The sequence below is a fragment of the Streptomyces kronopolitis genome, from assembly GCF_050953795.1.
Classification (GTDB): Bacteria; Actinomycetota; Actinomycetes; order Streptomycetales; family Streptomycetaceae; genus Streptomyces; species Streptomyces kronopolitis_A.
Map to the genome: position 1 here is coordinate 6957919 of NZ_CP191850.1, position 54342 is coordinate 7012260.

Consider the following 54342-nt stretch of genomic DNA (forward strand, 5'->3'; position numbering starts at 1 on the left):
GGATTCCCTGAGCCGGAGATCGGGGAGCAGGACGCTCGCCGCGCCTTCGAGAACGAGCTTCGCGACGGCGGCGCTCGGCCGATTGTCGTCCGACGAGGTGAACGTATTCAGGTTGTGGACCAGGCAGTGCCAGGCGGGTTGCTGCGTGTGCGCCTCGTGGAGCAGGCCGCACAGTGCGTCGACCGGGGTGATGAGCAACAGGTGGTCCTGCGCACCGAGCGAGGGCTTGCACCGTTCCAGGAATTGCGCGTACGGCAGATCCGGGGGGCACACCTGCCACGCGACTGCCGGGGAGGCGGCGGCCGCCGAGGCCTCGGCACAGAACGGGTTGGTGTAAACGGTCGGGTTCGCCCCGAGATCCATGACTTGCCGAATGAGACTGTCGAGGACCTCGCTGTGTGCGCTGAGCTCGATCAGGCCGATCTTCATCGAGTGGTCTCCGTCAGTGGTGAGCACGCCCTGCGGTGTCAGCACCTCGAAAGGCACTGACACCGTGGTGCCGCGCCGCGTGGTACAGGCCCGGGAACATGGACCGCCTGCCCGTCGTGCCGCAGGGCCGGGCCGGGATGCCGGCGGTGCTCACACCGACGGAGGCTGCTCTTCCAGCAGGATTCCCTGCTCGACCAGCAGTCGCAGCAAGGGGGCGATGTCTTCGTCCGGGTCGAATTCAGGGGCCCAGCCGATGGCTTCCGCCAGGGTGAACGACTCGCGGCGGAAGAGATTGTCGATGAGTTCCGCGGGAGCGCCGTCGAGTGTGATCTTCCGCGTGCCGGACTGGATGCGGTGCTGCTCGGCCTCGGCGTCGTAATCGACCTTGACGGGGTTGAACTGGGCCTGCCGCAGACGGGTGTCGGGCTTGGTGGACAGGGGATGGAACCCGGACTGACTCGGGAGGCTGATTTCCCGGTGACGGCTGTCCTGGGTGGTCAGATGATTGGCGAGGTACGCCTTCACCAGCTGTTCGTCGTCGGCCAGCGCGGCGAGCCTTCTCATCAGCCCGCGGATGTGCTCGGCGAGTTGGGCCGTGTCACCGTCGACGACGGGCGGGAGATTGCGCCGCCACTCCTCCTCGTCCATCAGCTCGTCGGCAAGCCACTTCAGCCAGTAGACGCCGGTGCGGCACGTCACTCCCAGCGTCAGATGCAAAGAGGGCTCGTCGCAGGCCACCGCGTAGTGCCAGTGGCCCCGCGGAATGTAGAGCACGTCCCCCGGATGGAGTTCGGTCTCGATGTACGGGGGCCCCTTGGGTTCACCGGTGTCGTCGGAGACGTTGTTGTATTTGTCGAGCGGGTACTTGTACGTCTCCTCGGAGACGACCCATCGCTTCGTCCCCTCGATCTGGAGGATGAAGACCTCGTGGTCGTCGTGGTGTTGGTCGAACCCCTGCTGCTCGGGCCAGGAGCAGTACATGTTGACCTGGCTCCGGTGGCCGATCGCGCGCTCGATCCCCGTCGCCAGTTCGGCGATCGCGGGCATCCGCCGCTGCAACTGGTTGATGATCAGGGTGTAGCCGTCCTGGCAATGCCTTATCCACTCGTCGGCCGTCTCGGGCCGGCCGGCGACCTTTTTGCCTATCGCCGCCAGACGGATTTCTTCGCCGAACCGGAGACGGTGGAAATTGAGCAGGTGGTTGAGCTGATCCCAGGAGAAGAGCGAACGGAATCGGTCCCGGTCCTGCCCGCGTAATACGACGCCCCGGGTTGTCCAGTTCTCGCGAAGGAATTGATTGACGGGCATCGGGTCAAGCAGGGATTCGAGAGCGAACACGCCATTCCTCACGTTTTAAGGGAGTGCCCGGTGGCTCCAGGAGCCACCGGGCGGGTCAGGACGGTGACTTGACCCCTGCCCTTACACGTCCTTCTGGTCGACCTCAAGGTTGGGAACGTCCTTGACCTGGGCGGACTTCACCGTCTCCACGGAGAATCCGATCCGCTTCGGACGGGGGGCCGCGTGGGTCTCGCTCTTGGGTGCTACGGAAACCTTGGTCATCGATCTCTCCTTCACTGGGGAACTTCCTCTCCATTCCTACTACTTGTTGTCCACAACTGCGGGAAACGTGCGAAGGATCACGGGTGAGGGATTAAGCCGTATTCCCTGCTGCTCTTGCCGGCCGTGAGTAACTGTGCACCGTGCGGGGCGGGTTACTGATCGTTGTGGAATGCGGGAGAAGCGGAACCTCAAGTAGAGCGAGGGAAGGGCGAGTTGGAGGCGACCCTGATGACGGGCGGTGCGCCGCCATCCGCTGGTCAGGGCCTCGGAGGTCGACGCTCGATGATTCCCGTCGCCGGTCCGCCGCCGGCTCGCCGCGGAGCGTCTCCTCGTGCGCGGCGGGCGGGTGCGGCGCCTCCGAGGAGGGCGCTGCCCGCCGCATGTCGTGCCGGGATTTCCCCGCGGAGATTGGCGGATACGCGTATCAACAACCGGAACCGGCAGGTGCGGTCCCGGTTTCGGGAGGGTAATGCGCCGCTTCGTCGGGTGACCTACGGGGTGGAGGCCACGGGTGACGGTCGGCTGTTCCTGCCCCGGGGGGCAGGGGCGGTCGCCTCAGAGCTGGGCCGTGCGAGGGGTTCGTGGCGGATCCGACTGCTGTGCGTCGGGGGTGGTCCGCTCCAGTCGGGCACGGAGGGTGGACGCGAAGTCTTCGGCGCGGGTCAGTTGGGCGCGCAGGTCTTCGATCTTCCGGGCAGCGGCACGCTCGTAGTGCCGGACGCGGTCGAGGAGAGCTTCCCGCTCGTCGGCGTCGCCCTCGTCCCCCTCCGCGCCGTCGGCGTCGGCATCGAGACGGTCCGTCGCCTCCAGCAGATCGCGCATCTCGTCGAGGGAGAAGCCGAGCGGCTTCATGCGGCGGATGACCATGAGGCGGGCGACATCGGCCTCGGTGTAGAGGCGGAAGCCGCCCTGTGAGCGGGCGGAGGGGATGACCAGTCCGGTCTCCTCGTAGTGCCGGATGGTGCGCAGCGACAGCTCGGTCCGCGCGGCGACCTCGCCGATGTGCATGTGCTTGGCGTCCACGCCCGTGGCCCCGGCCTTCCGTCCTGATGCCGCCGCCTCCTGTGCGGCGGCACGTTCATCTCTACCCTAACGTTAGGGTAGAGTTTCGGGCGTCGAGGGCGGACCGTGCTGCCCTCGGTCCGTATGACGTGCGGGAGAGTGCGAACCCCGCCCACTGCCGTGCCGGGGCCGATCGCCCCGGCGAAGGTCCGACTTCCGCAGGAGCGAGCGTGCGCCGGTCCATGCTGCCGGGCGCCGTTGTCCCACCGCCGTGATGCTGCCTCGCTCCTGAGTTCCCGACACGGGCTCGCGGCTGTGCGCAGCGGGCGTCGCATCGTCCGCCGACCGCTTCCGGCCCGCTGCCCTGGGCCGTCCGCGGGGCGCCGTCCCGGTATCCCGCATCCTCCCGCACTCCCTGCTCCGCCGATGGGGTGTGCCCGAGCACGACAGGTTTCTCTCGTCTTGTCTTCCTCCGCACTGTCCCCGGCCGCGTGGCTGCGCGGGTCCCGACGACCGTCCTGGTTCTCGCCGAAGGTGCTGCGCACCGAGGTGCTGGCCGGCCTCGTGGTGGGCTTGGCGCTGATCCCGGAGGCGATCTCGTTCTCGATCATCGCCGGGGTCGATCCGGCCATCGGCCTGTTCGCCTCGTTCACCATGGCCGTGACCATCGCGTTCGTCGGCGGCCGCCCGGCCATGATCTCCGCCGCCACCGGTGCCGTCGCCCTGGTCATCGCTCCGCTCAACCGCGAGCACGGCTTCGGCTACCTGGTCGCGGGGGTGCTGCTCGCCGGTGTGTTCCAGATCGTCCTCGGCGCGCTCGGGGTGGCGAAGCTGATGCGGTTCGTGCCGCGCAGCGTGATGGTCGGCTTCGTCAACTCCCTCGCCATCCTGATCTTCATGGCGCAGGTGCCGGAGATGACGCGGGTGCCCTGGGCCGTCTATCCGCTGATCGCTGCCGGTCTGGCGCTGATGGTGTTCTTCCCGAAGGTCACCGGGATCGTCCCGGCGCCGCTGGTGTCGATCGTCGTCCTCACTGTGATCACGGTGGCCGCGGGCATCGCGGTGCCGACCGTGGGCGGCAAGGGGGCCCTGCCGTCCTCGCTGCCGGTGCCGGGTCTGCCGGATGTGCCGTTCACCCTGGAGACGCTGACGACGGTGGCCCCGTACGCGCTGGCCATGGCGCTGGTCGGGCTGATGGAGTCGCTGATGACCGCCAAGCTCGTCGACGACATCACCGACACCCGCAGCTCCAAGACCCGCGAGGCCGTCGGCCAGGGAGTCGCCAATATCGTCACCGGCTTCTTCGGCGGCATGGGGGGCTGCGCGATGATCGGCCAGACGATGATCAATGTGAAGGTCTCCGGGGCCCGTACCCGCCTGTCCACGTTCCTGGCGGGCGCCTTCCTGATGATCCTGTGCATCGTCTTCGGGCCGGTCGTCTCCGACATCCCCATGGCGGCGCTCGTCGCCGTGATGGTGATGGTGTCGGTGGCCACCTTCGACTGGCACTCCCTCGCGCCGAAGACGCTCCGGCGGATGCCCGCCGGGGAGATCACCGTCATGGTGCTCACCGTGGCGTGTGTGGTGGCCACCCACAACCTCGCCATCGGGGTCGTCGTCGGCTCCCTCGCCGCCATGGTCGTCTTCGCCAAGCGCGTCGCCCACCTCGCCGAGGTCACCGCGGTGACCGACCCCGAGGGCGGCACCGTCGTCTACGCGGTGACCGGCGCACTGTTCTTCGCTTCGTCCAACGAACTCGTCGGCCGGTTCAACTACGCCGACGATCCCGACCGGGTCGTCGTCGACCTGTCCGCCGCCCACATCTGGGACGCGTCGTCCGTCGCCGCCCTGGACGCCATCGAGACCAAGTACGCGCGGCTCGGCAAGCGCGTCGAGATCGTCGGCCTGAACGACTCCAGCGCCGACCTGCACGCCAAGCTCAGCGGCGAACTCGCCAGCCACTGACAGGGGCCGGCGCGCCCAACCGGCAGGGCTGCAGGGCGTCTTCCGGCCCCCGAACAAAGCAGGTGCCCGCCGTGCGGCGCGGCCCTACAGTGAGGCCCGATGACACTCCTCCACGCTCATGACCACGGGGGCGACGGCCCTCAACTGGTGCTCCTGCACGGTTATTCACGCTCCCTCACCGACTGGGACCCCTCGGCCGCTCTGCTCACCGCAGGGCACCGTGTGCTCGCCGTCGACCTTCCCGGGCACGGCCGTTCGCCCGACATCGCGCCCTGGACCATTCCCACCGCGGTGCGTGACATCGCGGACACCCTCGACGCACACGGCGTACCCGAGGCCGTGATGGTGGGCCATTCCCTCGGCGGGCTGATCGCGGTCGAGTACGCCCGGGCGAACCCGGACCGTGCCCGCGCCCGCGCCGCCGTGAATCTCGACGGCTTCTGGTGGGGACGCGAGTACCCCGGTGCCCAGCGGGTCGGTGAAGGGCTGCTGGCGTCGTCGGGAGCCATCGCGCCCCCCGGATACCTGGAAGAGCAGGTCGCCCACGCCGCCCGGCTGGGGATTCCCGCCGCGCGTGCGGAGGCGGCCGCCCGCGCCGCCGCGCGTCCGCTGCCCGACGGCAGGTGGCAGACGCTCCCGGAACGGGTGGCGGCGCGGGAGATCCTCGACGAACTCCACAGGCTCGGCGAACTCGGTGTCACCACCTGGCTCGACGGGATCGACCGCCCGCTGATGCTCGTACAGGCCGGCCGACGGCTCCCGCCCGCACCCGGGATGGAATGGTTCGCCGAGTTCAACGCCCGGTTCACACACGGCGTCTCCGACGAACTGGCCACCCTCGCCCGCACCCGTCCGACCCTCGGCGTCGACCGGATCGACGCCACCCACGCCACCATCCTGGAGGCTCCGGAAACGGTGGCGGGGTTGGTCGCCGGCTTCGTTCGCGGACTGCCCGACTGAACGGGGCCTTCGCCGCGGGTTCGGGTGCCGGCCGGCTCCGGGCCGAGGCGCCGCGGTCAGAGTGCCGGGCCGCGCAGTGCCTTCTCGTGTTGCATGCGGGTGAGGCGGTGGACGAAGAGGATGGCGAGGACGGCGGCAGCGATGTTGAAGACGTCGCTGGCCATGAGGCCGGCGAGGGCTCCCTTGATCTCACCCGCCGTCCGGGCCCTGCTGTACCGCTGGCCGGCGAGTCGGCCGAAGATGAGGTTCACCAGCCACAGTGCCCACCACCCGTTGAGCAGTGCCCGGGAGCGGGAGCGCGCGTCGGCGCTGGCGTTCCAGATGTCGATGGCGACCCGGCGGGGGAACCACAGGTTGGCCACGGGCACGAACCAGCCCCAGATCGCCCAGGCGCGCTTCTTCGTGTGGTAATCGGGCGCGAAGACCTCGGCATTGACCCGGGTGCGGTGGAACCAGACGACGAAGACCGCGGCGGTCGCGACGGTGGCCACGAACTGCACGATCCCGGACGCCCCGTACAGTGAGTCCGCTCGGTCGATCTCCTGCGCGGTCACGGAGCCGAGGTCGTCGAGGAGTCTGCCGAGCAGTTGGTAGGAGCGGTTGCCCTGCCACAGTGCGAAGAGGTCGGCGACGATGACGAGGCCGAGCAGCGCCATCACCGCCTTCGAGAGTCCGATGGGCGAGCGGAGAACGGGCTGCGGGCCGGGCGGGCCGTACCGACCGGAAGACGGCGGCGGTGGTGCGATCGGCAGATGAGACATGCGAAACCCCCCACGGGTTCAGGACAGTTGTGTTCGCGCAGAAAAGTGGGCCGCCTCTCCCCGAAGCGGCCACGGCGCAAGCGGAACATATGTTCTGCACAGTGGTCCTGTCCATTGAAATGGGGACAGGAGGGGAATGTCGGTGGTCGGTGGGTGGTGAGCGCCCTGCGGAAGCGGGCTGCGCCGGAGGGCATCTTCCGGTACGCCCCGGAACCGGCAGACCGGCTCCGGGGGCATCGCGTGCGTCTAAGGGGCGCGGCGCCTCAGTCCAGGACGTGCCGCAGGTAGGACCGGGGGTCGCCGAGGTAGCGGCGCCAGTGGTCGACCAGGGCGAGTTCGTCCCAGGCCACTCGGCGCACACCGTGCTCGCCGATCTCGACGATGTCGGCGCCCGGCAGCGCGGTCAGCAGCGGGGAGTGGGTGGCACAGATGACCTGGCCGCCGTTCTTCACCAACTGGTCGAGGTGGCCCAGGAGTTCGAGGCAGGAGGTGAACGACAGCGCCGCTTCCGGCTCGTCCATCACGTACAGTCCCGGCCGGAGGAACTTTCGCCGGAACGCCTCCAGGAAACCCTCGCCGTGGCTGACGGCATCGGGTGCGAACCCTTCCCGCTCCAGCGCGTTCAGCGCCGTTTCGGCGCGCAGGAAGAAGCCCTTGCGGGCCGACCAGTTGCTCAGCATGTGCCGGCCGCGCGGCGCCGCGTCGAAGCGGATCCGTTCTCCGAGCGCGGATTTGGTGCGGTGGCTGGCGTAGCGCCAGTCGTGGGAGCCGCCCCAGGGGTCCAGTCCGAAGCCTTCGGCGAAGGCCTCGATCAGAGTCGATTTGCCGGAGCCGTTCTCGCCGACCAGGAACGTCACCGGCGCGGTGAAGCGCAGCCCGTCCGCCAGGAGCGCGCGTACGCAGGGCACGGACCAGGGCCACTCGCCGTCGTCGTGGGCGGCCACGTGTGCGTACGCACGTTCGATAATCATCTGGCGAGTCTCGCACACGGGAGCCGTGGCGAGGTGGGTCCTTGCGCCGATGCGCGACGACCTCGTGGCCGCTCGCGGATGGGGTCGACGGGGGCGGCTCAGTGGTGGCCGTGTGCGGAGTCGGCGGCCCCACCGAAGAGCCGGCCGACGGCCCGGAAGGGCAGGGTGACGACGGTGGCGACGGCGCCGCCGATGGCCCGGAAGACGTCTGCGATCGCGCTCAGCATGGGCGGACCTCCGTTCGGACTGCCCGGCGGCCGGAAGGTGAAGGGGCTCGGGGGCTCGCCCGGCAGTGGGGTGAACAGTCCTGCCTCACTATAGGTGGGTGTCCCGTATGTCGGCATGTCCGGCGAGGTGGCGCACGGGGCGACGGGGTCCGTCCGGGCCGTCCGGAGCTGCGCGGCTTCACCGGTCGATGTCGGCCGGTGAGGTGGTCGGGAGCAGTGAGCCCAGCGGACCGAGGTCCAGGTTGAGGTCGCTCATGGTGAGTCCGTAGCGGCCGCAGAGTTCCGACATCCGGTCCTCGAGAATCATCAGCGTCATCCCGACGCGTTCTTCCTGTTCCTCGGTCAGGTCGCCGTGGTCGGTGCGGTGCAACGCGGTGCGTTCCATGAGCTGTCGCAGGAGTTCGACGATCGTCAGCACCAGTTTGATGAGATCGCGTTCGACGGTCTCGGGGTCGGTCTCCAGCCGCCGCGCCACCTCGCTGCCCGACGTGCGGTCGTTCGTCCCGGCCGGTACCAGATCGAACGCCCGGGCCGCGGCTCGGGCGACCTCCGCGAAGGCGGGGTCGGGGGCATGGGCGTGGTTTTCCGGCACGGGCACACTCCTCCTCGTGGGGGTTTAACTGACGTTCCGGGCAACGGCGTTGAGGGTTACTCCCTCACCACGGTGCCGGGTCGTCGGGGGTGATCGAGTGGATGACCGCACGCAGATTGATCCGGACCAGGTCCACATCGGCGACCGACAGGACGAGATCGCCGGTGAGCACCGCGCCACCGTTCAGCAGGCGGTCGAGGAGGTCGACCAGAGCGACCTGCCGCCCGGCGAGCGACTCCTCCTCGGACAGGTCGGTGATGCCGAGGTCGCCGGGGAAGCCGGGGAGCCCGCCGCGGTGCGTCGAAGTCGGGTCGGTGCTCATGCGCCGGCGCCCGCCGTCGGGGGTGTGGCGAAGGAATACGGTGCCCACGGCCCGGTGATCTCCACCTGTACGCCGGGCACGTCGTCGGCCAGCCCCGCCAGCGCCTGCTGGAACGGTGCCACCTGCTCGACGGGCACCAGATAGGCCTCGTTGGAGATGTTCTCGCCCGGGCCCGAAGCCAGCTCGCCCTGCTGCGGACGGTGCGCCACCCTGGCCCGGGCGAGTGCGGCCACCCGGTCCGGCACGGCGCCCGCGACCGCCCCCGCCGCACGGTACGCGTCGCGGTGCCGGCGCCGCTGCGCCCGGCGCTGCTGAAGGTACGCACGGCCGGAGCCGGCCGGCGCCGAGGCGGGGGCCGGCGTGGGATCCGGTGGCGTCGCGGCGGCCTCGCGCGGGTCCGCGTAGACCTTGACGCCCAGCTCGATGTGTCCGTCGAGCCAGGCCAGCAGGTCGCCGAAGTCGTCACGGCGCTCCTGGAGCATCGACCGGACCCGGGCGTCGTCCAGGTACACCGTGGCCAGCCGCATGGGGAGCGCGGCTGTCGTCGCGTACGCGGCTTCGATCACCGCGTGATGGGTCCGGGCGACGGCCTCCAGCTCGGACAGGTCCTCCAGCCGTGCGCGCATGCCCTCCTCGCTGTAGGCGCCGGCGGGTACGGAGGACACCAGGGCGGTCAGCTCGCCGCAGGTGACCGTCCGGACCGGCCCGCCCTCCAAGCCGGTGAGGTGCGGGGCCCGCGCGTCGAGTGCCGAGCCGGCGCGGCTGATGGCGTAGACGTACGAGACCGTGGTGGCGGGGTGTGTGGTGTCGGGTTCGGTCCGGGTGTCCGGGCCGCCGGGGGGAGGAGCGGCGTCCGCTCCGGTGGGCCGGGAGTCGGTGGTCACCCTTCCTCCTCTTCATGATCCTGACGGGCGCGCGCCGTCTGCGATGTTCCGTCGCCCTGGGGGCTCCTCGGCAGGCCTACGGCGGCGCGCAGTTCGGCGATTTCGGCGCGCAGCCGGGTGTTCTCCTCGGCCAGGCGGTCGCCGCCCGCCGGCGCAGCGGCCGCGGGCGCGACCTGCCCGGGGGAGTGGGCGCGGGAGGAGAGCGAGGGGTCGTGCTCCCACCAGTCGATGCCCATTTCCTTGGCCTTGTCGACGGAGGCGACGAGCAGCCGGAGTTTGATGGTGAGCAGCTCGATGTCGAGCAGGTTGATCTGGATGTCGCCCGCGATGACGACGCCCTTGTCGAGGACGCGTTCGAGAATGTCAGCCAGGTTGGCGGACGATCCTTGCCCGTTGTACGGGGACACCCCGGAGGACGGTCCCATACGGCCGGCGAGTGAATCGGACACGTGATCAGCCTCGTCTGTGCGTCAGGGGCGGGTGGGCAGGCGCGGCCGGTCTACCGACGGGTGGCTGCGACGGGGCGGCGCCGTGCGCGACGGGCGGGCGTGGCGTCCTCGTCGTCCTCGTCGTCCTCTTCTTCGTCGTCCTCGTCATACGGCTCCTCTTCTTCGAGGTCGGCCTCGTCGTCCTCCTCCGCCTCTGGTTCGTCGTCTTCTTCGTGGTCCTCTTCGGCCTCGCCGTCGGACACGTCCCGGATGTCGTCGGGGTACTCCTCGTCCTCGTCGTCGTCCCGTTCGTCGTCCGGGTGCGTCTCGTCGTCCTCGTCGTACGCCTCGTCCTCCCGTACGTCGTCCGCGTCCACGTCGTCGGGGTCGCCGTCGTACTCGTCCTCGGTGGAGGGCTCGTCTTCGGTGGAGGACGCGTCCTCGCCGGCGCGCTCCTCTTCCTCCACGGCGTCGGCGTGCTCGACGACGACCTCGCCGTCCCGGATCTCACCCCGCCAGCCGTCGGTCGCCTCGCCCCGCATCATGAGGAACTTGCGGTAGAGCTTGAGGTCGAGGCGGGCGCGTCGGCCCTGGGCGCGCCAGATGTTGCCCGTCTTCTCGAAGAGGCCCTTGGGGAAGTACTCCAGCACCAGCAGCACCCGCGTCAGGTCCTCGGTGAGGGGGTGGAAGGTCACCACGCCCTTGACCGTTCCCTTCGCGCCCTCGGTGGTCCAGGTGATGCGCTCGTCGGGCACCTGCTCGGTGACGTTCGCCCGCCAACTCCGTGTGGACTTGGCGACCTTGACCTTCCAGTTGCTGGTGGTGTCGTCGGCCTTCTCGACACTGACGACGCCCTTGGCGAAGGTGCTGAAATCCTGGAACTGCGTCCACTGGTCGTATGCCTCGCGGACCGGCACACCCACGTCGATGTCCTCGACGATCGTCACGCTCTTGGACTTGCCGCCCCCGCTCTTGCGGCCCTTGCCGAACAAGCCCTTGACCTTGTCCTTGAGCTTGCCCTTGACGGTGTCCTTGAGGTGCGAGGCGCCGGCGGTCAGTGCGGCCTGCGCCGGTGAGCTGCCTTCGCCGAGCGCCTTGCCGCCCTTGGCGAGGCTGCTGACGAGTGAGCCCGCGCCCTGGCCGGGCTCGCCGAGCCGGGCGACGCCCTGGCCCAGTCGGTGGCCGAGGTGGGTGACGGCGTGCTGGGCCCGGGCCTGGAGGTATTTCTGGAACTCCTCCTTGAGTTCCTCGGCGGCCGGGCTCTTCACCACGTCGTTCTTCACCTTGCTGAACGTGGAGTCAGTCATTGCGGCCTCCGCGGGCAGCCGTGCCGCGCGCCGTACCGGCGGCCTTCTTCCGAGTGCCGGTGCCGGCCTTTCGCGCACCCGAGGCGGCTGCCTTGGCCGAGGCGCTCGTCTTGGAGGTGCTCGTCTTGGCGGACTTGGCCCCCTGGGACGTCTTCGCCGTCGAGGTCCGCGCCGAGGTCTTGGCCGAGGTCTTGCCCGCGGAGGACTTGCCCGACCGCGCGGACGAGGTGGCGGTCTTCTGACCCGAGGGCGCCGACTGCTTTCCCTCGGCGGACTCGGCGGACTCGGCGGACCCGTGGTCCTCGTCGTCCTCCGGCTCCTCGTCCTCGGAATCCGGGTGTACCGCGCTCTCCGGCTCGTCCGACGGCTCCGCGCCGCGGCCGGAGTCGCCGCCCGCATCGCTGAGCGCCAGGGTCCGCTCGTGCAGGGAGTCGGTGAGGGCGGACATGCGCTGGGTCAGCGCGGAGGTGGCCGCCGACTTCGTGGCGTCCACGAGTTCACCGCGCACCTGGTCGTTCAGCGGACCGAGCACCGGTGAATTGGCCACCAGCTTGCCCAGTTGCCGCGGGTCCAGGTTCAGCCGCTTGCCGGCGAGGTACATCCCCAGGCCGATGGCCAGTTTGGCCTTCTTCGTGCGTCCCAGGACGTAGCCCCCGACGAGGGCCACCCCTATCTTGGCGTTGGTCATCATCTCTCGTACACCTCGTTCTCCTCGTGCTCAGGAGTGGGCCCGTAGCCGCTGCTGGTTGGCCTCCAGCCATTCCAGGCGGTCAAGAAGGTCGTCCTCACGCCGGTCGAACTCCTCGGGCGTGATGCTTTCGTCGAGCAACTGCTGCTCCAGCCGCCGCAGTTCCTGCCGGACCGGCTCCGGGTCGTAGTACTCGCGCTCCGCGGTCAGCAGCACCTGGTCGAGTACCCAGACGGTGCCCCGGACCGGGGCCAGCGGAAGGGTCAGGATGTTGGTGAGAAGGCCCATGGCGTCTCTCCGCTCGGCGTGACCGGCCGGGTCAGACGAAGCTGTACGGCGGCAGCGGGCCGTTCAGATGGAACGTGTAGGCCTCGCCGCGCTGTTCGGCCTCCTGGTGGACGGCCTCGGAGAACGCTCCGGCCTTCTCGCGCTTCACCAGGAACGACACGTTCAGGAAGTGCGTCTTGGTCGGCTCGGCGACCGCGGTGCGCTCCGCCGCCGGCGTGAGCGCGGCCACCAGTTCGGTGCCCATGCGGTCCTGCCGGGCCTGGACCTGCTGGGAGACCAGTTCGCCGAGTGCCAGCCGGTCGTCGTGCGCGCCGGGGTTGTCCCGGGTGCGCTCGTTGAGCCGCCGGATGTCGGCGGACGCCGCCACGACCTCCCGCAGCAGGTCGTCCTCGTCGCGGGCGACCTTGAGGTGGTACTCCAGGCAGCCGGCGATCTCCTTGAGGCGCTCGGCGTAGGCGTCACGCTGCTCCTCCAGGACCGACGCGACCTGGGCGTCATCCGGCCCCACCAGGCCGAACCGCATCGGCAGCGCGGGTCCGTCGGCTAGCAGGCGCTCCTGCACGTTCTGGTGGGCGACCAGGTCCCTGCGCTTGGCCCGCAGATCCGCCGGCGCATCGCTGACCACCGCGCTGAGCTGTTTCGTCCGGACGGTGCGCAGCTCGGCCGCGGGGTCTCCGACCCCGGTGATGCCGTCCAGGCGGAGTGGATGACCGGCGTCGGTGATGGCGTAGACGTAGGTCGGCATGATCACTCCTCCCGCCGGTGCGCGGTGCGGCGCTTGCTGGACGCGGAGGACTTGCGCGCGGGGCGCTCCTCTTCCTCCTGCTCGCCTTCCTGGCCCTTCTGGAAGGAGTCGCTGAAGGCCTCGATGGCGCCGGTCAGCGCGCCTTTCGATTTGCCCTTGGCGCCGCCCTCGGTCACCTCGCCCACCAGATCGGTGAGTTGGCTGGGAGCCTTGCGGCCCGATTCCAGGTCCAGTCGATTGCACGCCTCGGCGAAACGCAGGTAGGTGTCCACGCTCGCGACGACGACACGTACATCGATCTTGAGAATCTCGATACCGACGAGGGACACGCGGACGAAGGCGTCGATGACGAGCCCCCGGTCGAGTATCAGCTCAAGAACGTCGTAGAGATTTCCGGAGCCACTGCCACTGCTGCTGTTCGGTGCGTTTGATTGCTGAACGACAGACATGTTTGATCTTCCCTTCCAGTGTGCTGGAGCGGGTCATGAAACATTCGCTGTTTCTCGGGAGCCCTTTTCCTTGCGGACCGGTTACCGGTCGATCTGGCCCCTGGCATATCGGCGGGTCCGCTCATATCCCATGAGTTCACCCTGGTGATCCAGGTGGACCCGGTAGGAAGCCATGACACTCGACGTGTCCGGGATCCGGGGGATCTCCACTACTTCCACGTCCGCCGACCAACCGTCGTCAGTTCCTCGGAGCGCGGATACCGAGCCGGGCTCGCATTGGAGCATCTGGGCGAGTTGCGCAGCTGCGTGACGCATCGCTGCGGGGGCCCCGATTCGCTTCGGGCCACTCGTTCCTTCCGTGCTCTCCGTCGTCGCCATGATCCCGTCCGTTGTACGTCGTGTGGTCTCGTTCGTACGTCGTGTGGTTTCGCTGAAGACCCCGGTGTGATGGGCCGTTTCGGCGGTAGAACACCGCCTGCCCCTGGGTGTCGAACGTATGCGTGGCGGTGGCCGCGCCGTCTCCCGTCCGCCGGAAACCGCCGGTGGGCGGCGCGGCACGGTGATCGCGGAACGCGTCTTTCCTGCGGAGAGGCAGCGCTTTCCGCTCCCCGCCGGGACAGCCCTTTCCGGTCCCGTCGGTATCGGTTGTCAGCTGGCAAGGTTTCAAAGAGGAATGAGCGGCGAGACGAATGGCATGAGTGACGAACGAAAGAAGACCGACGGTCCCTCCGGCACGGTGCAGCGTAAGACCAAAGCGGCTGCCTCGGCCGGGACGAAGTCAGCCGGGAATGCGGGTCGGGTTGCCACGAAGGAAGCCGCGGCCGCCGGTGAGCGTGCCAAGTCGAGCGTCGAAAGCGGTCGGCAGGCGGCGGTGGCCGCGACCGAGCAGTTCGCCGCCAAGGCCGTCACCACCTGGAAGGTCGTCAAGAAGCGGAAGGCCATTGCCGCGAGTGTCGGCGCCGGGCTGATCGGCGCCGTCGGCGCTGCTTTCGCCGCGGGCCGCGCCACCGCGAAGCCGCGTACCGGCCCCCTGACGCGACTTGTCCACGGCCGCATCTGAGCCGGCCCCTTCCCTCAAGAACCTTCAAGCACCCCCTGCCGCAGGTAACTGACAATTCCCCGTGGCCCTGTCCGGCGTTTTCCACTGGAGGACGAACTCTCACTGCGTGGAGTCGAAGTCCCCGATTCGGAGGTTGACTCTCATGGTCCCCCTGCTCCTCGTCCTGCTTCTCGCGCTGCTGCTCTTCGGTGCCGGATTCGCCTTGAAGGCCCTGTGGATCGTCGCCGTCGTCGTGCTGGCGTTCTGGCTGCTCGGCTTCCTGATGCGGTCCACGAGCGCCGGTGGCGGTCGCGGCCGCTGGTACCGCTGGTGACGTCGCTGCCCCGTACGGCAGCTCAGGCCCCCCGCAGCGTTTGTTGCGGGGGGCCTGAGCTGTTCATGGGGGCGTGCGGCGCCCTGAGTTGACTGCCCGCCCCGGCTGACAGGCCTCGGGGCCGCCCCGCTCGACGCGGGGAGAGCGACGCCTTCATGGAGATTCTGTGAAATTCGGTCAACTCCGCTGAGTGAACTGGAGGGTGAGGCGTGTGCGCAGGGTGAGGGGGCCGGGACGGTCGAGGGTGGTGAGCAGGTAGATCTTGCCGGGGTCGTCGGGCGTACTGTGTGGAGAATCGGTGTAGAGGCCGGGTCTGCCTTGTCCGGAAATTTCTCCGTGATCTGGTCATGTCACAAGTTGCCCTGGAGGATCGCCCGACCTGCCGGCTCCGGCAGGTCCGAGAGCAAAGGGGCTCACTCATGGCACGCTTCAGACGCATGTCCCGGGCAGCGAAAATCGCGGCGATCGCCGGTATGACGACCGTCTGCCTCACGGTTCTTCCCGGCGCCGCGGCGGTCGCCGCGGCGCCGAGCTCGTCCGGTGCGGTGCTGATCGCCAACGGGCTGTGGTCCGATCGCGTCCTCTGTGCCAGTCCCAACGACGACTCCGTCTGGCTCCAGAGCATGAACTCCAGCAACCCGTACTGCCAGTGGATCCAGATCGGTGACAACGGGCGCTTCTCGCTGTTGAACCTCGCGAAGGGCAAGGTCATGGCCTACGAGGGCGGGAACGAGGGCCCGGTGGTCATGGAGAGCTTGTCCTTCCCCACGCCGCACCAGCAGCAGTTCTCCTTCGGCGGCCGGGAAGGGTGGGGCGCGAACGCCCTCCAGTCCTTCCTCGACAGTGGACAGAATGTCGACGCGAAGAACTCGTACAACGACGATCCGCGAACCAGCGAGCCCGTGCACACACGTGGCTGGCGGCACGGTCACCAGATGGAACTGACGTGGAACGTGGTACCCGTCTCCTGAGCATGACCACCGGGGGTGGTCGGAGCGGCGGAACCACGCCGGGGGCGCGGAGGCGGCTCTTCGCTGAGGGGGAGGCCGGGGAGGTACCCCGCGGATGAGGGGGTGCTGTGGTGGCTCGCGGAAGAAACCGCGAGCCACCACAGGGCGTTCGGCCGTCGGCCGGCCTCAGCCCTGCGCGGGCGGGCCGCTCGGATCCGCGAAGACGCCCTCCAGCATCCCGGTCGCCTGTCCCACCTCGATCAGATAGCCGTCCGGGTCGCGGAGGTAGCAGCGGATCTCGGCCTTGCGGTCGAGCGGCTCGGTCAGGAACTGCGCGCCCTTGGCGACGGCCTGTTCGTAGAAGGACGCGATGTCGGCCACGCGTACGTTGAGGAAGGACGACACCGGGTCGCCGGGTTCGGGCGCGGTGAGGGTGACGTCGGGTTTGTCGGGGGTGGGGCCGCCGCCGGGGTTCATGATGATCCAGCCGTTGGCGATCTTCACGATGCAGGGGTTCTCGGCCAGCACCACTTCACCGCCGAACACCTCGGCATAGAAGCGGCGGGACACGGCGACGTCCCGCACGGCCAGGAAGTGGGTCAGTACCAGCCCCTGAGCGGGTGTCGGCCAGTCGTCGCGAGCGGTCATCGGTCTTCCTTTCGGCTGAGGGTGCGTGGCGCAGTGCCGGTCCCGGGCCGCGGGGGCGCCGCCGTCTATCGGACGGGGTGCCAGCGGTCCGGATCGACCTCCAGCGCCGCGCGGTCCCACCCGGCCCGGTCGGCGGCGGCCGCGTAGGTGCTGTGCAGGAAGCGGGTGAGCGTCAGGTCGGGGTCGTCGGCGGTGCGTACCGCCTCGTACGGCAGCAGGAACTGACCGTTCTGCGCGCTGTAGAACGCCTCGGCGGGAGCGACCGGGCTGTCGGCGAAGCCGTCCGGTTCGGGGTAGGCGTAGGCGTAGAAGGCGCCCTCGTCCCCGCCGCCGGGCCAGAATCCGCAACTGCTCAGCTCGCGCGAGTAGCCCTCGACCATGACCCAGTCGCCGCAGTTCGGCGCGCCTCCGGGGTGCCGCGGGGCGTCGCGTCCGGAGAAGCGGGTGCAGGCCAGATCCATGGCTCCCCAGAAGAAGTGGACCGGGCTCACCTTCCCGGCGAATTCCGCGCGGAAGTGCCCCAACACCCGGTTCGCCTGGAGGAGTTGACGCCAGAAGAGCTGCGCGGCGTGCGGGTCGTAGGTGTGGTGCCGGTAGTCCTCCGCGAACGGGATGGCCTGCTCGACCTCGTTGGGGTGCCCCTGGATCGTGGTGGGGACGCCCAGCTCCTCCAGGGCCCGCAGCACACGGGCGTGGAAGTCGGTCACCGGCATGGATTCCAGCGCGATGCGGCGGGCGCCGCCGTCACTGGTGCGCAGGTGCAGTACGTGGTCGAGGAAGTCGAATTCGATGTCGAAGGCGCCGGTGCCGTGCGGGATGGCGGAGGTGGTCAGGCCCCGCGGGCTGACGTAGAGCGTCACCTGCCACCAGTGGTTGACCAGCGGTGCGTGCGCCAGCCGTACCTTGCCGACGATCTGTGTCCACATGTGCAGCGTGTCGCGGGTGTCGGTCCAGTCGGCCACCCGCAACCGCGGCCACGCCGACTCGGTCCGGGCGGTGTGTGTTGTCCCCATGGTTCCTCCGCTCCGTGGCGTCGGACGCTCCGCGGACCGGGCATCGCTCCGGTACGCCGACGGGCCCGGCGGGGCGGATCCGGGCGGTGGGGGACCGGTGTGCAGAAGTCCTGCCGGACCTGCGCGGTTGCCACCGCCCCGCGGCCGCGCCCGTCCGACGGCGGCCGCTGCCTCCGTCCGCTCTCCACCTTGCCCAGGGCCCGTGGCCTCCGGCAACTCGGCGCCGGTGGTGCGGCCCGGGCACCGTGCGCCGCCTCCCGCCGGGGCGGGGTGACAGGCGTACGGGCCCGCCCGCCGGCCGGGGCCGGTACCGGGCGGGCCCGCAGCGCCGGGCCTCGCGTCATGGCGTGAGGGTGTTCCGGGTGGTGCGCCGTCCTCGCGCGCTGCCGGGGGCGGCAGGCGTCAGGCGGCCGCCCCCGGGGCGACGGTGGTGACGCTGAACTCCGCGCCGCAGACCCGCAGTCCGGAGGCGCGTGCGGTCATCGACTCCTTCGAGCCGGGCGGGTACGCCTGCACCAGGGCGCCGGCCGGCCAGCAGCCGGAGCCCTTCGTCCCCTCGCTGACCGTGTGCAGCACCGCGTGGGCGCTGCTACCGGGGGCGAGCGTGACGGCCGCGCCGGCCGCACCCTCCCGGGTGGCCGGCTTGCCGACCGACTGTCCGTCCTTGGCCAGCAGCGAGACCCCGGGGAAGCCGCGCAGCGTGCAGGACTGCTTGCCGTTGTTGGTGAAGGTCAGCGAGTAGTGGATGTTGCCCGCGCCCGGGTCGGGCCGCCCCAGCGCCATCCGCACCGACGCCGCGGTGCAGCGGTGCGGCGAATTGTCGGTGGACGCGGCGCTCCGCGCGGCGGTGGGCTGCCGGGAGGTGCCCGCCGCACCACCGGTGTCCTGCGCGCCGGTGCCGCCCCCGTCGGCGCCGGACGCCGTGCCCGACGAGCCGCCGTCCGACGCGGCGGACGACGGGCTCTGCGCGCCGTCGGCCTTGCCGTCCTGGCAGGCGGTGAGCGCGGCCGCGGCCGTCACGGCGAGCAGCGCGGCGGCGAGGGTGCGGGCGTGGCGGCGGGGGGAGGGCTGGGGGGACATGGTGCTCCTGATCCGATCGAGCGTGACGACTGAGGGGTGGTGCGCTCGGATACCTGCTCCGGGGCAGCAGGCCCGTGACACCCCTGACGCCGAGGGCGGTCAGATGGGGGCGGGGTCGCGGCGAGCAGGGTCCACCCTTCCGGCTGTCACTGTCGGCCCACTAACGGAGCGCTAACGTCCCCTTGTGTCGGACACCCCCGGGGCGCCCGCCCGGAGTCCGTCCATGACGAGGTCCAGTAGGCGGCCGGCGCGGGACTGCCAGTCGCTGTGCGGGTCGATCTGCCAGAGGCCGGCGATGGCGAGGACGAAGTCGTCGGGGGTCACCCCGGGGCGGATGGCGCCGGCTTCCTCGTTGGCCCGCAGGAGCAGGGCGACGGCCGAGGTCACCGGGCCGTGGCCCAGGCCGGCCAGGCTGCCGTGTGCGCTGGTGGCCTTGCGCATGGCGTCGGCCAGGCCCGCCTTGGCCATGGCGTACTGGGCCAGGCGGTCCATCCACTCCCGCAGGGCCTCGTCGGGTGCGCGGTTTTCGAGGAGCTGGGAGGCGGTGTCGGCGACCTGCTGCACCTCGTAGCGGTAGACCTCCAGGACGAGCGACTCGCGGTTGGGGAAGTTCCGGTAGAACGTGCCCTGTCCGACGCCCGCCTTCTTCGCGATCGCGCTCAGCGGGGCGTCCGCCGTCTGCGTCAGCTCCGCCAGTGCCACTTCCAGGATGCGCTCGCGATTCCGTTGCGCGTCCGAGCGCAGGGGCGCGTCCTTCGGCTGCTGCACTCGTCCTCCTTTCGGGAATCACGCAGAATGCGCTCTTGCTAACCGGACAACTGTCCGGTAGCTTCGATGGAGTGGACAGTTGTCCGCTTAGGTCCACCATAGCGGCAGATTCCAAGCGGTAGATACAGCCGGAGCGGGGGAACCGGCGATGTCCTGGACAGTGCTTTTCACGCCGTGCTCGTCGTGATCCCGAGTGGTCGTGATCCCGAGTGAGTGATCGCGAACCGGCGCCGCCCCCGCGAGGGGCCCGTTGCCGCCCGAAGACGCCCGCCGTGCTGACCCACGCGAAAGAAGGCTGAGAGATGGCCCCACCGACGTCCAGCGCCATCACACTGCACATCAACGGCGAGAAGCACACGCTGCCCGTCGACCACCGCACCACCCTGCTCGACGCGCTCCGTGAGCAGCTCGATCTGACCGGCACGAAGAAGGGCTGTGACCAAGGGCAGTGCGGTGCCTGCACGGTGCTGCTCGACGGGCGCCGGGCGGTGTCCTGTCTCCAGCTCGCGGTTGCCGCCGAGGGGCGCGCGATCACCACCATCGAGGGCGTGGCGGACGGCGAGCGACTGCATCCGGTGCAGCAGGCGTTCCTGGACCTCGACGGCTATCAGTGCGGCTACTGCACGCCGGGGCAGATCTGTTCGGCCCTCGCGGTGATCGAGGAGCATGCGGCGGGCTGGCCCAGCGCCGCGACCGCCGACGTACGACCCGAGACGGGCGTGCCGGAGCTCAGCGCCGAGGAGATCCGGGAGCGGATGAGCGGCAATCTCTGCCGCTGCGGCGCGTATGTGTCGATAGTCCAGGCGGTCGCCCGCGCGGCAGGGGAGACCAGCCGACCGGGCGCCGCGCCGGAGCCGTGGCGGGCCGGCGATCCGGTCGAGGCCGGCGCCCGGTCGGAAGGAGAGGCGGTCGCATGAGGGAATTCGACTACCGGCGGGCGAGCGACGTCCGGGGGACGGTCGCGCTGCTCGCCGCCGACCCCCGGGCGCGCCTCCTGGGCGGCGGTACCAATCTCGTCGATCTGATGAAGACCGGGGTGGAGCGGCCCGCGCTGCTCATCGACGTCCAGGACCTCCCCCTCGACCGGATCGAGGTCACGGCGGACGACGCCCTGCACATCGGGGCGACGGTCACCAACAGCGATCTCGCCGCCCATCCGGAGGTCCGGCGCCGCTGTCCGGCGCTGGCGCAGGCCGTGCTGTCCGGCGCCTCCGGCCAGCTGCGCAACATGGCCACGGTCGGCGGCAATCTGCTGCAGCGCACGCGCTGCGGCTACTTCACCGACCCGGCCGCGCCGTGCAACAAGCGTGTCCCCGGCAGCGGCTGCCCGGCCATCGGGGGCGAGCACCACAACCACGCCATCCTCGGTGCCTCCGCGCACTGTGTCGCCGTCCACCCCTCGGACATGGCCGTGGCGCTCGCCGCCTTCGACGCCGTCGTCACCTACGAAACGGCGGACGGACCGGGGGAGTTGCCCTTGGCGGAGTTCTATCTCCCGGTGGGGCGCACCCCGCATCAGGAGACCGCGCTGCCGTCCGGCGCGCTGATCACCGGACTGCGGCTCCCGCCGGCTCCGGTCGCCGCCCTCTCCCGCTACCGCAAGGTGCGCGAGCGTGCCTCGTTCGCCTTCGCGATCGGCTCGCTCGCCGCCGCCCTCGACGTCCGTGACGGCACGGTCCACGAGGTCCGGCTCGCCTTCGGCGCGGTGGCGTCCCGGCCGTGGCGGGCCCGGGCCGCCGAGCGGGCGCTGACCGGGGGGCCGGCGAGCGCCGAGGCGTTCGCCGCCGCCGCGGACGCCGAGCTGGCGGCCGCCGAGGTTCTGCCCCACAACGGCTACAAGGTGACGCTGCTGCGCAACCTCGTCGTCGCCGTGCTGACCGAGCTGACCGAGGAGGCCGCCCGATGACCACGACGACCACGGGAACCCCCGCGGTGACGGGGGCCGTCGGCGCCGCCCGTATCCGCCTGGAGGGCCTGGCCAAGGTCACCGGCGCGGCCCGGTACGCGGGCGAGATCCCGTTCGCCGAACTCGCCCATGGCTGGCTGGTGTTGTCCACCATCGCCCGCGGCCGCATCCGCGCGGTGGAGGACGCCCCCGTGTTGGCGATGCCCGGCGTGCTCGCCGTCCTCCACCACGGCAACGCCCCGCGCGTCGACGGCGACTACACCGGCCCCCTGGGCGCCCCCGACCCGGTCCTCCAGGTCTTCCAGCACGACCGGGTGCCCTACGTGGGCTGGCCGGTGGCGCTGGTCGTCGCCGAAACCCCCGAGCAGGCGAGGGAGGCCGCCGAGGCGCTCGAGGTCCGCTACGACCAAGAGCCGCACGAGGCCGTGTTCTCCGCCGGGCATCCCGACAGGTACACACCCCAGGGCTCCGAGCCCCCGGCGGAGACGGAGAAGGGCGACCTGGCGGCCGCACTCGCCGCGTCCGCCGTGGTGGTGGACGCGCAGTACACCACCCCCGAGGAGCACCACCATCCGATGGAGCCGCACGCGGCGACGGCGCGCTGGGAGGGGGGCCGGCTGGAGGTCGTCGACTCCAACCAGGGCAGCGCGTTCGTCGCCCAGGAACTCGCACACCTCTTCTCGCTGGACCCGGCCTCGGTACGGGTGCGGTCCGAGCACGTCGGCGGCGGCTTCGGGTCCAAGGCCACCCGCCCGAACCAAGTGCTCGCCGCCATGGCGGCCACCGTCCTCCAGCGCCCGGTCAGAGTCGTCCTGACGCGTCGGCAGATGTTCTCGCTCATCGGCTACCGCAGTCCCACCGCGCAGCGGATCAGGCTCGGCGCCGACGCCGACGGACGGCTGCGCGCCTTCGCGCACCACGCCGAGAGCGTCACCTCGACGGTGCGTGAATTCATCGAGCGCAGCGCCGACATGGGGCGGGTGATGTACGACGCCGACGCGCACCACACCGTCAATCAGGTCGTCGCGCTCGATGTGCCGACCCCGAGCTGGATGCGGGCGCCGGGCGAGGCGCCGGGCTCGTTCGCCCTGGAGTCCGCGCTCGACGAACTCGCCGAGAAGTGCGGAATGGACCCGATCGCGCTGCGGGCCCGCAACGAGCCGGAGACCGGGCCCGTCTCCGGCCTCCCGTTCAGCGGCCGCCAGTTGCAGGCCTGCTTCCGGGAGGGTGCCCGCAGATTCGGCTGGGCGGACCGCGACCCGCGCCCCGGCCGGCGGCGCGACGGCCGCTGGCTGCTCGGCACCGGCACCGCCGCCTCGCAGTTCCCCTCCCGCGCCGCCCCGTCCACGGCGGCGGTGACGGCGGAGGCGGACGGCGATTTCACCGTGCGGATCACCGCGGCGGACATCGGCACCGGCGCGCGTACCGCACTGACCCTGGTGGCCGCGGACGCGCTGCGGGTGCCGCCGGAGCGCATCCGGATGCGGATCGCGGACAGCGACTTCGGCCCGGCGATGATCGCCGGCGGCTCGATGGGCACCCGCTCCTGGTCCTGGGCGGTGATGGCCGCGGCGGGCGAACTGCGCGAGAAGCTCGCCCTGGGCGGCGCGATTCCGCCGCAGGGGATCACGGTCCGGTCGGACACCAGCGCGGCGATCGCCGCGCTGGCGGCCACCGAACGGCACGCCTTCGGCGCGCAGTTCGCCGAGGTCGCCGTGGACGTCGCAAGCGGGGAGGTCCGTGTGCGCCGGATGCTCGGCATCTTCGCCGCCGGCCGGATCGTCAATCCGCTGACCGCCCGCAGCCAGTTCATCGGCGGCATGATCTGGGGACTGTCCATGGCGCTGCACGAGGAGGCGGTCCGCGACCGGGCCTCGGGCGCCCCCGTCGGCGCCGACCTCGCGGGCTATCACGTCGCCGCGCACGCCGACGTGCCTCCCATCGAGGCGGACTGGGTCGACGACCCGGACGAGAGCGATCCGGTCGGCATCAAGGGGATCGGTGAGATCGGAGTCGTCGGCGGTGCGGCGGCGATCGCCAACGCGGTCTGGCACGCGACCGGGGTACGCCACCGGGACCTGCCGATCCGCCCCGACCGCGTCCTGCGGGCGGGAGACGGGAGCCGCCCCGGCACCTGACCCCGTACGGACCCGCGCGGTGCCACGCCCCGCCGCCCCACGAATCACGAGGAGACCACGATGCTGGACATCGCCGACGAGCTGACCCGATGGGTCGACGAGGGCCGGGACTTCGCCGTGGCCACCGTCGTGGCCGTCGCCGGCAGCGCCCCGCGCCGGCCCGGTGCCGCCCTCGCCGTCGACGGCCGGGGCACGGCCGTCGGCTCGGTCTCCGGCGGCTGTGTGGAGGCGGCGGTGTACGACCTGTGCGTCCAGGCGCTCCGGGACGGCGCGACGTTGCGCGAACGGTTCGGCTACAGCGCGGAGGACGCCTTCGCGGTGGGACTGACCTGCGGTGGCGAGATCGAGGTCCTGATCACGCCGGTGCCGGCGGCCGCGCCGGACCGGAGCGTGTGGGCGGCGGCGCTGGCGGCCGCAGCCCGGGGCACGGCGGCGGCCCTCGCCCGGGTCGTCCGGGGCCCGTCCGGACTCCTCGGCAGACCGCTGCTGGTCCACCCGGACGGATCGTACGAGGGCGCGCTCGGCGGGAGTCCGGAGCTGGACCGCGCGGCGGCGGAGCAGGCCCGCGCCCTGCTGGACGCCGGGCACACCGGCGAGTGCGAGGTCACGGAGGGCGGAGCACGCTGCGGGTCGGCCGTGACGCTGTTCGTCGAGTCGAGCGCACCACCGCCCCGCATGATCATCTTCGGTGCGGTGGACTTCGCCGCGGCGCTGGTGCGCGCCGGCAGGTTCCTCGGCTACCACGTGACCGTGTGCGACGCCCGCCCCGTCTTCACCACCCGGGCCCGTTTCCCCGAGGCCGACGACCTCGTGGTCGAGTGGCCGCATCGCTACCTCCAGCGCACCGCCACCGACGGCCGCACGGTGCTGTGCGTGCTCACCCACGACGCCAAGTTCGACATACCCCTGCTGGAGGCGGCGCTGCGACTGCCGGTCGCGTTCGTCGGCGCGATGGGCTCACGCCGTACCCACGAGGACCGCAACCGCCGGCTCCGCGCGGCCGGCCTCACCACTGCCGAACTCGCCCGGCTCCACTCGCCGATCGGCCTCGACCTGGGCGCCCGCACGCCCGAGGAGACCGCCCTGTCCATCGCGGCGGAGATCGTCGCGGCCCGCCGCGGCGGCACGGGCATCCCGCTGACCGGCCTGCGGACACCGATCCACCGTGCCGCGGAGACGGGAGGTACCGGCGCCGCCGGGGCGCCTGCCGCGGCCTGAGTGCTGCCCGGCCGCCGGCGCCGTGCGGGGGCGGTTGGTACGCCCGGGCCCCGGCCGGGCAGGGATGCGTACATGACCGTCCTCGTCGGCACCTCCGGCTGGCAGTACAGGGACTGGCGCACCGTCCTCTACCCGCCCGACCGCCCGCAACGGCTGTGGCTGGAGGAGTACGCGCGGCACTTCGCCACCGTCGAGAGCAACGCCGCCTTCTACCGGCTGCCCGAGGAGAAGACCTTCGCCGACTGGCGGGCGCGGACCCCCGACGGCTTCGTGCTGGCCGTCAAGGCGAGCCGCTACCTCACCCACATCAAGCGGCTGCGCGACCCCGCGGAGCCGGTCGCCCGGCTGATGTCGCGGGCCGCCGCCCTCGGCCCCCGGCTCGGCCCCGTCCTGCTCCAACTGCCGCCCACGCTGGCCGCGGACGCCCGCCTGCTGGACACCTGCCTGGGCTGCTTCCCCGCCGGCACCCGGGTGGCGGTCGAACCCCGCCACCCCTCGTGGTGGACCGCGGAGATCCGGGCGGTGCTGGAACGGCGGGGCGCCGCGCTGTGCTGGGCCGACCGCCGCTCCCGGCCCGTGACGCCCCTCTGGCGGACCGCCGACTGGGGGTATCTCCGCTTCCACGGCGGCCGCGCGCACCCCTCGCCGCGCTACGGTCGGCAGGCGCTCGGCAGCTGGGTTGGGCGGATCACCGACACCTGGCCGGACCGGGCGGACATCCATGTGTACTTCAACAACGACACCCACGGCGCGGCCGTCCTGGACGCCGCACACTTCGGCCGGGCCGTCGCGGCCGCCGGACGCGCCGTCAGCCGCACACCGGCCGGGCGCGGCGCCGCGCTCCGGCCACCGGGCCGGTAGCCGTCCGCGCGGGTGACGCCGGGCGAGGAAGCGAGGTGAGCGACGGATGATCCGCAGACACGTGGTGGTCTCCGGGACGGTGCAGGGGGTGTTCTTCCGCGACTCCTGCCGGCAGCTGGCGGTCGAGCACGCCGTGGCCGGCTGGGTCGGCAACCGCCCGGACGGCACGGTGGAGGCCGTGTTCGAGGGGACGCCGGAGCGGGTGGCGACGCTGCTGGACTGGGTGCGCGAAGGCCCGCCGCTGGCGAGCGTCGACACCGTGACCGTCCAGGAGGAGGAACCGGAGGGCCTGACGGGCTTCGAGGTCCGCTAGCGGGCCGCAGGCGCGGGCACGGCCGGTGTTCGGGGCCGGGTGTCACGATCGTTGCGTCAAGCAGTGCGGAGAAGGGACGCGGATGGCCGACCGGGCCGGTAAGCACAGCGATCGTGCGAAGGGTGACACGGGGCCGGAGCCGGCCGGTCATGACGCCGGCCCGGAGGCCACCGTGGCCGAGCGGGTGCGGCGTGCGGAGGGCGGGTTGTCCCCCGCCGAGCGGAAGCTCGCGCGGGCGCTGACCGCCAACTGCCCGGCGGCCGGGTAGGAGGGTCCCGACGACGCCGCACGCATTCGAAAGGTCCGCAATGTCTACTGAACCACTCCTCGCGGAACTCGATCGGCTCCCCCTGGTGGACCACCACGTCCACGGCGCCCTCCGCCACGACGCCGACCGCTCCGCCCTGGAGCAGATGTTCACCGAGTCCGATCGCCCGGTCCCGTCGTGGATGACCCAGTTCGACTCGCAGCTCGGCTTCGCCGTCCGCCGCTGGTGCGCCCCGGTCCTGGGCCTCGCACCGCACGCCGACCCCGAGACCTATGTGGCCCGGCGCACCGAACTCGGCACCGACGAGGTCAACCGCAGACTGCTCGCCGCCTCCGGCATCGGCCACTATCTGCTGGAGACCGGCTACAAGGGCGAGGCCATCCTCGGCCCCCCGGGCATGGCGGCCGCCTCCGGGCGCCCCGTCGACGAGGTGGTGCGCCTGGAAACCGTGCTGGAGGACGTGGCGCGCGCCGGTGTCACCGCCGCCGAACTCCCCGACCGGTTCCGGGAATCCCTGGCCACCCGCTCGGCTGCCGCGGTCGGCCTCAAAAGCATCGTCGCCTACCGCCACGGCTTCGACTTCGACCCCGCCCGCCCCGACGACCACGAGGTGACCGCCGCGGCAGGCGCCTGGCTCGCCGAGTGCGAAGCCACCGGCACCGTCCGCGTCAGCCACCCGGTGCTGCTGCGCTTCGCCCTGTGGTGCGGCGTCGACCGCGGGCTGCCGATCCAGCTGCACGCCGGCTACGGCGACCCGGACGTCGAACTCCACCGCTGCGACCCGCTGTTGCTCACCCGGTTCATCAAGAACGTGGAGCCGCACGGCACCGACCTGCTGCTGTTGCACTGCTACCCCTTCCAGCGCAACGCGGGCTACCTCGCCCAGGTCTTCCCGCACGTGTACTTCGACGTCGGCCTCGGCATCAACTACACCGGCATGCGCTCCGACGCCGTCATCGCCGAGTCACTGGAACTCGCCCCCTTCGCCAAGATCCTCTTCTCCTCCGACGCCTGGGGACCGTCGGAACTGCACCATCTCGGCGCCCTGTTGTGGCGCCGCGGCATGGCCCGGACGCTCTCCCCATGGATCGACAGCGGCGAGTGGGACCTCGGTGACGCCCTCAAGGTGGTGCGCATGATCGGCCACGACAACGCCCGCCGCGTCTACCGGCTGGAGGACCGGGCATGACCGTCCACCACCCGTCCGACCTGGCTGCCGCGCTCGACGAGGAACTGCCGGCCGCCGCGGCGCTGCGCCACCGGCCTCTGGCGAGTCGGTGCGCGACGACGTTCGAGCCGTGCCCGGTCGGCGCGGCCCTCAGAGGAGGTCGATCTCCGAGGTCAGCCGTACCCCGGTGCGGCGCAGCACCTGCCGGAACACGATGTCGATCGCCTCGGTGAAGGCGGCGGCGCTCGCGCCCTCGTCCGCCACCAGCGTGTAGTGCAGCGAGGACAGCCGCACGCCCGGCACGACCGGGCTGCGCAGCGCGAACCCGGCCCGCCGGATGAGCCAGCTCGCACTGACCCGCACCGAGCCGTCCGGGAAGTGGTTCACCGGAGCGTTCTGCGCCCGCAGGCCCTCGGCCTGGGCGGGGGAGATCTCGGGGCTGAGGAACACACTGCCCACCGACCGGTCGTCGGTGCCGCTGCACCCCAGCACCATGCCCTTGCTCCGCCGCACGCTCAGCACCGCCTGCGCCACCTCCTCCAGGGGGACCCGGCTGCCCACCGGCACATCGAGCGCGGCGGCGACCGGACGGTAGCCGACCGGCGCGCTCAGTTCGGACCGGCGCAGCGCGAAGACCAGACGCAGCAGCGTCCAGCGGCGGGAGCGCTTGAAGACGCTGGTGCGATGGCCCAGCCCGCACGCCGCGGCGTCGAGGGTGACCATGCGGCCCGACGCCCAGTCCCACGCGGTCACTTCCACCAGGCTGTCGGCGGTCTCCTGACCGTAGGCACCGACGTTCTGGACCGGCGTGGCGCCGGTGGTCCCGGGGATGCCCACCAGCATCTCCATCCCCGTGAGGCCCTCGGCGATGGTCATGTCGACCAGGTCGGAGAGCAGATGACCGGCCTGCACCTCGACCAGCACCCGTCCGTCCGCCGTGCTCCCCGTCATCCGTACGCCCTTGGTGCTCATCCGCAGCACGGCGCCGTCGCAGCCGGCATCACTGACCAGCACATTGCTGCCCTCGCCGAGGCAGACCGGCGCGCCGGGCAGAGTGTCGGCCAGCGCGACGAACTCGGGGAAGTCCGCGGGGTCGTGCAGCTCCATCAGGGCCGCGGCCGGTCCTCCGATGCCCAGCGTCGTCATCGGGGCAAGCGGTACCGCGTGAGTGACTCGCATAGGGTCCTGTTTCTCCTGGATTCCGTTCCGTGTCAGAGGGGTGCCCGGGGCGGGAGGGCGGCGGGGCGCCCGCGCTCAGTCCGCCCCGTAAGGGCTCCGCGCCCGCGCAGGGGCACTGTATGCGGGGGCCGCCGGCCCGCCGAAGGCGGTCATGGCGCCAGGCCCTGGCGCGGCGGCGGGGTCGGGTCCGCGTGCAGCAGATCGTCCGCCCGCCGCACGATGTCGCGGGCCACCGTGCTGTCGTAGCGCAGAAACCTGCGGCGCAGGTTCATCAGCCGGGTGTGGGCGCGCTGCGAGGTGACGGTCCCGGTCAGCGCCAGCGCGTCCGCGGTGGCCTGTGCCGCACCGTCGAGTTCACAGCGCGCGAGCCGGGCCTCGGCCAGCGAGGCGCTGTGCAGCAGCAGGTTGCGCGGCTGGCTGCCCCGGAGCATGTCGATCCCGCGGGTCAGATGGGTCTCCGCCCGCTGCGGGCGCCCCAGCTCCAGCCAGGCCCGCCCGGCGTCGGCCACCATGACCGCGGGCGTGAGCCAGTACGCCCACGGCGGCTCGCACGAGGGCCGCCCGGACCGGCTCAGTTCGGCGGCCTCCTCCAGTGCGCGTTGACAGCCCGCCTCGTCGCCCAGGCTCGCGTGGGCGCGGGCCTCCCGGGTGGCCAGCAGCGCCTGGCCGATGCCCATCTCCTCGCGCGCCGTCCCCTTACGGGCGATGCGGATCAGGCGCAGCGCCTCCTCCGCCCGCCCGGCCCACGCGGCGCGGTAGCTCATGCAGGAGATGATGTACGCGGCGAGCGGCCGGTCACCGGCGGTGCGTGCGGCGTCCAGCGCGGTCAGAAAGCGGGAGGTGCTCAGCGCGTCCATGCCCTGGTCGGCGGTCAGCCACGCGGTGAGCTGGCCGAGTTCGGCGATGATGCGGTGCAGCTGGAGACCGGTCGCGGCGTCGTAGGCGTATTTGGCGGCCAGTTTCTGCGCCCACTGCAGGTCCGCGAGTGCCCAGTCCAGTACGAGCCCGCCGGCGGCGCTGTCGTCGAGCTGCCGCAGCTGCTGGATCCGGACGGTCAGCATGCCCACCGCGGCCTCGGGGACCTCCTCCCCGCGGTGGCGCGAGGGCGGCGGGGCGTCGTCGGTCACCAGCCAGTCCACCGAGGCCGTCAACGGGTCCTGGGCGGTGGGCCGGGGGAGGGGCGGCACGGGCTGCCGCAGGGTGGGGCCCTGGGGGAGCGGCGGGGAGCCGGCCGGGAAGTGCTGGGGCCACAGCGCCTCGACCGCTATCGGCTCACCGAGCTGCTCGGAGAGGATCGTGGCGACGATGTGGGGGAGGCGGCGGCGGGGGCAGGCGCCCTTCAGCCAGTTGTAGGGGGCCTTGCTGCTGATGGTGCCGCTGCCGCAGCGTCTGTTGATCTCCCGGGCCAGCCGCTCCGGCGGCCAGGATAATCGCGCCAGACACGAGCCCAGGACGGAGACCGCACTCATCGGCGCACGCCCCCGGCCGGTGCCGGTGACGGCCGGGCAGGCCCCGCGACGGGCCCGGACAGGGGCCGGACCGGGCCGACGGTGTGCCTCACTGCCTTCCACGCTCCCCTGCCAGAAACTGCCGGACGCTACTAGGGATGCCCCCGGGCGGGATACGGAATCTGTGACGGCAACCACAGCTCCTGCCTGCTGGTCGCATCTGCACATGACGGGCAGGTGGCCGCCGCCGCGCGTCCTCAGACGCGGTCCAACTGCCGGGCCGGCGGGGCCGCGTCCGGCACCGGGGAGGGGTACAGCGCCCACCAGTAGAGCGCGACGCCGACGGCCAGGACGGCGACCGCGCACACGAAGGGCGCCTCGAAGGATCCGGTCACCTGCGCCAGCCAGCCCGTGAGCAGCACCCCGCCGGCGGTGGCCGCCGTGTTGAGGAAGTTCATCAGTCCGCTGACCGCCCCCACCGTCCCCGGCGGCGCGAGCAGCCCGGGCAGGCTCCAGGCGACGGGCGCGGCGACCGCCAGCCCGGCGAGGGAGGCGGACATCCAGCACACCGCGACGACGGGCGATGTCGCGCTCCCCGCGGCGCCGATCGTCGCGCCGAGTGCCAGCCCGCAGGTCAGCACCGTCCGGCGCACCCGCCACGGGTGCCGCCCCCGGCGCACCAGCCGGTCCACCAGCCAGCCGCCGAAGGCCAGTTCGGCCACCGTGGCCACCGCCCACGGAATCATCGAATACAGACCGGACTGCAACAGCCGCACGTGGAACTGCCGCTGGAGGAACTCGGGCATCCAGGTCAGCACGATGTTGATGGTGTAGCCGTAGCAGGCGAAGCCGCAGCACAGGATCCAGATCCGGCCGGAGCGCAGGGCCGTGCGGAACTGCCGGGCGCCGCCCCGGTCGGTGTCCCGCGCCCCGCCCCGGAGGATGAACTCCCGCTCGGCCGGGCGCAGGGAGCGCAGCGCGGACGGGTCCCGGTAGCCCCACCACCACACGGCCGTGAACAGCGCACTGACCACGGCGGTGAACAGGAACCCGGCCCGCCAGCCCCACTCGCTCATCACGAACGCCAGCACCGGGAACGCCACCATGTTGGCGAGCTTGGTGGCGCCGTCGAACATCGCGGTGGCCATCCCGCGCTCGCCGACGGGGAACCAGGCGGCGGTCGCCTTGGAGGCGCCGACCATCGACGGCCCCTCGGCCACCCCGAGCAGCAGCCGGGCCGCGATGAGCGGGCCGACCCCGCCGGCCACCGCGGTCAGCAGACCGGCGACGGCCCAGAGCGCGGAGGCGATCCGGGTGAGCCGGGAGACGCCCAGGAGGTCCACGAGCATGCCGGCGGGTAACTGGACCAGGCAGTACGACCAGGTGAAGGCGGAGAGCACCACCCCGAGTTGCCCGACGTCCAGCCCGAAGTCGGCGGCGATCGAGGAGCTCGCCACCGAGAGCGCCGTGCGGTCGAGGAAGTTGACGACGATGCCGCCGGCCAGCAGCCCGCCGATCGCCCAACGGGTGCGTCCACGGGGTTCCACGTGCGTGCGTCCGCCTTTCCTGGTGCGGCCGTCGCCGAGCGCGGACCGGCCGCGGATGTCCGGGCCGGGCGTCCCGCCGGCGGCCGCGGCGGTCCGGTGGGGGCCGGCCGGACGCCCGGGCCGGCCGGCGGGAGGCCCGTTTTCCGGGGGCGGACGCTACACCCGTCGCACGCCCGGCAGCTCCGGGCTGTCGTGAAATGGCGGTGGCGGGGAGGCGGGACGCCGCCGCATCGCCCCGCCGAGGTGGCCGGCACCGCTCCCCGGCAGAATCGAACAATGGCCGAAAGGTGGGGCAGAGCCTTGGGGAAGGCTTGTGAAGTCCCGTGATTCGCACGGGGCTTCACACACCTCGGACACGCTCTGCCCGAGCACTCTCAGGAGACGACGTCCCGCAGCGGCTTGCCCGCCAGATGGTCGATCACGTTCTGCACGGCGGCCAGCGCGATGCGCACCAGCGTCTCGCGGGTGACGCCCGCGACATGCGGGGAGAGGACCACGTTCGGGGCCTTGAGCAGACGCAGCGCTGCGGTGGGCGGCTCGGGGTCGAAGACGTCGAGACCGGCGCCGGCGAGGGCACCGGCCTCCAGCGCGTCCGCGAGGGCGTCCTGGTCGACGAGGGCGCCGCGGGCGGTGTTGATGACGAACGCGGTCGGCTTGAGGAGGGCGAGGCGCTCCGCGTCGAGGAGGTGGCGGGTGTGCTCGGTGAGCGGGGCGTGCAGGCTGATGTAGTCGGCGGTGCGCAGCAGTTCGTCGACGCTCAGATGGCGGGCGCCGCCGAAGCGGGCCTCGTCCTCGGGGGCGAGCGGCCTCGGCCCGGCGTAGACGATGTCCATGTCGAACGCGACCGCGCGCCGGGCCACCTCCGCACCGATCTGGCCGAGTCCGATGATGCCGAGGGTCTTGCCGGACAGTTCGGTGAGGGACTGCTGGAGGCGGGGCAGCGCCCAGTCGGCCTCCACCAGCGCGGTGTGCGCCGGGACCAGCTGTTTGGCCAGGGCGAGCATCAGGGCGAAGGTCTGCTCGGCCACGTTCTGCTTCTCGGCGCCGCTGGAGCCGATGGTGCAGACCGGGATGCCGCGTGAGCGGGCCGCGTCCAGATCGACGTAGTCGAAGCCGTGGCTGGCGCACTGGACGAGCTCCAGGTCCGGCGCCGCGGCGAGGTGGGCTGCGGTGACCGGGCTCAGTCCGGTGATCAGGATCTGGGCGTCGCGCAGCGCCGCCGGGTCCTCCTCGGCCGTTTCGACGACGGTGACCCGGGCCTGCCCGGGGAACAGGCCGGTCAGCGCGGCTCCGGCGGTGCGGCCGCCGACATGCGGGGAGACGACGGCAAGGACGTGCTTCACGGGCCCGGGCCCGGTGGCGGCCGGATCTGCGGTGGGGGTCATGCGGACTCCTCCAGGAGGTCGTCGGCGGTCAGGGAGGTGGGGCGGGAGTGCCCGGACAGGGCGAGCGTCAGGTCGAACTCGGCGAGCAGACAGCGGATCACGTGCTCCACGCCGGCCTGGCCGTCGAGGCCGAGCCCATAGGCGTAAGGGCGGCCCACCAGCACCGACTTCGCGCCCAGGGCCAGGGCCTTGACGATGTCGTCGCCGGTGCGGATCCCGCTGTCGAACAGGACGGTCAGCCGGTCCCCGGCGGCCTTCGCCACCCGGGGCAGCGCGTCGGCGGCGGCGACGGAGCCCGCGACCTGGCGGCCACCGTGGTTGGAGACCACCACCCCGTCCATCCCGGCCTCGGCGGCCAGCAGCGCGTCCTGCGGGTGCAGGACGCCCTTGAGCACGATCGGGCCGTCCCAGTTCTCGCGCAGGAACGCCAGGTCCGGCCAGGTCTTGCCGGGGTCGGCGAACATCCCCACGAAGTGCAGCACGGCCGCGTCGGGGTCCTCGTGCACCGGCTTGGCGAGCCCGGCCGTGAACGCCGGGTCGGTGAAGTAGTTGGCGGTGCCCACGCCGTGCAGGAACGGCAGGTACGCCTGGTCCAGATCGCGCGGCCGCCAGGCCAGGAGCGGGGTGTCGAGGGTGACGAACAGCGCGGTGAAGCCCGCCGTCTTCGCCCGCCGCAGAAAGCTCCGGGTCACCTCCCGGTCCTTGGCCCAGTACAGCTGGAACCACCGCTCCCCGTCAGCCATCGCCGCGGCGACCTCTTCCATGGAGGTGCTGGAGGCGGAGGACAGGATGTACGGCACGCCCTGCGCCGCGGCGGCCCGGGCGGCGGCGGGCTCGGCGTCCGGATGCATGAGGGACAGCACGCCCACCGGCGCCAGCGCGAGCGGCGCGGGCAGCGACCGGCCCAGCACCTCCACGGACAGCTCGCGTTCGGCCACGTCCCGGAGCATCCGCGGGACGATCCGCCGGCGGTCCAGCGCGGCGCGGTTGGCCGCGGCGGTGCTGCCGGTGCCCGCGCTGCCGGCCACATAGCCGACCGGTCCGGGCCCCAGCCGCCGCTCGGTCAGCTCCTCCAGCCGCGACAGATCGGTGGGCAGCCGTGGGACCGCGCCCGTCATCCCGCGCAGATAGATCTCGTACTGGAAGTCCGCCCAGTGCTTCGCCATCCGACCGTTCCGCCTCTCGTCGCCGAAACCCCGTTCCCCCGCGATCCTGGCGACAGTGACAAGAGCCGTCCACCACGGTGCGCACAACGCGCGGCTGACATCATCACCCTGTGATGAAGGAACGGGAGCGCATCCGGCAGCGGCTGACCGCCTCCCCGCGCGTGGTCGCCTCGATCGTCTCCGCGGTGCGCGCGCAGGTGCCGGCCTACGCGGTGCTCGACGACAGCCGGCTCCACGAGGTCCGGGCCATCGCCGCCTGGGCGCTGGAGCGGATGCTCGAACTGTGGGCCACCGACGGCGCCCTCACCCCGGCCGATCTCCGGCGGTTCCGCGGGATCGCGGCGGCGCGGGCCGCGGACGGCCGCCCGGTGCAGGCGGTCCTGCGGGCCTACCGGGTCGCGGCGACGGTCCTCACGGACGAGGTCGCGGCCACGACGCCCGCCCCGGACGCGCCCGATGCCTTCGCCTTCGTCCGGATGGCGCTGACCACCCTGGACCTGCTCTCCGAGGAGATGGTCACGGCGTACACGGCCGCCAGCGAGGACCTCGCCGGGGACCGCGACCGGGCGCTGCGGCTGCTCCTCGACGATCTGATCGCCGGCCGGCACGCCTCGCTCGGCGCGCTGACCGACCGGGCCGCCCGGCTGGGCCGCCACCTCCCGGACCCGTACTGCCTGTTGGTCGCCGAACCGGTCGGGGCGGACGGCCCGCCGGTGACGCAGGAGGCGGCCCTCGGGCTGCTGGCCGCGCTCGACGGTCCCGGCCACGACGCCACCGCGCTGGCGACGGTGCGCGCCTCGCGCCTCGTCCTGCTGCTGCCCGCCGCGGCCGGCGCGGCCGCGGCCGGGGCGCTGCGGGAGCGTGGCCTGCGGGGGTGCGCGATCACGGGGGAGAGCCAGGAGCGGATCGCCGTCGCCTACCGGCTCGCGGCCGACGCCCTGGACACGGCGCCCGCGCACGCCCACCATCCGGCGCGGGTGCTGACGGACGGCGACGCACAGGTGCTCGCCCTGCTCGGCGGCCGTCCCGCCGCCGCCCCCGAGCAGATCAGCCGGCTGATCCTCGGCCCGCTCGCCGAGCCGGGCCGAGGCCCTCTCCTGGAGGCGCTGACGACCTACCTCGATACGGGTTCCGCGAACGCCGCCGCCCGTCGGCTCGGCCTGCACCCGCAGTCGCTGCGCTACCGGCTGCGCCGCATAGCCGACCTCACCCTGCGCGATCCACGGGATTCCTGGCAGCGGCTGACCCTGGACATCGCCCGCACCATCGGCCACTGATTCCCCGGCGCGCGGCCGCTACCCGTCCTTGTTGGCCTTCAGCTTCTTCCACACGGTGCCCAGCGCTTCGAGGTCCTCCTGGTCGAGGAGGTCGGTGAACACCGGCGCCAGACAGCTGCGGCGGGTGGCATCGGCCTCCGTGAAGAGCTGATGGCCCGCCGGCGTGAGGGACACCTCGACGGAGCGGGCGTCCCGCGCCGAGGGGGTGCGGACGACCAGCCCGCGGCCCTGGAGCGCGTCGACCACGCGGGAGACCTGGCTGCGGCTGAGCATGGTGCTGTTGCCGAGCACCGAGGCCGGGACCGGGTCCGGGCTGGAGGCGAGCCAGAGCATCACCTCGAACCAGGAGACCGGCAGGTCATGGGCCTTGGTCAGCGCGCGGTCCACGCGTTCGGTGAGCACGGTTCCGGCCCAGACCAGTCCGTAGAAGGCGTAGTCGGCCTCGGGCATCTCGGTCTGGGTGAGCTTCCTCTTCGCCATGCCGGTAAGACTACCGGTTGCGTGTACGCACACATAATGTCTATGGTGTGTGTACACGCACTCAATCCGCTCCACGGAGCACACGAAAGGCCCGCCATGTCTGCCACCCCCTCCGCTTCCGCCGCGTCCGCCGCCCCCTCCAAGGTCGTCCTGGTCACCGGCACGTCCTCCGGCATCGGCCTGGCCGCGGCGGTCGCCGCCGCACAGGCCGGCTGGCAGGTCGTGGCGACACTGCGCGACCCCTCCCGCGCCGGGGCGCTGCGCACCGCCGCCGCCGAGGCGGGGGTGGAGCTCGATGTCCGGCAGCTCGACGTCACCGACGAAGCCTCCGTGGCCACCGCGATCGACGGGGTGCTCGCCGACCACGGCCGCCTGGACGCGGTGATCAACAACGCCGGCGCCGGGCACCTCGGCACGCTGGAGAACGAATCCGTGGACGAGGTCCGCACGGTCATGGAGGTCAACTTCTTCGGCGTGCTGCACGTCTCGAAGGCGGCACTGCCGCACCTGCGCGCGACCGGCGGCCGTCTGATCACCGTCACCAGCGTCGGCGGAGTCGTCGGACAGCCCTTCAACGAGGCCTACTGCGCCGCCAAGTTCGCCGTCGAGGGGTACATGGAGAGCCTGGCGCCGGTCGCGGCCGCGCTCGGGGTGTCCGTCTCCGTCGTCGAGCCGGGCGCCGTGGCGACCGAGTTCGTCAACAACATCGGGATCGATCTGCAGGCCGAGGTCGACGCCGCCGGCCCGTACGCCAAGCCGCTGCAGGCCTACCTGGAGCGCACCACCGCCCAGTTCCTCAACGGCGCGCAGACCCCGGCCGAGGCCGCCGGGGCCGTGCTGGAGGCGCTCACCGCGGACCGGCCCGCGTTCCGGCTCCAGACGTCGGACTGGGCGCGCGGCTTCACCGGCACCAAGCTCACCGACCTGGACGGCTCGGCGGTGCTCGGGCTCACGGCCGGCTGGGTGGGCTGACCCGCCACCGCGGATCCTGCCGGGGCGCCACGGGACCGGCCGGGCGCCCCGGCGCGGCTCGCCCGGCGCGACGCACCCGGCGCGGCCTACCTCCGGTCGCGGGGGAGCGCGGGGACGCGCAGCCGGCTCGCGGCGTCGTCGTCGAAGCCGGCACAGAACGCGCCGAGCATGTCCTCCAACTGGGCCAGCGAGCGCACGGAGTACAGGACGGGCTGGTAGCCGGAGATGCGGTACGGGGTGGCCGCCGCGGCGCGGAAGTCCAGCTCCCGGACCGTGCGCCGGTCGTGGGCGGCGATCTCGCCGGAGGACGACAGCAGGGCCGCACCGTACGCCTTGGGGGCGCCGCCCTCGGTGATCAGCCCGTATTCGAGGGTGAACCAGTACACCCGGCTGAGGATGTCGAGCGCCTCGGCGGTTTCGGTGCGGTGGGCGGCCTGCCCGATGAGCCGGTAGAGCCGGGCGAAGCGCGGGCACGAGAGATGGATGCCGTGCCCGAAGACGTCGTGCAGGACGTCGGGTTCGGGGGCGTACAGCGGGACCGCCGGGTGGCGGACGAACTGCACGGCGTGGAAGTAGCCGTACTCCAGCGCCCCGAGGAACCGCTCGTTGGGCACCACCCCGCCGGCCGGGGTGAAGGTGAATCCCGTCCGGGCGGCGAGGAGCGAACTGACCTCCGTGTGCTGCGGGATGTGCCCGGCGGGGATCGCCGCGTCCTCGCCGGCCCGGACCACCGCACGGCAGGCGTGGGCGCGCAGCGCCGGGCCGAGCGCCCGGTGCAGCACCCGCCAGGTGCGGTGTTCTGCGTCGGTGTAGTGGACGGCGGGCGAGGGCGCCCCGACGCGATGGCCGTCGGCCCGTGCGGCGAGCGCGTTGCGGCGCCGCAGATAGTCCGGGTCGCTGCGGCCCGGGTGCTCGCCGGGGAGCCCCAGCCGGCCGTCGGCGGCGATGGGGGTCCGTCCGCACACCGTGCTCATGTCTGTCACCTGGTTCCGCGCCCGGCAGGTCCGTGGGGTGCCCGGTGCCCGGGCCCACGGCCCGCCGGACCGCCTTCCGTTCCCGGAGCAACGTCCCCGGATTTCCGGCCCCGGCGGATCGGCGCGGAACCTTTTCCGCGTGCGGATCCGGGCCGCGTCGGGCGAATCCTCGGTATCCGGAGCCCCGGCCGGAAAAAATTAAGCTAAAGAGTTTCCCAGGGATTCCCCATAGCTTCCGCCGCATTCGATTGCGGAGCGGGAAAACCCGCCGCGACCGTCCCCGAAGCACGAGGGCTGTCGCTTCGGCCTCCGAACCCTGCCCGCTCCCGCGCGGCGAACGCACCGGAAAGCTGTGCCCAGCACCTATTTCGCTTGTCTTCTCCTGGCTTCTCCCAGTCTGGCACGCGGCGTGCGGGGCTGCATCCGCGCCCGCCCTCGCCGTCGCCGCACGCAGGACCCATCTCAACTCGCCGTGCTGCCAGGATGGTTGGTCGGCGTATCGGTACCCCGAAAGCCGCTTTCCCGCACACTCCTCCCCTCGCCGCCCGGACCAGCTGACTCCCGCGTAACCGGAATTTATGCGTGATACGGAACGAATGGAACGTTTTCGGGACTGTCCGGGAAAGCCCGTCGAATGACGGCTCTTCAGAGAGTCATCTCACAGCTCGCTTTCATCTCGTTGTTGGTTCGATTCTTGACGATCGGGCTGTGAGTGACGTTCACTTCAGCCGTTCTGGGCCGGTCAGGAGGCCCCTTTGGAGGTACCGGGAAATGAATGCAATAATGCGGCGCGCCCTTACCGGCGCGATGGCGCTTTCGCTCGCAGCGCCCTTGGCGGCCTGCGGAAGCGATCATCAGGACACCGGTGCCGGCAAGGACACCATCGGCCTGCTGCTCCCGGAGAGCAAAGCGGCTCGTTATGAGAAGTTCGACCGCCGCATCATTTCGGCGCGGGTCGCCTCCCTCTGCCTCGAATGCAAAGTCGACTACCACAATGCAGAGCAGCGGGTCGATGCCCAGAAGAGACAGTTCGAGGCGCTGGTGAAGAAGGGCGTCAAGGTCATCATTCTGGACCCGGTCGACGCCGCGGCGGCCAAGAGCTGGGTGGATTCGGCCGCCAAGAAGGGCGTCAAGGTCATTGCGTACGACCGGCTCGCCGAGGGCGATGTCGCGGCCTATGTCTCCTACGACAACGAGAAGATCGGCCGGCTCCAGGGGCAGGGGATTCTCGCCGCACTCGGTTCGCAGGCGGCCGCTTCCGACCTCGTCATGATGGACGGCTCACCGACCGACCCGAATGCGCCGTCCTACAAGAAGGGCGCCCACGAGGTCCTCGACGGCAAGGTCCGGAAGATCGTCTTCGAGAAGGACATCGCCGACTGGTCCGCGGCGAAGGCCAAGAAGGAGATGACCGACCTCATCAACGCCCAGGGCCCGGAGGGCTTTGACGCGGTCTACTCGGCCAATGACGGCATGGCGGGCGGCGTCGCCGCGGCCCTCAAGTCCGCCGGAATCAAGAATGTGCCGCTCGGTGGGCAGGACGCCGAACTCCCCGCTCTCCAGCGGCTGGTCGAGGGCACCCAGTCCTTCACCATTTACAAGGAAGTCCGGCCGGAGGCGGAAACCGCCGCCGAAATCGCCTTCCGGCTTCTGCGCGGGAAGGGCATCACGTCCCTGACGTCGACCACCGCCCACAACAAGAGCAAGTCCGGTATCCCCGCCCGGCTGTTCAAGGCGCAGATCGTCACCAGGAAGAACATGAAGGACACCGTCGTCCGTGACGGCGTCGTGCGCACCGATCTGCTGTGCGCCGGCAGCCTCGCCGACAAGTGCAAGTCCGCCGGTCTGAACTGACCACCCCTGCGCCCCGTCGTCGGCCGGTATCGGACACCGGCCGACAACGGGGCGAGGTCCTTCGCGGACCGGGCGGCGGACGCAGGGAAAGGCCGCGCGCTCGCCAGGCGCCCGGAAGGGGCCGTGCGAGCCCCGTCAGCCGCCCGCGGACCCGCGCCGTCCCAGCCAGTCGTACGCGGCCCGGGCCGTGAACTCCTCCTGGCCGCCCTTGAACAGCAGCCCGGCGTGGGCGAACGCCGGGTCGTCGGCGGTGCCGGTCACATACGGAACGGCGAGGCACCGCATGCCCGCCCGGTGCGCCGCGAGCACCCCGGGCGCGGCATCCTCCAGCACCACGCACTCCGCCGGATCGGCACCCAGCCGCCGCGCCGCCTCCAGGAACACGTCCGGCGCGGGCTTGCCGTGCGTCACCTCCTCGGCCGACACCACCGTGGGCAGCAGCGCACCGAGCCCGGTACCGGTCAGCACCGCCTCGATCGCGGCCCGTGACGAACCGGACGCCACCGCCAGCGGATGGCCGGCCTCCGAGAGCCGCTCCACCAGCGCACGCATCTCGGCGAAGACCTCGGTGTGGGCCCGAGCCAGCCGCAGATACTCGCGGTTCGTGACGTCGAGCAGCTCCTCGACCGGGGCCTCGATGCCGCACTCCCGGCGGAGGATCTCCAGCGTCTCGCGGGTGCCGATGCCGATGAAGCGGGTGTGGTGCTCCCAGCTGAAGTCCGGTACGCCATGGTCCGCCAGCACCCGGCGACCGGCCTCGTAGTAGTTCGGCTCGCTGTCCACCAGGGTGCCGTCGAGATCGAAGATCACCGGTGTCGGTGGGACGGGAGTGGCCGGGGAGGTGGGGGAGGCGCTCATGCCCCCAGCATGCCAAGCCGCCCGCTCATCGCGACCCCGCGGCGCCGCCCACCGCCTCGACCAGCGGCAGCATCCGGTGCGGCACCCGCTCGCGCAGCGCCACCTCCGTACGGGTCCGGACCACGCCCGGCATGCTGATCAGCTGCTGGATCACGTCCTCCAGATGCGCCGCGTCCCGCGCCACCACCCGCGTCAGCAGATCGCCGCCCCCGGTCGTCGAGAACGCCTCGATGATCTGCGGCACCTCGGCAAGCCCGTCCGCCACCTCCTCCAGGTGCCCCTGTGTGACCTCGATGTGGACGAAGGCGAGCACGGGGTGATCCAGCGCGGCGGGGGACAGCCGCGGACTGTAGGCGGTGATCACCCCGTCCCGTTCGAGCCGGTCCAGACGCGCCTGGACGGTGCCCCGGGCGACCCCGAGGAGGCGCGCGTACTCCCGCACACTGGTACGCGGCTGCTCCAGCAGCAACCGAAGGATCTTGGCATCCAGCGCGTCCACGGCCATGACCCCGCAGCCTCCTCCCGGTCGGTGTTTCTCCTGCTCACGGTACCAATGGCCCAGTGGACCGGTTGGCTGCTGGGCCAGTGGCCCGCTGCCGGGGCCCGCTTCCCGGACGGCCCGGCGGGCGGCGACCGGCGAGTGCCCGGGCGGGCGGATCCCCTGCCGCGGTGCGGCAATTCCCGCGCCGTCGCCGGGGTTCCTTGCTACACAGGACCGGTGACGGATGACGACACCGGCGACCCGCGGGCCGGACGGACGGGACTCGTCGTGAAGATCCCCGAGGCCGAACCCGCCGTGCGCGGATGGCGGGAGCGGCTGGACCCCGGGGCCCGGGAAGGAGTTCCGGCCCATGTCACCGTGCTCTTCCCGTTCCTCCGGGCGAGCCGCATCGATGGCGCCGTCCGCCGCGTTCTCGCGGAGACGCTCGCCGCCCGACCGGCCTTCACGGTGCGGTTCGAGAGCTGCCGACGCTTCCCCGGCGTCCTGTATCTGGCCCCCGAACCGGACGGACCGTTCCGGAAGCTCACCGAGGCGGTCGCCGGACGGTGGCCGGAAGCCCCGCCGTTCGGGGGCCGGTTCGACGAGGTCGTTCCGCACCTGACCGTCGCCCAAGGACACGACGAGGCCGCGCTGAAGCGCGCCGAGGCCGCACTCGTCGGCGGCATGCCCGTCACCGCCCGCGTCTCGTCGGTCGCGCTCCTGGTGCACGACGGGACGAGGTGGCACGAGCGCGCCTCCTTCGCGCTCGGGCAGGTCTCCTGACCCGCCGCGGGTCGGGCGGACCGCCGCCCGGTCCCGTCCCACGGTGCGTGCGCTGCGCGGCCCGGTCCGTGACCACCGCCCCGTCGTGGGAAACGGCCGCCCGTGGCCGCACCCCACCCATTGGCACTCCTCTGGCCTGCCGAAACGTGCACACGCTGTACCAATGGCCCACCGTTTCCGGCCACTGTTGAGCAATCTGTCTCAAAAATGCTCTGATGGTCCCGCGAGGGCGCTGCGGATTCCGCGGCGCCTTTTGCATGCGGATTTTTCATGCGGAACCACCGAAGGGGCAAAGCCGTGCTGAAGAGGGTGTTCGTGGCGCCGGATCCGGGGCGGCTGCGGCTGCGCGGCGCCGTGCGGTCCGTCTTCGGCATCGGGCTGGCGGTCACGGTCTGCGGCCTCGCCGGCCATTCGCTCGTCGCCGCCGTCCTCGGCGGACTGGGCGCGCTGCTGGCCCTCTTCACGGTCACCGACGCGACCGTCCGCGGCCAGCTGGTCACCACGGCCCTGCTGCCCGCCGTCGGCTTCCCCGTGCTGGCCGCCGCCGCGCTGCTGCACGACCACCCGGTGGCACGGGACGCGGCCTTCCTCGCCGTGGTCGGCGCCGGGGTCTACGCCCGCCGGTGGGGGCCGCGGGGCCACGCCCTGGGCGTGTTCGCCTTCATGACCTTCTTCGCGGCCCAGTTCCTGCACGCCGAACCGGCCCGGCTGCCCGAGCTGTACGCCGCCCTCGCCCTCGCCCTGCTCGCCTCCTCCACCGTCCGCTTCGGCCTGTGGTGCTACGAGCGCCGGCTGCCCCCGGCCGCCGCACCCGCCCCGCCCGGGGGCCGCGGGCTCGCCCGGATCACCACCCGCCAGGCGATCCAGGCCACCGCCGGCGCCGGCTTCGCCCTCCTGGCCGGCCAGCTGCTCTCCGACCAGCGCTGGTACTGGGCCGTGGGCGCCACCTGGTGGATCTTCGTGAACACCACCTCGCGCGGCGAAACCCTGGTCCGGGGCTTCCGCCGGGCCCTGGGCACGGTGCTCGGCATCGCCCTCGGCCTGCTCGTCGCCGTCCCGCTGCACGGCGCCGTCGTGCCCACCCTCGCGCTGCTCGCGGTCAGCGTCTTCGGGATCTTCTACACGGCCGCGGTGTCGTACACCTGGATGATGCTCGCGGTGACGCTGCTGGCCGGGCTGCTCTACGGCCTCCTGGGGGTGCTGGACCCCGCGCTGCTCGCGCTGCGCCTCGCGGAGACCGGTGTGGGGGCGCTCGGCGCGGTACTCGCCGTGCTCCTGGTGCTGCCCGTCACCACCCACGCGACCACCGATGCCTGGATCCAGCGCGCCCTGCGCTGTGTGCACCTGTGCACCGCCGAGGCCGCCGCCCGCCTCGCGGGTTCCACGACCGCCGACCCCGCCGCGCACGTCGCCGCGCTGGAGCCCCTGCTCGGCCGGGTCCGGCTCTCCCTGGCGCCGCTCGTGCACCCGCTGAGCCCGCTGCGGGCCCGCAAGGCCCGGGCCCGTCAGGTGCTCGCGCTGCTCGACGACTGCGCCCGGGAGGTCCGCGGGCTGGCGGCCGTCGCCGCCGACCCGGAGGCCTCCCACGACGCCCGGCTCACCGCGGCCTGCCAGCGGGTGGAAACCGCCGTCGAGGCCCTCACCACTCCGCGCCGGCCGGGCGACCCGGCCACCGTCACGGTGTCCGTGCCGCACCCGCCCGTCGCGGAACCCGCGCTGCTGCATCTGCACGGCCTGGAACGGGCCCTGGCCGAACTCTCCGCCCCGCTGCGCAGCTCCCCGCGCGCGCCGCTGGTCGACGCCTGAGCGGCGGCGGACCCGGGGCGCAGCCCGGACCGTTCACGGAGGCGGGCGGCGCCGGCCTCCCCGCCCGCACCGGATCCGTCGAGGCGCGCGCGGCCTCCTGCGTCGTCTTCGCCCGACCGGCCGGCGGCCCGCTCAGCCCCGCGGAAAGCGCCCGCCGAAGTACACCTGGGTCTCGGTGAGCCGGCCGTCCCGCACCGTCGTCACCTCGACGTTGCGATGCCGCTCGCCCGTCTTCAGCTCGTACTCGTAGCGCACGCAGACCTGCTCGTCGTCGAGGGCCACCGCGTCGAGGATCTCCTGCTCGCGCAGCCGGTCCGCGGTGGGGAAGCAGACCTCCAGGAACGCGGCCCGGTCGATGTGGTCGTCCTGCGGGCTGGTGAAGACGTACTCCTCGGCGAGCAGCCGGTCCATGGCCGCGCGGTCCTGGGCGAGATAGGCCGCGAAGGCGGCACGGACGACATCGATGTGCGACATGAACTTCCTTCCGTGGGCGGCCCGCTCACGCCCCGGGGCGGGCACGGCCGGTCGGTGGCCGCGCTCGCGCTGCGCACGGCTCGGGCGGAACGTATCGCGTACCTGCCGCTCACCGGCGGGGTCTTCGCCCGCGCGTCGCACGGGACGGGCCCCGGCTTCCTCGTGGTCCGAGCCCGAGCGGTACGGCAGACGCCCTGCGCGGCGCCCTGGTGGACGTACGGGCCGTCGGTGCTCCGCACCCTGCCCCCGTCGCTCCCGGGCCGTCCGGCGGGCGTCTGTCGCGCTCGGCGCGGTGACCGTGCCCGGACGGCGAAGGGCCGCCCCCGCGCTGTGCGGGGACGGCCCTTCGACGCCGTGGTGTCCGGCAGAAAGCGGCCCTAGCGGACCGGTACCCCCTGCGACTGCGTCGGCAGGTTGATGCCCACCGCCGCCGCGTAGTTCGACAGCACCAGCCGGCCCACCGTGCTGTAGGCGCCCAGCGCCTCGGCGGAGGCGCAGCCCGCCTCCGCCGCGGCCGCCCCCAGCAGGCCGTCGGCGATCTCCGGGCCGATCAGGTACGGGGCCAGCGCCAGTTGCTGCGAACCGGATGCGCGCAGCTGCTCGGCCGTACGGGAGATGGCGCCCTCCTCGTCGAGCGCGGCGGCCAGCACCGGCACCGCGAGCCGCGCGGAGAGCAGCATGCCGGTGATGCCGGCGGCCTGTACGGCCTCCTCGCCGCCCACGGTGGCGAGGATGATGCCGTCCGCGGCCGTGGCGACCGTGAACAGCCGGGCGCGGTCGGCGCGCGCCAGACCGGACTCGGAGAGCCGCACGTGCAGCGCCTCGGCGAGCAGCGGATGCGGGCCGAGGACCTCGGTCAGCTCCGCGCCGGAGCCGCTGTTCATCATCGCCTGGCGTATCCGGCGCAGCAGCGCGCTGTCCGGGCCGGCCAGCAGCGGCACCACGACGGCGGCCGGGCCGGGGCCGGGCTGACCGTCGGCGTCCACCCGCGCCTTGTGCTCCGTGGCGGCCTGCGCCAGCACGGCCTCCAGGGACGGGAACTCGTCGTCGCCGCCGTCGACATAGCCGATGCGGGCGTCGAGGCCGGGGAGTTCGGAGCGGGCGATGCTGGAGATCTCGTCGGCCAGGCCGCGCGAGGCGGACGAGGGGGTGCCGGGCACGGCCAGTACCAGGGCGGGCGCGCCCTCGGGCGCGGCCAGGGGTTCCGGCTTGCGGTGGCGGCCGGTCTGCCGCGCGCGCGGCATACGTACAGGCAGGCCAGGTGCGGCTCCCGGGCTCGGGGGTGCGGCGTCAAAATGGGGCGAGCCAGGTGCGGGCCCAGTGGGGGAACTCATGGCGCCGCATGCTAACGCCTCGGGGCCGACCCGCGCGGAGGGAGGGTTCGGTGACGAGGTATCCGTCCCGTTTTATCCCGCGCGTCACCCGTCACGGACCCGGCGCAGGCCGTGTGATCTGCAACAACTTCCCGTCGACCGGCAGGGTAAGACGGTCGCCGGCCAGCGCCGCGGCGATCGTCAGCGCCCCGTCGAGCGGGCTCCCGGCGGCGACGACCGGACGCGCCCGCGGCAGCCGCTCGGCGAGCGCCGCGCGCAGCGGCGTCCACAGCGGCTCGCCCAGGCCGAACAGGCCGCCGGTGCACGCCACCGCGCTGTCCGCGGCCGGCGGGCAGACCGCCGCCGCGGCATCGGCGAGATGGCCCGCGGTGGCCCGCAGGAGGCCGAGCGCCACCGGGTCGCCCGCGGTGGCGCAGCCGGCCACCTCCGGGGCGAACGAGGCGAGGACGGCGGGCCGGTCGGCGCGCGGGTAGAGGGCGCCGGGCAGTCCCTCGGGCGGCCCGAACACGGCTTCCGCGCGCGCCAGCAGGGCGGGCGAACCGCCGGACCGCCCGTCATGCGCCCGCAGTGCCGCCTCCAGTCCGGCGCGGCCCAGCCAGGCGCCGCCACCGCAGTCGCCCAGCAGATGGCCCCAGCCGTCCGCACGGCGCCAGCCGCCCGGGGCGGCCGGATCCGTGCCCAGGGCGATCGTGCCGGTGCCCGCGACGATCACGGCACCGGACCGCTGTCCCAGCGCCCCGGCGTACGCGGTGACGGCGTCCGCGGCCAGCGCGCAGTGGCGCACGCCGAGGGCGGTGGCCAGCGCGGCGGGCAGCCGGTCGCGCAGTGCGTCGCCCAGCGTGGCCGCACCGGCCGCGCCCACGCACACCGCGGCGAACCCGTCCGCACCCGCCTCGCGCCGCAACTCCTCGGCTGCGGGCAGCAGTTGGGACAGCAGGTGCCCGGCGTCGATCCCGGCGGGGCCGGTGCGCACCGGCTCACGGGAGACGCGTACGGCCAGCGGGCGGGCGGCCTCGTCGTCCGCGCGGGCGACGGCGATCCGCAGTCCCGAACCGCCCGAGTCCACACCGAGGACATGACCGGCCCCGGCGGCGCCCCGGCCGCGGGCGGGGGGCTCACCCAAGGCCGCGGGCGTCCTGCTTGAGGGCGGTGTCGACGGTCAGGGCCGTGGCGACGACCAGGCTCAGCAGCGGATCGGGCAGCTGGTGGTGGATCTGCAGGACGTAGTTGTCCGCCGTGGTGAACATCGTCTTGGCCAGCCCCTCCCAGGTCTTGGTGATCCGGGCGACCTCGGTGTCGGCGTGGTCGACGATGGCGAAGTTCCAGGCGCGCCAGTTCTCGGCCCGGATGGCGCCGATCTGCTGACCGTTGACCATCATCGCGAAGTTGATCTTCCCGATGGCGTTCTGCTGCACGATCTCGCCGACCGGCGAGCCGTCCGGACGCTGCACGATCACCTTGGACTTGAGGATCTTCGCCGGCCGGGTCAGCACCAGCTGCGGCTGGCCGTAGGCGTCGCGGATCTCCAGCTTGTGGGTCATGTACTGATCGAGGCTGGAGACGACGCGCAGGACCTTCTTGGCCGTGCTCTGGCCGACCTGGACGACCGTGCCGACGGTGTTGCCGTGCTGGTCGAAGACGCTGTACTCGTTGGTGACCTCGATCAGCTTGGCCTTCTGGCTGACCACCAGCACCGGTTCGGTGAACAGGCTGCCGCCGCCCGGCCCGCCGGGCGCCACCCCGGCCTGCTGCTGCGCCTGGTGCGGCACGGCGCCCGGGTTCCCGGCGTGCTGCCCCGGCATCGGCTGCTGCCCGTACGGCTGCTGCATCTGCTGGCCGGGCGCCTGCTGGGGGGAGCCGTAGCCCTGCGCGCCGTACGGGGCGCCGCCCTGCTGCGGGCCCGGGTACGGGGCCTGGCCCGGCGCCTGCTGCTGCGCCATCTGCTGCTGCGGAGCCGGCTGGTGCGGCATGTGCTGCGGGGGCTGTGCGGCCTGCTGTTGCGCCGCCTGCTGGGGCGCCGGCTGCTGCGGTGCCTGCTGGTGGCCCGGCTGCGGTGCCCGGTGCGGGGCCGCGGGCTGTTGCCCCGGGTGGGTGTGTTCCGTCCACCGGGACCCGTCCCACCAGCGCAGTTGGTGGGGGGTGCCCTGTGGGTCGGCGTACCAACCCGCAGGGATGTTCGCATTCGTCATGCCAGGCACACTATCGCCCGGTGTCAGGGCAGCCTCCAGTCGACGGGCTGGGCGCCCTGCCGTGCCAGCAGGTCGTTCACCCGGCTGAACGGCCGTGAGCCGAAGAAGCCCCGGTCGGCGGACATGGGGGAGGGGTGCGAGGACTCGACGGCCGGCAGGTCGCCGAGCAGCGGCCGCAGATTGCGGGCGTCGCGTCCCCACAGCACCGACACCAGCGGGCGCCCGCGGGCCACCAGCGCGCGGATGGCCTGCTCGGTGACCTCTTCCCAGCCCTTGCCGCGGTGCGCGGCCGGCTTGCGGGGCGCCGTCGTCAGCGCTCTGTTCAGCAGGAGGACGCCCTGCCGCGTCCACGGGGTCAGATCGCCGTTCGACGGCCGGGGCAGTCCGAGGTCGGAGTGCAGCTCGCGGAAGATGTTCTCCAGGCTCGGCGGCAGCGGACGCACGTCCGGTGCCACGGAGAAACTGAGCCCGACCGCATGCCCCGGTGTGGGGTAGGGGTCCTGTCCGACGATGAGCACCCGCACCTCGTCGAAGGGCTGTTGGAAGGCGCGCAGCACATGCGCGCCGGCCGGCAGATAGGTCCGTCCCGCGGCGATCTCCGCCCGCAGGAAGTCGCCCATCGCGGCGATCCGGTCGGCGACGGGCTCAAGTGCCTTGGCCCAGCCTGGTTCGACAATGTCTTGGAGAGGTCGTACAGCCACGGGATCACCCTACTGGCCCCGGCCCGCTCCCCCTCAACCGATGGCCCGGACTCCGCCGGCCCGGCATGCGCCGTCCCAACTGCCGACCCTTCACGCCTCGTTGTCCGGCACCCGGATCCCCCGTCCGGCCGCCTCCTCTCAGGCCAGCGCGGCCGCCCGTACGCACAGCACGTCCGGCAGGTGGGAGGCGAGCTGCTGCCAGCTGTCGCCGTCGTCCGCGCTGGCGTAGAGCTCGCCGTTGCGGTTGCCGAAATACACCCCGGCGGGGTCGCTGTCGTCGACGCACAGGGCGTCCCTCAGCACCGTGCCGTAGTGGTCCTCCTCGGGCAGGCCGTGGCTCAGGGGCTCCCAGCTTCCGCCGGCGTCACTAGTGCGGTAGACGCGGCAGTGGTGGCCGGCCGGCACCCGGTCGATGTCGGCGGTGATCGGGAAGAGGTAGGCGACGTCTCCCGTGTGCGGATGCGCGGCCACGGCGAAGCCGAAGTCGGAGGGCAGCCCGCCGCCGATGTCCTGCCAGGTCGCGCCCGCGTCATCGCTGCGGTAGACGCCCCAGTGGTTCTGCAGATACAGCCGGTCCGGGTCGACCGGGTCCGGAGCGATCTTGTGGACGCACTGGCCGAACTCCGGGTGCTGATCCGGCAGGAAGACCGCCTTCACGCCCTTGTTCGAGGGTGTCCAGCTGGCGCCCCCGTCGCGGGTGCGGAAGACCCCCGCGGTCGAGACGGCGACGGTGACCGCGTCGGCGTCCCGCGGGTCGGTGAGCACGGTGTGGACGGCGAGGCCGCCGCCGCCCGGCACCCACTTCTCCCGGCTGGGGTGGTCCCACAGCTCCCGGATGAGCTCGAAGGTCTCGCCACCGTCCTCGGAGCGGAACAGGCCACCGGGCTCGGTGCCCGCGTAGACCACGTCGGGGGCGGCGGGCCCGGCCGGATGCAGCTGCCACACCCGCTCCAGGGAAGTCCCGGTGTACTTCGGGTACTTCACCGCGGGACGGGAGGGCTCCTGCCAGGTCTCGCCGAGATCGTCGGAGTGGAACACCGACGGGCCCCAGTGGGCGCTGTCGGCCCCGGCCAGCAGCCGGGGCGTCGCACGCCGGGTGTCGATGCCGAGGGAGTACACCGCCTGGGCGGGGAAATGCGGTGCGCTCAGCTCCCAGCTGCCGTGCCGTCGACGGCCGAGGAACAGCCCCTTGCGGGTGCCCACCGCGAGGAGTACGTCAGTCATGCCGGAACACCTCCGGGACGCCGTTGTCTCAGACAGTGGCAAGTCTGCACCCGACCACCGACAATGGCGCCCCGGTGTATGTCCCCGCAGGTCACACGGTGTGCCACCGACTTCCGGCCCGGGCCCCGCGGATCCTCCCGCCGCGGGCCCGCACACCCTCCCGCCGAGCTCAGACGGCCCGGAGGTACTGCGGCGGCACCGCGAGCGGCGCGCCCAGCTCCCGCGCGGCCTGTCGGGCGAAGCCGGGGTTGCGCAGGAGTTCCCGGCCGAGCAGCACGGCGTCGGCCTGGCCGTCCGCGAGGATCTTCTCCGCCTGCCGCGGCTCGGTGATCAGACCGACCGCGCCCACCGCCAGACCGCTCTCCTTCTTCACCCGCTCCGCGAACGGCACCTGGTAACCGGGACCGGTGGTGATCTTCGCGTCCGGCGCGTTGCCGCCCGTGGAGGTGTCCAGCAGGTCGATGCCGCGCTCGCGCAGGTCACGGGCGAAGCGCACGGTGTCGTCGGCGGTCCAGCCCACGCGGGCGTCGCTCTCGTCCTCGGTGAGCCAGTCGGTGGCCGAGATCCGGAAGAAGACCGGCAGTTCGTCGGGCCACACCTCGCGCACGGCGTCCACGACCTCCCGCGCGAAGCGGGTCCGGTTCTCGTACGAACCGCCGTACTCGTCGGTGCGCCGGTTGGTGAACGGCGAGAGGAACTCGTTGATCAGGTAGCCGTGCGCGCCATGGATCTCGATCACCTCGAAGCCCGCGGCCAGCGCCCGCCGCGCGGTGGCGGCGAACTGCCCGACGATCTCCCCGATCTGCGCGACGGACAGCTCGGCGGGCGCCCGGTAGCCCTCGTCGAACGGCACCGGGCTCGGCGCGACCGGCTCCCAGCCGTGGCGCTGACCGGGGAGGATCGGCCCGCCGCGGTTCACCCAGCCGCGCTCGGTGGACGCTTTGCGGCCCGCGTGGGCGATCTGGAGGCCCGGGGTCGTTCCCTGCTCCTTGAGGAAGCCGGTGATGCGCCGGAACGCCTCGGTCTGGGTGTCGTTCCACAGCCCGAGGTCGTACGGGCTGATGCGCCCCTCGGGGCTCACCGCGGTCGCCTCGACGAGGATCAGGCCGGTGCCGCCCACCGCCCGCGCGGCCAGGTGCTGGAAGTGCCAGTCCCCGGGCGCGCCGGTGGCCGGACCCTCGGGGGCCGCGGAGTACTGGCACATGGGTGCCATCCAGAGGCGGTTCGGGATGGTCAGCGAGCGGAGGGAGAGGGGCTCGAACAGTGCACTCACAGCAGACTCCTGTGCCTGGGAAGGAGTGGGTCCGGTCGGATCCAGCAGTCATACGATAAGCGTCGTACTACGGTGGATGTCAAACTACGACGCTTCTCGTACAATGAACCGGCGGGCGGCACACCGGCCGGACCGCGTCCGCAGCGTGAGTCAGGAGCCGCCATGCCGACCGATACGACCTCCGCGCGCGCCCCGTCGGGCCCCCGGTCGCTGGAGCACCCGGACCGTGCGGACATCCGGCTGGCCGAGGTGCTGCACGCGCTGGCCGACCCGATGCGCCTGCGGATCGTCCGCGCGCTGGCGGCCGCCGAGGGCGAGCTGAACTGCGCGGACATCGAACTCCCGGTCAGCAAGTCGACCTGCACCCACCACTTCCGGGTGCTGCGCGAGCACGGGGTCATCCGTCAGCTCTACCGGGGCACGGCCAAGATGAACGGGCTGCGCCGGGAGGATCTGGAGGAGCTCTTCCCCGGGCTGATCGACGGCGTGCTGCGGGCGGCGGACCTCCAGGCCGTCCGCCTCGGCGAGGAGTGAGCGGCCCGGCCCGGCGATCCGGGGTGGCTCGCCCGCCGGCTCAGTCCGTCGCGTGCGCCGCCTCCAACAGCCCCGCCCAGTCCGGCAGCTTGACCGTGCCCCGCCCCAGGCCGCGACCCCACGCCGCCTCGGCCGCCTCGATCGCCAGCCACCCCGGCCACGGCACCGGCCGCTGCCCGGCCCGCACCAGCGCCGCCACCGGATCCGGCGCCGTGCGACGCCCCGCGAGCATCGGGGCGTCCGCCAGCAGCGAGGACGCGGTCTCCTTCGCGCACGGCCGGTTGGTGCCGATCACACCCGTGGGGCCGCGCTTGATCCAGCCCGCCACGTAGACACCGGGGAGTGGTGCCCCGTCCCGCAGCACCCGGCCGGCCAGATGCGGAACCGTCCCGGTGCTCTCGTCGAACGGCAGACCCGGCTGCGGCGTCCCCCGGTAGCCGACCGAACGCAGCACCAACTGCCCCTCGATCTCCTCGAATTCACCGGTCCCCGCGACCCCGCCACGGCCGTCCGGCGCGGTCCGCTCGAACCGCACCCCGCGCACCCCCGCGGCCTCCCCGAGCACCTCGGCCGGCCGCAGGAAGAACCGCAGATGAATGCGCCGCCGGGCCCGGGCCGCGGATCCCGCGCCCGCCGCCCGGTCCGCCGTGCGCTGCGCCCAGCCGCGCAGCACCTCGACGTTCCGCCGTGCCGCCGCGGGCAGCGCGGCCGGATCCCGGTAGGCCGGATCCAGCGCCAGCTCCCCGGGCCGGACGCATACCTCCGTATCCGGCAGCGAGCCCAGCTCCCGCAGCTCCTTGGTGGTGAACTTGGCCTGCGACGGGCCCCGTCTGCCCACCATCCAGACGTCCTCGACGCGGCTGTCCGCGAGCGCGCCGAGCGGGCCCTGCGGCATATCGGTGAGGGCCAGCTCCGCGGCGCCGCGCGAGAGCATCCGTGCCACGTCCACCGCCACATTCCCCACGCCGATCACGATCGCGGACCGCGCCGCGAGGGTGAAGCGGACCGCGGCCGCGTCCGGATGCGCGCTGTACCAGGCGACGAACGCGGTCGCCGGATGGCTGCCGGGCAGTTCCTCGCCGGGGATGCCGAGCTGCCGGTCGGTGGCGGCGCCCACGCAGAAGACCACCGCGTCGAAGATCTCCCGCAGCTCCCCGACGCCCAGTCCGGGCGCCCCCACCTCGACATTGCCCAGGAAGTGCACCGCGGGATGCTCCAGGACCGTCCGCAGGGTGCTCTGCAGCGATTTGATCTTCTCGTGGTCCGGCGCGACGCCGTAGCGGACCAGGCCGTACGGGCAGGGCAGCCGGTCCAGGACGTAGACCTCGACGTCCGGCACCGCCTGCTGCTCGATCAGGGACTGGGCGGTGTAGACGCCGCTCGGTCCGGAACCGATCACTGCGACACGAAGCACGGGTGGCTCCTTCGGCGGGATACCCCCAGGGTCGCACCGGCGGGCACGCGGCGGGAGATGCGCTATCGGGGTTGCTCCCGGTGGGATGAGCGTGCCGCGCTACTGGGCCGGGTGAGCTGGAGGCTAGGTTTTCAATGTGTCGGAAAGTGACTTTTATACCGTTAATCACCGATATGAAGCCCAGGGCGCGCCACTGGAGTGGCCCACATGGGAGGTGCGGGCACACGGCTCCGCCGCGCCCCCCGCCGAGTCCGCCACCTCATGTGATCCGGCCGGCTCCGCGGGGCCGGGGTGCCCGCCGCGGCGGCTCGACCCGCTGGGCCCGTGGTGCAGCGCCCGGCTGACCTTCGCCGACGGCGCCCGGATCGATGTCCTGGTGACGGACTCCGACGAACACCTCACCGTCGAGGACGTACGGGCCGACCCGCCGCTGACCCTGGCCGGTCTGGCCGCCCTGGCCCGCTGGATCGAAGGCCCTCTGGACGACACCTTCCGGGCGGCCACCGGCCGTCCGCAGAAGGCCCGCTCCGCACCCCGTCAGCCCGGCCCGGTGGCCGTCCCGGCGGCGGGGGACGCGGTCGGCGGGACGCTGCCGGACGGACCGGACGCGGGGCCCGCGGGCACCGCGGCGTCCCGGCCGGTGTCGGGTCCGCGGCCCCTGTCGCCGGACCGGCCGGCGCCCTCGCCGCAGCCGGTGGACGGCCCGCTGCCGGACCGCACGCCGGACACCGTGGGTGCCGGGGCCGGGGAGGGCCCGGCACTCGCCGTCACGGAAGCGGCGCCGGCGAAGGCGCCGACGGCGGCGACCGGCGCGGTGACCGGCGAGGATGCGGCCGACCCGACGGCTACGGGTACCGGCCACGTCACGGGGGCATCGGCCGACGCTCCCCCCGAGGCCTCCGCCGGTACTCCCGGCGACACCCCCGCCGAGCCGTCGGCCGAGCCGCCCGCCGGACCGGCCTCCGCGCCGTCCGCCCAGCCGACACGCTCCGTCCTCCTCTCCCGGTCGCGGTCCGGCGAGCGCCGCCGGATCGCGGCGGACGCCTACCGCCGGGCGCAGCAGGACGGGCACGATCCCGTACTCGCCGTCATGCAGGCCACCGGCCGCAACCGCCGGAGGTCGCTGCGGCTGATCGCCGGCGCCCGCGACGAGGGCCTGCTGGCGCCACGCCACAACAAGCGCTAGCGGAGCGATGCCGGGACGTTCAACCGGGCTGCCGGCACACCGCTTTGGGCATGCTGGGCAGTCGCACACCCCCCCGCCGGGCCGGCGCTCACCACCGAGCGGCCGTCCGCGCTCCGGCATTTCGGGCGCCGTCAATTTCCGCGCACCCGGTATCCGTTATCCGTTCACCGGCCCCCGCCGGTGCGTCACCGGCGGAGGTTCCTCGTCGGCCGGGAAGCCCAACGTCCAGTCCAGTCCGTAGCGTTGGAACAGTTCTGCGCGCAGGAGGCCGCGCGGGGTCGGTGCTCCCGGCAGCAGCATCGGCACCACCGCGCCCATCAGCAGGGCCCTCAGCAGCGGATAGTCGGAATCGGGAGCCGGCGAGCCGTACGCCACGACCGTCTCGCGCAGCAGCTGCGCCAGCCGTTGCTGCTCGGGGCACCGGATGAATCCCTCGGCCGTCAGAATGCCCGCCATGTGTGTCCGCATCAGCAACGGGCGGTCGTGTGCGAGACCGAGGACGGCGTCGACGGCCCGGGCCA

59 protein-coding genes (2 of these 59 cut by a window edge) are annotated in these 54342 nt (G+C 72.4%); 20 read left to right on the forward strand and 39 right to left on the reverse strand.

Annotation, left to right across the window (positions count from 1 at the left end):
• The 4 genes from ACQP17_RS30635 to ACQP17_RS30650 all read right to left on the reverse strand — a co-directional run.
• A protein-coding gene (locus ACQP17_RS30635) for a hypothetical protein (RefSeq protein ID WP_433859189.1) crosses the window boundary here: on the reverse strand, positions 1 to 486 show its 5' end (the start). Its footprint begins 642 nt before the window's first position; 486 of the gene's 1128 nt are visible here — the first part of the coding sequence; the start codon lies at positions 484 to 486; the stop codon falls past the left edge of the window.
• Positions 487 to 579: 93 nt separating this feature from the next.
• Positions 580 to 1767 carry a cupin domain-containing protein gene (locus ACQP17_RS30640; RefSeq protein ID WP_433859190.1) on the reverse strand — a complete coding sequence of 396 codons (1188 nt, stop codon included), beginning with the start codon at positions 1765 to 1767 and terminating at the stop codon, positions 580 to 582.
• 81 nt (positions 1768 to 1848) lie between these two features.
• Entirely contained in the window at positions 1849 to 1989 is a 141-nt protein-coding gene (locus ACQP17_RS30645) for a hypothetical protein (protein WP_433859191.1), read from the reverse strand.
• Positions 1990 to 2544: 555 nt separating this feature from the next.
• Positions 2545 to 2997 carry a MerR family transcriptional regulator gene (locus tag ACQP17_RS30650; protein WP_433860050.1) on the reverse strand — a complete coding sequence of 151 codons (453 nt, stop codon included), beginning with the start codon at positions 2995 to 2997 and terminating at the stop codon, positions 2545 to 2547.
• 420 nt (positions 2998 to 3417) lie between these two features.
• Between ACQP17_RS30650 and ACQP17_RS30655 the strand changes: the two genes are divergently transcribed.
• Together ACQP17_RS30655 and ACQP17_RS30660 are read left to right on the forward strand one after the other, a co-directional pair.
• Positions 3418 to 4956: a SulP family inorganic anion transporter gene (locus tag ACQP17_RS30655; RefSeq protein ID WP_433859192.1), complete on the forward strand. Its 1539-nt coding sequence runs from the start codon at positions 3418 to 3420 to the stop codon at positions 4954 to 4956.
• A gap of 99 nt (positions 4957 to 5055) precedes the next feature.
• Positions 5056 to 5916: an alpha/beta hydrolase gene (locus ACQP17_RS30660; RefSeq protein ID WP_433859193.1), complete on the forward strand. Its 861-nt coding sequence runs from the start codon at positions 5056 to 5058 to the stop codon at positions 5914 to 5916.
• Between the two features lie 56 nt (positions 5917 to 5972).
• Here the strand turns inward: ACQP17_RS30660 and ACQP17_RS30665 are convergent, their stop codons facing one another.
• The 13 genes from ACQP17_RS30665 to ACQP17_RS30725 form a co-directional block, all read right to left on the reverse strand.
• Positions 5973 to 6677, reverse strand: a complete 705-nt coding sequence (locus ACQP17_RS30665) for a DUF4328 domain-containing protein (RefSeq protein WP_433859194.1) — start codon at positions 6675 to 6677, stop codon at positions 5973 to 5975.
• 263 nt (positions 6678 to 6940) lie between these two features.
• Entirely contained in the window at positions 6941 to 7648 is a 708-nt protein-coding gene (locus tag ACQP17_RS30670) for an AAA family ATPase (protein ID WP_433859195.1), read from the reverse strand.
• A 98-nt stretch (positions 7649 to 7746) separates the two neighbouring features.
• On the reverse strand, positions 7747 to 7875 hold the full coding sequence (locus ACQP17_RS30675) for an LPFR motif small protein (RefSeq protein ID WP_364876101.1): 129 nt from the start codon (positions 7873 to 7875) through the stop codon (positions 7747 to 7749).
• A gap of 178 nt (positions 7876 to 8053) precedes the next feature.
• Entirely contained in the window at positions 8054 to 8467 is a 414-nt protein-coding gene (locus ACQP17_RS30680; protein ID WP_364876103.1) for a gas vesicle protein K, read from the reverse strand.
• A 64-nt stretch (positions 8468 to 8531) separates the two neighbouring features.
• A complete protein-coding gene (locus ACQP17_RS30685; RefSeq protein WP_433859196.1) occupies positions 8532 to 8789 on the reverse strand; it encodes a gas vesicle protein in 258 nt (85 codons plus the stop codon).
• Positions 8786 to 9673, reverse strand: coding sequence for a GvpL/GvpF family gas vesicle protein (locus ACQP17_RS30690; protein WP_433859197.1), 888 nt, complete (start codon positions 9671 to 9673; stop codon positions 8786 to 8788). The genes ACQP17_RS30685 and ACQP17_RS30690 overlap by 4 nt, the downstream gene beginning before the upstream one ends.
• Positions 9670 to 10122: a gas vesicle protein gene (locus tag ACQP17_RS30695; protein ID WP_433859198.1), complete on the reverse strand. Its 453-nt coding sequence runs from the start codon at positions 10120 to 10122 to the stop codon at positions 9670 to 9672. The genes ACQP17_RS30690 and ACQP17_RS30695 overlap by 4 nt, the downstream gene beginning before the upstream one ends.
• A gap of 50 nt (positions 10123 to 10172) precedes the next feature.
• A complete protein-coding gene (locus tag ACQP17_RS30700) occupies positions 10173 to 11408 on the reverse strand; it encodes an SRPBCC family protein (RefSeq protein ID WP_433859199.1) in 1236 nt (411 codons plus the stop codon).
• Positions 11401 to 12099, reverse strand: a complete 699-nt coding sequence (locus ACQP17_RS30705; RefSeq protein WP_433859200.1) for a hypothetical protein — start codon at positions 12097 to 12099, stop codon at positions 11401 to 11403. The genes ACQP17_RS30700 and ACQP17_RS30705 overlap by 8 nt, the downstream gene beginning before the upstream one ends.
• 27 nt (positions 12100 to 12126) lie before the next feature.
• On the reverse strand, positions 12127 to 12384 hold the full coding sequence (locus ACQP17_RS30710) for a gas vesicle protein GvpG (RefSeq protein WP_433859201.1): 258 nt from the start codon (positions 12382 to 12384) through the stop codon (positions 12127 to 12129).
• 31 nt (positions 12385 to 12415) lie between these two features.
• Positions 12416 to 13129 carry a GvpL/GvpF family gas vesicle protein gene (locus ACQP17_RS30715; protein ID WP_433859202.1) on the reverse strand — a complete coding sequence of 238 codons (714 nt, stop codon included), beginning with the start codon at positions 13127 to 13129 and terminating at the stop codon, positions 12416 to 12418.
• Between the two features lie 2 nt (positions 13130 to 13131).
• Positions 13132 to 13578: a gas vesicle structural protein GvpA gene (locus ACQP17_RS30720; RefSeq protein WP_433859203.1), complete on the reverse strand. Its 447-nt coding sequence runs from the start codon at positions 13576 to 13578 to the stop codon at positions 13132 to 13134.
• 81 nt (positions 13579 to 13659) lie between these two features.
• Positions 13660 to 13956: a gas vesicle protein gene (locus tag ACQP17_RS30725; protein ID WP_433859204.1), complete on the reverse strand. Its 297-nt coding sequence runs from the start codon at positions 13954 to 13956 to the stop codon at positions 13660 to 13662.
• Positions 13957 to 14251: 295 nt separating this feature from the next.
• Here ACQP17_RS30725 and ACQP17_RS30730 point away from each other — a divergent pair, with 295 nt between their 5' ends.
• The 3 genes from ACQP17_RS30730 to ACQP17_RS30740 all read left to right on the forward strand — a co-directional run bounded on the left by ACQP17_RS30730 (position 14252) and on the right by ACQP17_RS30740 (position 15922).
• A complete protein-coding gene (locus tag ACQP17_RS30730; RefSeq protein WP_433859205.1) occupies positions 14252 to 14638 on the forward strand; it encodes a hypothetical protein in 387 nt (128 codons plus the stop codon).
• A 142-nt stretch (positions 14639 to 14780) separates the two neighbouring features.
• On the forward strand, positions 14781 to 14951 hold the full coding sequence (locus ACQP17_RS30735) for a hydrophobic protein (RefSeq protein WP_364876122.1): 171 nt from the start codon (positions 14781 to 14783) through the stop codon (positions 14949 to 14951).
• A gap of 419 nt (positions 14952 to 15370) precedes the next feature.
• Positions 15371 to 15922 carry a hypothetical protein gene (locus ACQP17_RS30740; RefSeq protein ID WP_433859206.1) on the forward strand — a complete coding sequence of 184 codons (552 nt, stop codon included), beginning with the start codon at positions 15371 to 15373 and terminating at the stop codon, positions 15920 to 15922.
• A gap of 165 nt (positions 15923 to 16087) precedes the next feature.
• On the opposite strand, the gene ACQP17_RS30745 is transcribed toward ACQP17_RS30740, so the two are convergent.
• The 4 genes from ACQP17_RS30745 to ACQP17_RS30760 all read right to left on the reverse strand — a co-directional run bounded on the left by ACQP17_RS30745 (position 16088) and on the right by ACQP17_RS30760 (position 19410).
• Entirely contained in the window at positions 16088 to 16549 is a 462-nt protein-coding gene (locus ACQP17_RS30745; RefSeq protein ID WP_433859207.1) for a VOC family protein, read from the reverse strand.
• 65 nt (positions 16550 to 16614) lie between these two features.
• Positions 16615 to 17562 carry a DUF5996 family protein gene (locus tag ACQP17_RS30750; RefSeq protein ID WP_433859208.1) on the reverse strand — a complete coding sequence of 316 codons (948 nt, stop codon included), beginning with the start codon at positions 17560 to 17562 and terminating at the stop codon, positions 16615 to 16617.
• A gap of 402 nt (positions 17563 to 17964) precedes the next feature.
• Positions 17965 to 18642, reverse strand: coding sequence for a DUF4232 domain-containing protein (locus ACQP17_RS30755; protein WP_433859209.1), 678 nt, complete (start codon positions 18640 to 18642; stop codon positions 17965 to 17967).
• 171 nt (positions 18643 to 18813) lie between these two features.
• Positions 18814 to 19410: a TetR/AcrR family transcriptional regulator gene (locus ACQP17_RS30760; RefSeq protein ID WP_433859210.1), complete on the reverse strand. Its 597-nt coding sequence runs from the start codon at positions 19408 to 19410 to the stop codon at positions 18814 to 18816.
• Positions 19411 to 19712: 302 nt separating this feature from the next.
• Between ACQP17_RS30760 and ACQP17_RS30765 the strand changes: the two genes are divergently transcribed.
• From ACQP17_RS30765 to ACQP17_RS30800, 8 genes are all read left to right on the forward strand, one after another.
• A complete protein-coding gene (locus tag ACQP17_RS30765; RefSeq protein WP_433859211.1) occupies positions 19713 to 20327 on the forward strand; it encodes a (2Fe-2S)-binding protein in 615 nt (204 codons plus the stop codon).
• On the forward strand, positions 20324 to 21316 hold the full coding sequence (locus ACQP17_RS30770) for an FAD binding domain-containing protein (protein ID WP_433859212.1): 993 nt from the start codon (positions 20324 to 20326) through the stop codon (positions 21314 to 21316). The genes ACQP17_RS30765 and ACQP17_RS30770 overlap by 4 nt, the downstream gene beginning before the upstream one ends.
• Positions 21313 to 23454, forward strand: a complete 2142-nt coding sequence (locus tag ACQP17_RS30775) for a xanthine dehydrogenase family protein molybdopterin-binding subunit (RefSeq protein WP_433859213.1) — start codon at positions 21313 to 21315, stop codon at positions 23452 to 23454. The genes ACQP17_RS30770 and ACQP17_RS30775 overlap by 4 nt, the downstream gene beginning before the upstream one ends.
• 60 nt (positions 23455 to 23514) lie before the next feature.
• Positions 23515 to 24672 carry an XdhC family protein gene (locus ACQP17_RS30780; protein ID WP_433859214.1) on the forward strand — a complete coding sequence of 386 codons (1158 nt, stop codon included), beginning with the start codon at positions 23515 to 23517 and terminating at the stop codon, positions 24670 to 24672.
• A 72-nt stretch (positions 24673 to 24744) separates the two neighbouring features.
• Positions 24745 to 25533: a DUF72 domain-containing protein gene (locus ACQP17_RS30785; RefSeq protein WP_433859215.1), complete on the forward strand. Its 789-nt coding sequence runs from the start codon at positions 24745 to 24747 to the stop codon at positions 25531 to 25533.
• A 46-nt stretch (positions 25534 to 25579) separates the two neighbouring features.
• On the forward strand, positions 25580 to 25846 hold the full coding sequence (locus ACQP17_RS30790; protein WP_433859216.1) for an acylphosphatase: 267 nt from the start codon (positions 25580 to 25582) through the stop codon (positions 25844 to 25846).
• A gap of 82 nt (positions 25847 to 25928) precedes the next feature.
• The gene (locus ACQP17_RS30795; RefSeq protein WP_433859217.1) at positions 25929 to 26114 is read left to right on the forward strand and encodes a hypothetical protein; all 186 of its coding nucleotides are present in this window, start codon (positions 25929 to 25931) and stop codon (positions 26112 to 26114) included.
• Between the two features lie 40 nt (positions 26115 to 26154).
• A complete protein-coding gene (locus ACQP17_RS30800; RefSeq protein ID WP_433859218.1) occupies positions 26155 to 27303 on the forward strand; it encodes an amidohydrolase family protein in 1149 nt (382 codons plus the stop codon).
• A 129-nt stretch (positions 27304 to 27432) separates the two neighbouring features.
• Here ACQP17_RS30800 and ACQP17_RS30805 read toward each other — a convergent pair whose 3' ends face one another.
• The 5 genes from ACQP17_RS30805 to ACQP17_RS30825 form a co-directional block, all read right to left on the reverse strand.
• Complete coding sequence (locus ACQP17_RS30805; RefSeq protein WP_433860051.1) at positions 27433 to 28497, reverse strand: UDP-N-acetylmuramate dehydrogenase; 1065 nt, start codon at positions 28495 to 28497, stop codon at positions 27433 to 27435.
• Between the two features lie 113 nt (positions 28498 to 28610).
• The gene (locus tag ACQP17_RS30810; protein ID WP_433859219.1) at positions 28611 to 29930 is read right to left on the reverse strand and encodes a hypothetical protein; all 1320 of its coding nucleotides are present in this window, start codon (positions 29928 to 29930) and stop codon (positions 28611 to 28613) included.
• A 236-nt stretch (positions 29931 to 30166) separates the two neighbouring features.
• Positions 30167 to 31456 (reverse strand): MFS transporter, encoded by a 1290-nt coding sequence (locus tag ACQP17_RS30815; protein WP_433859220.1) that lies wholly within the window; start codon positions 31454 to 31456, stop codon positions 30167 to 30169.
• Positions 31457 to 31830: 374 nt separating this feature from the next.
• Entirely contained in the window at positions 31831 to 32841 is a 1011-nt protein-coding gene (locus ACQP17_RS30820) for a 2-hydroxyacid dehydrogenase (RefSeq protein ID WP_433859221.1), read from the reverse strand.
• Positions 32838 to 34007, reverse strand: coding sequence for a lactate 2-monooxygenase (locus ACQP17_RS30825; protein ID WP_433859222.1), 1170 nt, complete (start codon positions 34005 to 34007; stop codon positions 32838 to 32840). Before ACQP17_RS30825 ends, ACQP17_RS30820 begins: the two co-directional genes overlap by 4 nt.
• Before the next feature lie 113 nt (positions 34008 to 34120).
• Here ACQP17_RS30825 and ACQP17_RS30830 point away from each other — a divergent pair, with 113 nt between their 5' ends.
• Entirely contained in the window at positions 34121 to 35284 is a 1164-nt protein-coding gene (locus ACQP17_RS30830; protein ID WP_433860052.1) for a PucR family transcriptional regulator, read from the forward strand.
• A gap of 18 nt (positions 35285 to 35302) precedes the next feature.
• Here ACQP17_RS30830 and ACQP17_RS30835 read toward each other — a convergent pair whose 3' ends face one another.
• Positions 35303 to 35764: a MarR family winged helix-turn-helix transcriptional regulator gene (locus ACQP17_RS30835; RefSeq protein WP_433859223.1), complete on the reverse strand. Its 462-nt coding sequence runs from the start codon at positions 35762 to 35764 to the stop codon at positions 35303 to 35305.
• Between the two features lie 96 nt (positions 35765 to 35860).
• Between ACQP17_RS30835 and ACQP17_RS30840 the strand changes: the two genes are divergently transcribed.
• The gene (locus tag ACQP17_RS30840) at positions 35861 to 36736 is read left to right on the forward strand and encodes an SDR family oxidoreductase (protein WP_433859224.1); all 876 of its coding nucleotides are present in this window, start codon (positions 35861 to 35863) and stop codon (positions 36734 to 36736) included.
• A gap of 86 nt (positions 36737 to 36822) precedes the next feature.
• On the opposite strand, the gene ACQP17_RS30845 is transcribed toward ACQP17_RS30840, so the two are convergent.
• Positions 36823 to 37710: a phenylalanine 4-monooxygenase gene (locus ACQP17_RS30845; protein WP_433859225.1), complete on the reverse strand. Its 888-nt coding sequence runs from the start codon at positions 37708 to 37710 to the stop codon at positions 36823 to 36825.
• Positions 37711 to 38481: 771 nt separating this feature from the next.
• Between ACQP17_RS30845 and ACQP17_RS30850 the strand changes: the two genes are divergently transcribed.
• A complete protein-coding gene (locus tag ACQP17_RS30850) occupies positions 38482 to 39564 on the forward strand; it encodes a sugar ABC transporter substrate-binding protein (RefSeq protein ID WP_433859226.1) in 1083 nt (360 codons plus the stop codon).
• 135 nt (positions 39565 to 39699) lie between these two features.
• Here the strand turns inward: ACQP17_RS30850 and ACQP17_RS30855 are convergent, their stop codons facing one another.
• Both ACQP17_RS30855 and ACQP17_RS30860 read right to left on the reverse strand, forming a co-directional pair.
• Complete coding sequence (locus ACQP17_RS30855) at positions 39700 to 40422, reverse strand: HAD family hydrolase (RefSeq protein WP_433859227.1); 723 nt, start codon at positions 40420 to 40422, stop codon at positions 39700 to 39702.
• 25 nt (positions 40423 to 40447) lie between these two features.
• Entirely contained in the window at positions 40448 to 40927 is a 480-nt protein-coding gene (locus ACQP17_RS30860) for an Lrp/AsnC family transcriptional regulator (protein WP_433859228.1), read from the reverse strand.
• Between the two features lie 213 nt (positions 40928 to 41140).
• On the opposite strand from ACQP17_RS30860, the gene ACQP17_RS30865 reads away from it, so the two are divergent.
• Positions 41141 to 41686: a 2'-5' RNA ligase family protein gene (locus tag ACQP17_RS30865; protein ID WP_433859229.1), complete on the forward strand. Its 546-nt coding sequence runs from the start codon at positions 41141 to 41143 to the stop codon at positions 41684 to 41686.
• Positions 41687 to 41983: 297 nt separating this feature from the next.
• Complete coding sequence (locus tag ACQP17_RS30870) at positions 41984 to 43492, forward strand: FUSC family protein (RefSeq protein WP_433859230.1); 1509 nt, start codon at positions 41984 to 41986, stop codon at positions 43490 to 43492.
• Positions 43493 to 43624: 132 nt separating this feature from the next.
• Here the strand turns inward: ACQP17_RS30870 and ACQP17_RS30875 are convergent, their stop codons facing one another.
• From ACQP17_RS30875 to ACQP17_RS30905, 7 genes are all read right to left on the reverse strand, one after another.
• On the reverse strand, positions 43625 to 43966 hold the full coding sequence (locus ACQP17_RS30875) for a nuclear transport factor 2 family protein (protein WP_433859231.1): 342 nt from the start codon (positions 43964 to 43966) through the stop codon (positions 43625 to 43627).
• Between the two features lie 377 nt (positions 43967 to 44343).
• A complete protein-coding gene (locus tag ACQP17_RS30880; RefSeq protein WP_433859232.1) occupies positions 44344 to 45300 on the reverse strand; it encodes a sirohydrochlorin chelatase in 957 nt (318 codons plus the stop codon).
• Positions 45301 to 45391: 91 nt separating this feature from the next.
• A complete protein-coding gene (locus ACQP17_RS30885) occupies positions 45392 to 46423 on the reverse strand; it encodes an N-acetylglucosamine kinase (protein ID WP_433859233.1) in 1032 nt (343 codons plus the stop codon).
• A complete protein-coding gene (locus ACQP17_RS30890; protein ID WP_433859234.1) occupies positions 46416 to 47489 on the reverse strand; it encodes a phospholipid scramblase-related protein in 1074 nt (357 codons plus the stop codon). Before ACQP17_RS30890 ends, ACQP17_RS30885 begins: the two co-directional genes overlap by 8 nt.
• A 23-nt stretch (positions 47490 to 47512) precedes the next feature.
• On the reverse strand, positions 47513 to 48190 hold the full coding sequence (locus tag ACQP17_RS30895) for a uracil-DNA glycosylase (RefSeq protein ID WP_433859235.1): 678 nt from the start codon (positions 48188 to 48190) through the stop codon (positions 47513 to 47515).
• 138 nt (positions 48191 to 48328) lie between these two features.
• Entirely contained in the window at positions 48329 to 49414 is a 1086-nt protein-coding gene (locus ACQP17_RS30900) for a WD40/YVTN/BNR-like repeat-containing protein (protein WP_433859236.1), read from the reverse strand.
• A 169-nt stretch (positions 49415 to 49583) separates the two neighbouring features.
• The gene (locus ACQP17_RS30905; RefSeq protein WP_433859237.1) at positions 49584 to 50687 is read right to left on the reverse strand and encodes an NADH:flavin oxidoreductase/NADH oxidase; all 1104 of its coding nucleotides are present in this window, start codon (positions 50685 to 50687) and stop codon (positions 49584 to 49586) included.
• 162 nt (positions 50688 to 50849) lie between these two features.
• Here ACQP17_RS30905 and ACQP17_RS30910 point away from each other — a divergent pair, with 162 nt between their 5' ends.
• Positions 50850 to 51221, forward strand: coding sequence for an ArsR/SmtB family transcription factor (locus ACQP17_RS30910; RefSeq protein WP_433859238.1), 372 nt, complete (start codon positions 50850 to 50852; stop codon positions 51219 to 51221).
• A 40-nt stretch (positions 51222 to 51261) separates the two neighbouring features.
• Here ACQP17_RS30910 and ACQP17_RS30915 read toward each other — a convergent pair whose 3' ends face one another.
• Positions 51262 to 52635, reverse strand: coding sequence for an FAD-dependent oxidoreductase (locus ACQP17_RS30915; protein WP_433859239.1), 1374 nt, complete (start codon positions 52633 to 52635; stop codon positions 51262 to 51264).
• Between the two features lie 214 nt (positions 52636 to 52849).
• On the opposite strand from ACQP17_RS30915, the gene ACQP17_RS30920 reads away from it, so the two are divergent.
• Positions 52850 to 53821, forward strand: coding sequence for a DUF6214 family protein (locus ACQP17_RS30920; protein ID WP_433859240.1), 972 nt, complete (start codon positions 52850 to 52852; stop codon positions 53819 to 53821).
• 156 nt (positions 53822 to 53977) lie between these two features.
• Here the strand turns inward: ACQP17_RS30920 and ACQP17_RS30925 are convergent, their stop codons facing one another.
• A protein-coding gene (locus ACQP17_RS30925) for a TetR/AcrR family transcriptional regulator (RefSeq protein ID WP_433859241.1) crosses the window boundary here: on the reverse strand, positions 53978 to 54342 show its 3' portion. 283 nt of this gene lie beyond the right edge of the window; the window shows 365 of its 648 coding nt (coding positions 284-648); its start codon lies off the right edge, out of view — the gene reads right to left on this strand; the stop codon is at positions 53978 to 53980.

What these genes read in the sequence shown, in the direction of transcription:
- ACQP17_RS30645 (WP_433859191.1), bottom strand. Translation starts at nt 1,989, where the DNA reads ATGACCAAGGTTTCCGTAGCACCCAAGAGCGAGACCCACGCGGCCCCC.
- ACQP17_RS30650 (WP_433860050.1), bottom strand. Translation starts at nt 2,997, where the DNA reads ATGCACATCGGCGAGGTCGCCGCGCGGACCGAGCTGTCGCTGCGCACC.
- ACQP17_RS30655 (WP_433859192.1), top strand. Translation starts at nt 3,418, where the DNA reads ATGGGGTGTGCCCGAGCACGACAGGTTTCTCTCGTCTTGTCTTCCTCC.
- ACQP17_RS30660 (WP_433859193.1), top strand. Translation starts at nt 5,056, where the DNA reads ATGACACTCCTCCACGCTCATGACCACGGGGGCGACGGCCCTCAACTG.
- ACQP17_RS30665 (WP_433859194.1), bottom strand. Translation starts at nt 6,677, where the DNA reads ATGTCTCATCTGCCGATCGCACCACCGCCGCCGTCTTCCGGTCGGTAC.
- ACQP17_RS30670 (WP_433859195.1), bottom strand. Translation starts at nt 7,648, where the DNA reads ATGATTATCGAACGTGCGTACGCACACGTGGCCGCCCACGACGACGGC.
- ACQP17_RS30675 (WP_364876101.1), bottom strand. Translation starts at nt 7,875, where the DNA reads ATGCTGAGCGCGATCGCAGACGTCTTCCGGGCCATCGGCGGCGCCGTC.
- ACQP17_RS30685 (WP_433859196.1), bottom strand. Translation starts at nt 8,789, where the DNA reads ATGAGCACCGACCCGACTTCGACGCACCGCGGCGGGCTCCCCGGCTTC.
- ACQP17_RS30700 (WP_433859199.1), bottom strand. Translation starts at nt 11,408, where the DNA reads ATGACTGACTCCACGTTCAGCAAGGTGAAGAACGACGTGGTGAAGAGC.
- ACQP17_RS30705 (WP_433859200.1), bottom strand. Translation starts at nt 12,099, where the DNA reads ATGATGACCAACGCCAAGATAGGGGTGGCCCTCGTCGGGGGCTACGTC.
- ACQP17_RS30710 (WP_433859201.1), bottom strand. Translation starts at nt 12,384, where the DNA reads ATGGGCCTTCTCACCAACATCCTGACCCTTCCGCTGGCCCCGGTCCGG.
- ACQP17_RS30715 (WP_433859202.1), bottom strand. Translation starts at nt 13,129, where the DNA reads ATGCCGACCTACGTCTACGCCATCACCGACGCCGGTCATCCACTCCGC.
- ACQP17_RS30720 (WP_433859203.1), bottom strand. Translation starts at nt 13,578, where the DNA reads ATGTCTGTCGTTCAGCAATCAAACGCACCGAACAGCAGCAGTGGCAGT.
- ACQP17_RS30725 (WP_433859204.1), bottom strand. Translation starts at nt 13,956, where the DNA reads ATGGCGACGACGGAGAGCACGGAAGGAACGAGTGGCCCGAAGCGAATC.
- ACQP17_RS30730 (WP_433859205.1), top strand. Translation starts at nt 14,252, where the DNA reads ATGAGCGGCGAGACGAATGGCATGAGTGACGAACGAAAGAAGACCGAC.
- ACQP17_RS30735 (WP_364876122.1), top strand. Translation starts at nt 14,781, where the DNA reads ATGGTCCCCCTGCTCCTCGTCCTGCTTCTCGCGCTGCTGCTCTTCGGT.
- ACQP17_RS30740 (WP_433859206.1), top strand. Translation starts at nt 15,371, where the DNA reads ATGGCACGCTTCAGACGCATGTCCCGGGCAGCGAAAATCGCGGCGATC.
- ACQP17_RS30745 (WP_433859207.1), bottom strand. Translation starts at nt 16,549, where the DNA reads ATGACCGCTCGCGACGACTGGCCGACACCCGCTCAGGGGCTGGTACTG.
- ACQP17_RS30750 (WP_433859208.1), bottom strand. Translation starts at nt 17,562, where the DNA reads ATGGGGACAACACACACCGCCCGGACCGAGTCGGCGTGGCCGCGGTTG.
- ACQP17_RS30755 (WP_433859209.1), bottom strand. Translation starts at nt 18,642, where the DNA reads ATGTCCCCCCAGCCCTCCCCCCGCCGCCACGCCCGCACCCTCGCCGCC.
- ACQP17_RS30765 (WP_433859211.1), top strand. Translation starts at nt 19,713, where the DNA reads ATGGCCCCACCGACGTCCAGCGCCATCACACTGCACATCAACGGCGAG.
- ACQP17_RS30770 (WP_433859212.1), top strand. Translation starts at nt 20,324, where the DNA reads ATGAGGGAATTCGACTACCGGCGGGCGAGCGACGTCCGGGGGACGGTC.
- ACQP17_RS30775 (WP_433859213.1), top strand. Translation starts at nt 21,313, where the DNA reads ATGACCACGACGACCACGGGAACCCCCGCGGTGACGGGGGCCGTCGGC.
- ACQP17_RS30780 (WP_433859214.1), top strand. Translation starts at nt 23,515, where the DNA reads ATGCTGGACATCGCCGACGAGCTGACCCGATGGGTCGACGAGGGCCGG.
- ACQP17_RS30785 (WP_433859215.1), top strand. Translation starts at nt 24,745, where the DNA reads ATGACCGTCCTCGTCGGCACCTCCGGCTGGCAGTACAGGGACTGGCGC.
- ACQP17_RS30790 (WP_433859216.1), top strand. Translation starts at nt 25,580, where the DNA reads ATGATCCGCAGACACGTGGTGGTCTCCGGGACGGTGCAGGGGGTGTTC.
- ACQP17_RS30795 (WP_433859217.1), top strand. Translation starts at nt 25,929, where the DNA reads ATGGCCGACCGGGCCGGTAAGCACAGCGATCGTGCGAAGGGTGACACG.
- ACQP17_RS30800 (WP_433859218.1), top strand. Translation starts at nt 26,155, where the DNA reads ATGTCTACTGAACCACTCCTCGCGGAACTCGATCGGCTCCCCCTGGTG.
- ACQP17_RS30810 (WP_433859219.1), bottom strand. Translation starts at nt 29,930, where the DNA reads ATGAGTGCGGTCTCCGTCCTGGGCTCGTGTCTGGCGCGATTATCCTGG.
- ACQP17_RS30820 (WP_433859221.1), bottom strand. Translation starts at nt 32,841, where the DNA reads ATGACCCCCACCGCAGATCCGGCCGCCACCGGGCCCGGGCCCGTGAAG.
- ACQP17_RS30825 (WP_433859222.1), bottom strand. Translation starts at nt 34,007, where the DNA reads ATGGCGAAGCACTGGGCGGACTTCCAGTACGAGATCTATCTGCGCGGG.
- ACQP17_RS30830 (WP_433860052.1), top strand. Translation starts at nt 34,121, where the DNA reads ATGAAGGAACGGGAGCGCATCCGGCAGCGGCTGACCGCCTCCCCGCGC.
- ACQP17_RS30835 (WP_433859223.1), bottom strand. Translation starts at nt 35,764, where the DNA reads ATGGCGAAGAGGAAGCTCACCCAGACCGAGATGCCCGAGGCCGACTAC.
- ACQP17_RS30840 (WP_433859224.1), top strand. Translation starts at nt 35,861, where the DNA reads ATGTCTGCCACCCCCTCCGCTTCCGCCGCGTCCGCCGCCCCCTCCAAG.
- ACQP17_RS30845 (WP_433859225.1), bottom strand. Translation starts at nt 37,710, where the DNA reads ATGAGCACGGTGTGCGGACGGACCCCCATCGCCGCCGACGGCCGGCTG.
- ACQP17_RS30850 (WP_433859226.1), top strand. Translation starts at nt 38,482, where the DNA reads ATGAATGCAATAATGCGGCGCGCCCTTACCGGCGCGATGGCGCTTTCG.
- ACQP17_RS30855 (WP_433859227.1), bottom strand. Translation starts at nt 40,422, where the DNA reads ATGAGCGCCTCCCCCACCTCCCCGGCCACTCCCGTCCCACCGACACCG.
- ACQP17_RS30860 (WP_433859228.1), bottom strand. Translation starts at nt 40,927, where the DNA reads ATGGCCGTGGACGCGCTGGATGCCAAGATCCTTCGGTTGCTGCTGGAG.
- ACQP17_RS30875 (WP_433859231.1), bottom strand. Translation starts at nt 43,966, where the DNA reads ATGTCGCACATCGATGTCGTCCGTGCCGCCTTCGCGGCCTATCTCGCC.
- ACQP17_RS30880 (WP_433859232.1), bottom strand. Translation starts at nt 45,300, where the DNA reads ATGAGTTCCCCCACTGGGCCCGCACCTGGCTCGCCCCATTTTGACGCC.
- ACQP17_RS30890 (WP_433859234.1), bottom strand. Translation starts at nt 47,489, where the DNA reads ATGACGAATGCGAACATCCCTGCGGGTTGGTACGCCGACCCACAGGGC.
- ACQP17_RS30900 (WP_433859236.1), bottom strand. Translation starts at nt 49,414, where the DNA reads ATGACTGACGTACTCCTCGCGGTGGGCACCCGCAAGGGGCTGTTCCTC.
- ACQP17_RS30910 (WP_433859238.1), top strand. Translation starts at nt 50,850, where the DNA reads ATGCCGACCGATACGACCTCCGCGCGCGCCCCGTCGGGCCCCCGGTCG.